The organism is Modestobacter sp. DSM 44400 (assembly GCF_900107175.1).
Classification (GTDB): Bacteria; Actinomycetota; Actinomycetes; order Mycobacteriales; family Geodermatophilaceae; genus Modestobacter.
This window is the reverse complement of sequence record NZ_FNOZ01000029.1, coordinates 1-51578: the sequence shown is the minus strand read 5'-3', so window position 1 is coordinate 51578 and position 51578 is coordinate 1. Positions and strand designations below refer to the sequence as shown.

Genomic DNA, 51578 nt, shown 5'->3' with positions numbered 1-51578 from the left:
GTACGCGGGCGCACCTGCGGGCGAAGAAGATCGCTCACACGATTCCCGAACGCAGCGACCAGATCGCACGCCGCAAGGCCAAGGGCTCGGCCGGTGGGCGACCACCGGCCTGCGATGCCGAGCTCTACAAGGACCGCAACACCGTCGAACGCGGGTTCGGCCGGCTCAAGCAGTGGCGCGCTATCGCCACCCGCTACGACAAATACGCCACCACCTACCTCGGCGGTGTCCTCCTCGGCTGCATGATCATCCATCACCGCGTCCGCAGTTAGCAGACACGCTCTAGATTCGCCTGGACCCGGCCCGGGGGTCGGAGGGCGACGGCGCCCTTCTGCCGGGCGGGACAGAGAGGACCGGCGTGCGCGAGCTCAGCGTTCCCCCCACCGCCACCGTGGGGGCCGACGAGGCCCTGACGGACATGGTCGCCCGCAACGCGGCGCAGCACCCCGCCGACGTCGGCCTGCGCATCCAGCGCGACGGCCGCTGGGAGGACGTCACCCACGCCGAGTTCGCCGCCCGGGTGGGCGCGGTCGCCAAAGGCCTGGTCGCCGGCGGCGTCCAGGCCGGTGACCGGGTGGGCCTGCTGGCCAAGACGCGGTACGAATGGACGGTCCTGGACTACGCGATCTGGACCGCCGGCGCGGTCGTCGTCCCGGTGTACGAGACCTCCAGCGCCGACCAGATCTCCTGGATCCTGGCCGACTCCGGGGCCCGGGCGATGGTCGTGGAGACCGCCGAGCACGCCGCGTCGGTGGAGTCGGTGCGCGCCGGGGCCCCCGAGCTGGGCCTGGTGTGGGTGATCGACGACGGCGCGCTGGACACCCTGGCCGCCGCCGGCGCCGACGTCCCGGACAGCGAGCTGGCCGCCCGCCGCGCGACCCTCACCGCCGACAGCCTGGCCACGCTGATCTACACCAGCGGTACGACCGGCCGGCCCAAGGGCTGCGAGCTGACGCACGCCAACTTCCTGTTCGAGATCCGCAACGGCATGACGCTGCTGGGCCGCTTCCTGAACAGGGACGGGTCGCTGTTGCTGTTCATCCCGCTGGCGCACGTGCTTGCCCGGGTGCTGCAGGTCGGCGCGATCTACACCCGCACGGTCATCGGGCACACCCCCGATGTGAAGGACCTGGTCGGCGACCTCGGCCGGTTCTCACCGACGTTCGTGCTGGCCGTACCGCGGGTGTTCGAGAAGGTCTACAACACCGCCAAGGCCACCGCCGACCAGGGCGGCAAGGGCAAGGTCTTCGACAAGGCCGCCCAGGTGGCCGTTGACTGGTCCCGCGCCCAGGACACCGGCGGACCCGGGCTGGCGCTCAAGGCGCAGCACGCGCTGTTCGACAAGCTGGTCTACGGCAAGCTGCGGGCAGCCCTCGGCGGCCGCTGCGTGGGCGCCGTCTCCGGCGGGGCGCCGCTGGGCGAGCGGCTGGGCCACTTCTTCCGCGGCCTCGGCGTTCCGATCTTCGAGGGCTACGGCCTGACCGAGACCACCGCCGCCGCGGCGGTCAACCACGATGCCGCGCTGCGCATCGGCACCGTCGGCCGTCCGCTCCCCGGGGTCGACGCCGCCATCGCCGACGACGGCGAGGTTCTGCTGCGCGGCGGGATCGTGATGCGCGGCTACTGGAAGAACGAGCAGGCCACCCGCGAGGCCATCGACGAGCACGGCTGGTTCCACACCGGCGACCTCGGGGAGCTCGACACCCAGGGCTTTCTGCGGATCACCGGCCGGAAGAAGGAGATGCTGGTGACCGCCGGGGGAAAGAACGTCGCCCCCGCCGTGCTGGAGGACCGGCTGCGGGCGCACAAGCTGATCAGCCAGTGCATCGTCGTCGGCGACCAGCGACCCTTCATCGCCGCACTGGTCACCCTGGACGAGGACGCGCTGCCGGCCTGGCTCAAGGCGCAGGGCAAGGACCCTTCGCTCACTGCCGAGCAGCTGCGGGAGGACCCCGACGTGCGGTCCGAGCTCGAGGCCGCGGTGGCCGACGCCAACAAGGCCGTCTCGCACGCCGAGTCGATCAGGAAGTTCTGCGTGCTGGCCGCGGACTTCACCGAGGAGAACGGCACCCTCACCCCCAGCCTGAAGCTCAAGCGGGCCGTGGTGATGAAAGAGTTCGGCGACGAGGTGGCGGCGCTCTACCAAGAGGACCCCGCTGCCCCCCACCCCTCGCAGGCTCGGTAGAAGGACCCCGTCCTCCCCACCCCTCGCAGGCTCGGGGCGGTACCCGGGAGGGGGCCGCGGAGCCGCTAGCCGTCGAGCAGCTGGCCGAACGCGTCGGCGATCGACGTCCACGACCAGCGCTGCTCGACCCACGCGCGGCCGGCGGCGCCCATGGTCCGCGCCCGGGCCGGGTCGTCGAGCAGCCCGGTCAGCGCCGCGGCCACCGCGGCGGGTGACCGCGGGTCGACGACGTGCCCGGTGACGCCCTCCTGGACGGTCTCCGGCGCCCCGCCAGAGGTGCCGGCCACCACCGGCAGCCCGCAGGCGGCCGCCTCCAGGTAGACCATGCCGAGCCCCTCGACGTCCAGGCCGCGACGGCGGGTACGACAGGGCATCGCGAACACATCACCGGCGGCGTAGTGCCGGGGCAGGTCGGCTCCCGCCACTCCCCCGGTCAGCACCACCGAGGCCGCCAGTCCGCGGTCGGCGACCGCGCGCCTCAGCTGCTGCTCCAACGGCCCGCCGCCGACCAGCAGCAGGCGCGCGTCCGGGTGCCGGGCCAGCACCCGGGGCCAGGCCTCGACCAGCACGTCCTGGCCCTTGCGGGGCACCAGCCGGGACACACACACCACGACCGGGGCGTCGCCGAGCCCGTACCGGGCCCGTACGGTGCGGCCGTCGACGTCGGCGGTGAAAGCGTCGACGTCCACGCCCGGGGAGAGCTGCGCGAGACGGGTGCGGCCGGCCAGCGCCGGCGCCAGCCGGTCGTGGGTGTACTCACTGATGTAGGTCAGGACGTCGAGGCCGCCGGCGATCCGGCGCATCACCGCCCGGGCGCCCGGCAGCGCCACCCAGCCGGTCTCGTGGCCGTGGGTGGCCCCGACCAGGTGCTCCACGCCGGCCCGGCGCAGCGCCGGGGCGAGCAGGCCCAGCGGCGCGGCCGCACCGAAGAAGGCCGTCCGGCAGCCGTACTCGCGAACCAGCCGGGTCGCCGTCCGGGCGGTCGCCGGGGTGGGCAGCAGCATGCCGGTCGGCGCGCGGACCACCGGGTACGGCAGGGCCGCGTCGTGCTCGGCCGCGCCCGGGTGGTCCGAGGCGAGCACCACCAGCGACCCCGGCGGGCGGCGGGCCAGCAGCGCGGCGACGAAGGTCTGGATGCCGCCCTGCCGCGGCGGAAAGTCGTTGGTGACGACCAGCGTCCGGTGCGGGGTGGCGGTCACCGGTCGTGCAGCGCGGCCCAGTCGCCGACGAAGGCGATCCGCTGCGCGGTGGTCGGGTGGGTGCCGAAGATCCACTGCCACAGCGCGGGGGGGTCCGGGTCGGAGAGGTTGGCCACCCCCAGCTTCCGCTGGACGTCGGCGAAGGCCGCGGGGTCCTCGGTGAGGTCCAGGGCATGCAGGTCGGCCCGCGCCTCGAGTTGCCGCGAGACGCCGTTCTGCACGGGGGTGGACAGCAGCGTGCCGACGGCGATGAGGAACAGCACCAGGCCGACCGCGCGCGGGTCGCCGGGGCCGTCGGCGCCGGCCCGCCGCAGCAGCGCGGTCCAGCCGAGCAGCCAGCCGAGCAGGGCGACCCCGGCGGCCGCGCCGAGGGCACCGATCAGCGTGCCGGTGAGCACGTCGTCGGCGGAGACGTGGCCGAGCTCGTGGGCGACGATCGACTCCACCTCGTCGTCGGGCAACTGGTTCAGCAGCGTGTCGTAGATGACGATCCGCCGGGTCGAGCCGAACCCGGAGACGTAGGCGTTCAGCGCCGTGGTGCGCCGGCTCGCGTCGGCGACGAGGACGTCGTCCACCGGGGTGCCGTTGCGCTCGGCGAGGGTCAGCAGGTCGGTGCGCAGAGCACTGGCCGGCATCGACTCGAAGCGGTTGAACGCGGGCTCGATGACCAGCGGGTAGAGGAACGAGCCGACCAACACCAGTGCGGCAGCCCCCCCGGCCGCCCAGGCCCACCACGTGCGGGGCGCCCGCCGGGCCAGGGCGACGACCGCCAGCAGCGTCAGCGCCGTCAGCCCCGCGTTGATGGCCGTGGAGGTGGCGACGTCCCGGGCCCACAGCCCCCACCCCCGGGTGGACAGCCCGTACCGGTGACGGACCACCTCGCCGTAGGCCGACAACGGCAGCGTGACCAGGCGGCCGAGGACCAGCAGCGCGATCGAGCCGAGCAGGACCTGCCAGACCCAGCCCCCGCCGAGCGGGCGGGCCACCGCCCGGACGATGGCCGCACCGGCCCGGGTCAGCCCGAACAGCCCGGCCACCACCAGGCTGAGCAGAAGGGAGACGAGCGAGGCCGGGCGCAGCGCCGCGGCGAAGGACTCCGCCCGGTCGACCTGCGCCGGGGTGAAGGTCGCCGTCGGGTCGACCGGGGTGCGCCCACCGGGCGGGGTGGGGAGCAGGTCCCAGGGGGTGGCGACGACGATGACCACGGCCACGGCGGCGCCGAGCACGAGCGCCGCCAGGAGCGCGAGGCGTCGGGCGCTCACGCGACCTCCTCGCTGTCCCCCGCAAGCGGGAGGTGCCGCCAGCTCGCCGACCGCGTTCGCGGTGCTGCTGGGCTCATGCGTGAGCTCGCACCTCGCACACGTTGCGCAGCTTAGGCGCGGGACCTGTGCGTTCGGCGCCGGCCTCACGGACCCGCCGAGCCGGTCAGCCGGCCATGCGGCGGGCGCCCACGTAGCCCTTCATGTCGACGCTGGTCACCTGAACCGGCACCCCGAAGGTGGCCGCGTGCACCATCTTGCCGTTGCCCACGTACATGCCGACGTGGCTGACCGGGCTGTAGAAGAAAACCATGTCGCCGGGCTGCAGCTCGCTGCGCGACACGGCGGCGCCCATCGCGGACTGCGCCCGGCTGGAGTGCGGCAGGGTGATCCCGGCGGCGGCGTAGGCGTACTGCATCAGCCCGGAGCAGTCGAAGGCACTCGGCCCGCCCGCGCCCCACACGTAGGCATCGCCGACCTGGGCCAGCGCCGTCTCGACCGCCGTCTGCGCGGCTTCGCTGGGCGCCAGGGCTCCGGCGGTCGCGTCGGTCGCGGCGGACGCGGCGGACGGCGAGGACACGGTCGACACCGACACCGTGTCGGGCGCCTCCAGCGCCGGCCCGGCGTGGGCCTGGGCGACCTGCGCCTGCTGGGCGGCGCTCAGCTCGTCGTACTGGGCCGTGTAGTCGGCGATCCCGGCCTGCAGGTCGGCCTGCTGGGCGCTGACGTCGTCGAGGGACTGCTTTGCGGCGGCGGCCGCGCCGTCGGCGGCCGTCTCCGCTTCGGTGGCGGCCGCAGCCGCGGCACCGACCTGGGCGAGGACGTCGCTGGTGTGCCCGGCGATGACGTCGAGGGTGTTGACCTGGGCGAGGAACTCCTCAGCCGAGCCGCTGGTCATGAGCGCGTTGAACCGGGAGAGGTTCTGACCGGTGAAGGCGCTCCGGGCGACCTGGCGCATCTGCCCGTCCAGGACGGCCAGCTGCTCCTGGGCGGCGGCGAGCGCCGCACCGGCGGCGTCCGCGGCGCCCTGCTGCTGCTCGAGGGTGACCTGTGCGTCGTTGACCTGCTCGCTCACGGCCTCGAGGTGGTGCTGCGCGTCGGCGACCAGCTGGGTCGCCTCCGCGGCGGTCCTCGCCTGGGTGACCGCGTTACCCGGAGTGGCGTCGGCCGTGCCGGGCAGGAGGGTCAGGCCGAGGCTGGCGGCGGCGGTGAGCAGCACGGCGGCGCGGAACCGGCCGACCCGGCGGGGAGCACGAGCGGTGAGAGCCGGCTCCGTCGAGGAGGCGGTGCGGGCGCGCTGGACAGACAGGTGAGGGCTCGCCACAGTTGGCGGGACTCCATTTCCTCCACATCGACCGCCTACCGAGTTAGCTGACGGGTTCGGGCCGGAAGGAGACGGCCCTATCTCTGCGCGCCGTCGTCGACGCGTGCGACCCGGCGTGCGGGACGCGCGAGAACTCACCCAGGACTGCGGTGGGTCCCCGGTCCAGACGGCTGTGTGGCCGGCTGGTTCGGCGGTGCCCGATCGAGGTCACCCTGTGTGCGGCGACGACCACTCTCCCGGACGAGGAGACAGTAAGTCCGTGATCCGACCGAGACATAGCCCCGTCAAACGTCCAATCCGGCACAGACCATGACAAATCACAAGCACGCGATTCGTCAGCTCACGTGGCGGTTTCCCGCCGTGTCGCGTCCAGGCGTGCCGGTTGACGCATCCTGATGACGTAACGGCGGAACCAGGCCGAAATCTGCCAACGCCCGCACCGCGCGACGCTCGACGTCGTCGAGCTCGACGACCGGGCGGAGCTCCTCGCCCTCGCCGTGGACGTGCGGCAGGTCACCGGCGACGGCCACGGACGGGGTCACGGCCAAGGGGTGGTCGGCGACCCGGGGCCGGCGGATCAGTGGCACGACGGTGGGCTCGCTGTTCCGCCAGCCCGGCGGTGCGCCCAGCAGCACGGTGACGACGCAGTCGTCACAGCCGGGCCCGCGGACGGTGCAGGTGTCGCAGTCGATGAGCACGGCGGCTCCCCTTCTCTCCCTGTGGTCCGAACGCCGCGGACGCTAGGGGCAGCCACCGACATCTAGTCGGGTGGACGAAGCCGAAGCGCCCCACGTAGGCCACCATCCAGGCGTACTGCGCGGTGCCGAAGGAGTCGATGCCGCCGCACAGGTCGACCACCAGGCTCCAGCCGCGGTTGCTGGTGCCGGGCACCGCGGCCAGCGCGGGCATCTCGCCGTAGAGGCGCACCTGGGAGGCATAGGCGCGGTAGGAGTCGGTGATGCAGATCGGCGCGCCGAGGGCCGCCTGGGCGGCGGCGGACATCGCCCGGTAGGCCGCCCGGCATCGCAACGCAGTTGGTGGCCGCCGGCTCAAAGCGGGCACAGCGCGCTGGGCGGGACGAGGCCGTTGGGAGAGCCGCCCCAGGCCCGCGTCCCGTCGTAGCTGGCCGGGTGGACGGTGTTGCCGCACTCGACGGGCAGCGCGCCGTCCTGGGGCCCGGCGGCGACACCGGTGCGCGCTGGGCCAGGCTGGTCCGCCGATCCCCAGCACCTGGTCGGCGGGCAGCGTCCGCACCACCACCGCGCCGGCGCGGGCGTCGGCGGCCACCATCGTGGCGGGGTCCAGGGCGATCCCGACGTGGCTCAGATCCGACTCCGCACTGCCCAGGAACACCAGGTCCCCCGGCAGCACGTCCGCGGCCGCGACCGGGGCGGTGACCGAGAAGAGCCCGGACTGGTCGCCGGGCAGGGCCAGCCCGGCCGCGGCGCTGGCGCTGGCGACCAGCGACCCGCAGTCGAAGGCCTCCGGACCCGGGGCGTACGGCATCCCGAGGTCGGCCATCGCCGCGCTCACCGCTGCGATCGTCTCCGCCGGAGAGCACGAGCAGGGACTGGGCCGGCGCGACAGCTGGGCGGCCCCCGGCTGGGCTCCTCCCCCCGCGGCACCCACGGGCACCAGCCCACCGGGCAGCCCGGCCACCGGGTCGCGCAGCGCCGCGGCCGGCGGGGGGACGACGCCGGCGGCCGCCAGCTCGTCCACGTAGGGCCGCCAGTTGCCGGCCGTGCAGGCGTTGACGTCCGTCTGGTCCTGCTGCAGCTGGGCCAGCTGCAGGTCTACCGCCCCCAGGGCGCGGTCGAGGTCCCGGGTGACCGCCCGGGCGGTCGCCTTCAGCTCGCCGACCTGGGCATCGACCACGTCGGCCCGGGCCCGGGCCTCGGTGAGCGCCTGCTTGGCCGCGCCGGCCTCGGCCAGGGCCCGCTGGCGCTCCTGCTCCGTGGCGGCGAGGACGGCGGTGGCGCGGCGGTCGATCGCCTCCAGGTAGCCCAGCGCCGAGATGACGTCGCCGGGGTCCCCGCCCCGCAGTAGGACGCTGAGGGCGCTGGGCGTGCCGCCGTCCCGGTAGACCGCCGAGGCGTACTGCGGCGGCCTGCCGCTGGGCCAGCACGCCGTCGGCGTCGGCGACGACCGAGGCGGCGGCGTCAGCGGCGGTCTGGACGGTGCCTGCTGCTCACGGGCATCGACCACCTCGGCCTGCCGCTGCCGTAGGTCGGTCTGCACGTCGGCCGCCCGGTGCTGCAGGGCGCCGAGCTCGGCGCTGTCCAGCACCCCGTCGTCCCGCCCGGCTGGTCGCTCGGCGAGGCGAGCGCCACGGCGCCCGGGACAGCAGCAGGGCCAGCACAGCCCGACCGCGGTCACCCCGAGGCGCCACGAGGTGCGCAGCGACACCGGACCTCCTCTCCCCGTCGACGTCGACAGGTCAACGGGCGGACGCCAGCTGCGTCGCGGACCTGCTACGTGATCGGGCTGCCTGCCTGCGGCCCCGGTCACCCGGCCGGGGGACGGCGGGCGGCGCGGCGTGGCCTCCCCGGGACTGTCGGACCCCCGACCTAGCGTCCGCCCCGTGCCGTTCCTCCCCGTCCCGTCGTCCCCGCCGGCCGCCTCCCGGGCCGGGTCCGCCGAGCTGCCGCCGCTGCCGGCCGGCACCGCCTCCCCCGACAGGGTGCTGCAGTTCGTGCAGGGCACGATCGACGACCTGGGCACCCTGCTCGCCGACGTGACGTTCGTCGTGGTCGACCTCGAGACCACCGGCGGCTCCCCGAAGGACAGCGCGATCACCGAGATCGGCGCTGTCAAGGTGCGCGCCGGGGAGGTGCTCGGCGAGTTCCAGACGCTGGTCGACCCCGGCCGGGAGATCCCGCCCTACATCAGCGTGCTGACCGGGATCACCTCGATGATGGTGGCGGCCGCCCCGCGCATCGAGTCCGTCCTGCCGGCCTTCCTGGAGTTCGCCCGCGGCACGGTGCTGGTCGCCCACAACGCCCCGTTCGACCTCGGCTTCCTCCGCGCGGCCTGCGAGGGCTCCGGGATCGCCTGGCCGGCGTTCGCCTCCGTCGACACCGCGGTGCTCGCCCGCCGGCTGCTCACCCGCGACGAGGTGCCCAACTGCAAGCTGGGCACGCTGGCGCCCTTCTTCTCCACCAGCACCCAGCCCTGCCACCGCGCGCTGGACGACGCCCGGGCGACCGTCGACGTGCTCCACGGGCTGTTCGAGCGTCTCGGCCCGCTCGGGGTCACCTCGCTGGAGGAGCTGACCGGGCTCACCCGCAACGTCGACCCGCAGCGGCGGCGCAAGCGGCACCTGGCCGAGTCCGTGCCGCACGGCCCGGGCGTCTACGTCTTCCGCGGGCCTCGCGACGAGCCGCTGTACGTGGGCACGTCGGCCGACCTGCGCACCCGGGTGCGCAGCTACTTCACCGCCGGCGAGCAACGCAGCCGGATGACCGAGATGGTTGCGCTCGCACAGCGGGTGGAGGCCCTGCTGTGCGCGCACGACCTCGAGGCCGCCGTCCGGGAGCTGCGGCTGATCGCCGAGCACAAGCCCCGCTACAACCGCCGGTCCCGGTTTCCCGAGCGCGCGCTGTGGGTGCGCCTGACCGATGAGCCGTTCCCCCGGCTGTCGGTCGTGCGCCGGGTCCGCCCCGGCGCCGGCTCTTTCCTCGGCCCGTTTCCCGACCGGCGCGCGGCGGACGCCGCGGTCGCCGCCGTGCACGAGTCCCTGCCCCTGCGCCAGTGCACCAGGCGGCTGTCGCCGACCGTCTTCGGCACCGCCTGCGCACTGGCCGACATGGGGCGGTGCGGAGCCCCGTGCACGGGCGCACAGAGCCGGGAGGAGTACGCCTCTGTCGCCGCGGTCTTCCGCACCGCTGTCGAGTGCGACCCGCGCGACCTGGTCGCGCCGCTGCTCGTCCGGGTCGAGCGGGTCGCCGGCGAGGGCCGTTACGAGGACGCCGCCGTGCTGCGCGACCGGATCGCCGTGCTCCTGCGCGCCGTGCGTCGCCGGCAGCGCCTGGAGTCGCTGGCCGCCGTTCCGGAGCTGGTGCTCGCCCGACCCGACGGATCCGGCGGCTGGAAACTGTCGGTGGTCCGCCGCGGCCGGCTGGTCGCGGCCGGGGTCGCCGTCCGGGGCCGGTCGGTCCGCGGTCACCTGGCCGACCTGCGCGCGACGGCGGAGACCCCCCTCGGGCCTGAGGGGGAGCTGGCCGCATCGGTCGACGAGACCGAGCTCGTGCTGCGCTGGATGGAGAAGCCGGGCACCCGCCTGGTCGACCTCACCGGCACCCTGGCCAGCCGCACCCCCGGGACCGGCGACTACAGCGAGTTCCTGGCCCTCGTCGAGGCCGGGCGCACCGAACGCGACCCCTTCGCCGACACCCGGGCGCTGGGCACCACCAGCCGGCCCGACCGCATCGCCCCAGGCCGGTCGCCGCGCGACGCGGAGCGCCGCGGCCGCGCGCCGGCCCGGCTAGCATCCCGGACGTGATCACCGCCATCGTGATGATCGACGCCGCCACCGACTCGATCGGTGAGGTCGCCGAGGCCGTCGCCGACCTGCCCGGCGTCAGCGAGGTCTACTCCGTGGCCGGCGACGTCGACCTCGTTGCGCTGGTGCGGGTGCACCAGTTCGAGGAGATCGCCGACGTGGTGGCCGGGCGGATCAACAAGGTGCCCGGCGTGCTAGACACCGCCACCCACATCGCCTTCCGCGCCTACTCCCGGCACGACCTGGAGGCGGCGTTCTCGCTGGGCCTCGAGTCCGCCGACTGAGGCCGCCCCTCCGACGGAATGCCGCGCCCCGGCCCGAGGCCCGACGGCTCAGCGGCGCGCGGCGTCCCGGGCGAACCGGCTGACCCGCACCCAGTCCTCGAGCTTGGCCGCGGCCCGGCCGTCGTCGATGGCGGCGGCCGCCCGCGGCAGGGCAGCACCCAGCGCGTCGTGCAGCCGGGCACCGCGCTCGTCGAAGGCGGCCAGCGCCGCGGCGGCGTTCAACAGGACGGCGTCCCGCACCGGGCCCGGGTCGCCGGCCACCAGGCGGCGCACCACCTCGGCGTTGACGTCGGGCCCACCGCCCCGCAGCGCGCCCGGCTCGGAGACCGGGATACCGAGGGCAGTCGGGTCCAGCCGCTCGGCCAGCACCTCGCCGTCCCGCACCACCCACACCGCCGAGGTGGTGGCCGTGGTCAGCTCGTCGAGACCGTCGTCCCCGCGGAAGACCAGCGCCCGGGTGCCACGGGCCGCCAGCACCGCGGCGAGCACCGGCGCCATCCGGCTGTCGGCGCAGCCGATCGCGGCCGCGATCGGACGCGCCGGGTTCGCCAACGGCCCCAGGAAGTTGAAGACCGTGCCGATGCCCAGCTCCCGGCGCGGCGCGGCCGCGTGCCGGAACCCGGGATGGAAGACCGGGGCAAAGAAGAAGCCGATCCCCGCCTCGCGGACGCACCGGACCACGGCCGGCGCCGGGAGGTCGATCACCACCCCGAGCGCCTCGAGCACGTCGGCGGTGCCGGACTTCGAGGAGGCCGCCCGGTTGCCGTGCTTGGCCACCGGGACGCCGGCCGCCGCCGTGACGATCGCGGCCATGGTGGAGATGTTGACCGTCTGGGCCCCGTCACCGCCGGTGCCCACGATGTCGACACAGGCCATCGGCAGGGTCACCGGCGTCGCCAGGTCCAGCATGGTGGCGGCCAGCCCGGCCACCTCCTCCGGCGACTCGCCCTTCGCCCGCAGCGCCACGATGAAACCCGCGACCTGGGCCGGGCTGGCCTCGCCGGTCATCACCTGCTGCATGGCCCAGCGCGTGTCGGCGGCCGACAGGTTCTCCCGACGGACCAGCCGCGTCAGCAGCCCCGGCCAGGTCGGGGACGGCGTGCCCACGCTCAGCGGCGGACGGCCGGACGCCGCGACGCGCGGTCGCGCAGCAGCTTGGCCACCGCGTCGGGAGCGGTCAGCGGGTCGATCGGGTAGGCCAGCGTCGCATCGGCAAGCGACCAGTGCGCCAGCCAGCGGTCGGCCTGCCGGGCGATCAGCACGACAAGCTCCGGGCAGTCGGCCACTTCGTGCTTGAGCTGCCGGCTGATGCCCATCCCACCGGTCGGCTGGGCCTCGCCGTCCAACACGCACAGGTCGATGCCCTCCGCGTCGACGGCCGCGACGACCTCCTCGCCGGTGGCGCACTCGACGTAGGTCAGCGGACCCACCCCGGCCGCTGGGGACCGCCCCAGGGCGGTCCGGACGGCTGCGCGGACCTCGGCCCGCTGGCTGAAGACCAGCACGGTGGCCGGCACTGCGACGTCGCTCACGGACGCGAGCCTAGTGGCAGCCGGGCCATCCGCCGGCGGCACGCCGCGCGCCCCCCACCAGCCTCCCGACCAGGCACGCCACGCCCGTTCCACCCCACGTCGTGGGAGACCTGTCCCGATGCCATGATGACCCCGTGACAACGGCCCCCGTGGCGAGCAGCACCTTCGACACCTCGCGGGTGCACTCCCTGACCCGACCGAACATGGTCAGCGTCGGCACGATCGTCTGGCTCGCCAGTGAGCTGATGTTCTTCGCCGGCCTGTTCGCCATGTACTTCACCGCGCGCGCCCGCGCCCTCGACGGCTGGCCGCCGGCGCCCACCGAGCTCGACGTGCCGTATGCCACGGTCTTCACGCTGATCCTGGTGCTCTCTTCGGTGACCTGTCAGTTCGGCGTGTTCGCCGCGGAGAGCGGCAACGTCTACGGCTTACGCCGCTGGTTCACCATCACCTTCGTGATGGGCCTGGCCTTCGTGCTCGGGCAGGCCAACGAGTACCGCAACCTGATCATGAACCACGACACGACGATCTCCTCGTCGGCCTATGGCTCGGTGTTCTACCTGACCACCGGGTTCCACGCGTTGCACGTCATCGGCGGCCTCGTGGCCTTCGTGTTCGTGCTCCTCCGGTCCACCATGGGCCGGTTCACACCAGCGCAGGCGACCTCCGCGATCGTGGTCTCCTACTACTGGCACTTCGTCGACGTCGTGTGGGTCGGGCTCTTCGCCACGATCTACCTGATCCGCTAGGGAACCGGTGTCCACCACGAACCCCGAATCCGTTGCCCCTCTCGAGGGCGGTCGCAGCGGCCTGCGCCTGCGCCGCCGTCCCGACGGGGCACCGGCCTCCGCAGCCCGCGCCCGGCGCCGCTCCAAGCAGCGCCGCCGGGTCGCCAACGTCGCCGGTCTGATGGCCGCCCTGGTGCTCACCGGGGTCGGCTACTCCGCCGTGGCGCCCGGCGCGAACGCCGCCGACGATCCGACCGGCACCACGTCCTCGGCGGTCGAGGCCGGCCGGGAGATCTACACGCGCAGCTGCATCACCTGCCACGGGTCGAACCTGCAGGGCGTCCAGGACCGCGGCCCCTCGCTCATCGGGGTCGGCGAGGCCGCGGTGTACTTCCAGGTGCACACCGGGCGCATGCCGCTCGTGCGCCAGGAGGCCCAGGCCGCGGTGCACCCGGTCCTCTTCACCGACAAGGAGATCGACCAGCTGATGGCCTACGTGCAGGAGAACGGCGGCGGTCCCACCCTCCCCTCCGGCGACCTGCGCGATGGCGACCTCGCCGAGGGCGGCGAGCTGTTCCGGCTCAACTGCGCCCAGTGCCACAACTTCGTCGGCGAGGGCGGTGCGTTGTCCTCGGGCAAGCGCGCGCCGTCCCTGCTCGATGCCAACGACCTGGAGCTCTACTCGGCGATGCTGTCCGGGCCGGAGAACATGCCGGTGTTCGGCGACAACCAGCTGACGCCGGACGAGAAGCGTTCGATCATCACCTACGTCCAGACGATCACCACCACAGCCGACCCCGGCGGCGCCGGCATCGGCCGCGTCGGCCCGGTGGCCGAGGGCCTGGTCATCTGGGTCGTGGGCATGGGTGCCCTACTGTTCGGGATCTTCTGGATGGGGACCAAGGCGTGAGTACCAACGACCACCGTCCCGGTTCGGCCGGCGGCGTGGACGAGGCAGGTCCGCAGCACGGCGGTCCGGACGAGGAGTACCCGCCCGAGCGTCTCGCCCAGATGGACCGCACCGAGCTCGACCGGCTCGGTGCCCAGTACGACGGCGTCGAGGTGCTGCACGTCGACCCCGCGCCCGCCCCCGGATCGCCGCTGGAGAAGCAGGCGAGCCGGCAGGTCACGCTGTGGTTCTTCCTGGCCGCGGTGTTCGCCGTCCTGTTCCTGGTCGTCTACGCCGGCTCCGGTTGGTTCCTGCCGAGCTGGGAGTGGGAGGTCGGCGGCACGCTCTGGAGCGCGCTGTTCACGACGATGCTCGGCCTCACCATGGGGCTCTGCCTGATCAGCGTCGGAATCGGCCTGGTGCTGTTCGTCAAGAAGTTGCTGCCGCACGAGACGGCGGTCCAGGACAAGCACGACGGGTCGAGCTTCGACCGCGTCACCACCACCGCCACGCTGAGCCAGGCGCTGAGCAACTCCGGGCTCACCCGCCGCAAGGCGATGACGCGCACACTGGGTCTCATGGGAGCCGCCTTCGGGGCCATGCTGATCGCCCCCCTGGGCGGTCTGATCAAGAACCCGAACAGCGGTAACCCGCTCGGCACCACCTTGTGGGCCGACGGTGTGCGTCTGGTCCGCAGCGACGGCACCCCCATCCGCCCCGGCGACCAGGAGCCCGGCTCGCTGGCCACGGTCTTTCCGGCGGTCGCCGGTGGCAACCGGTCCGCCGACTCCCCGCTCATGCTGATCCGGCTGCGGCCCGAGCAGGTGACGGCGATCCAGCCCCGTCCGGGTCAGCAGGACTTCGGCTACGGTGACTACGTCGCCTACTCGAAGATCTGCACCCACGCCGGCTGCCCGGTGTCGCTCTACGAGCAGCAGACCGGCAAGATCCTCTGCCCCTGCCACCAGTCGCAGTTCGACGTCACCCAGGGAGCCAAGCCAATCTTCGGCCCGGCGACGCGTTCCCTGCCGCAGCTACCCATCGCCGTGGACGACGAGGGATACTTCGTGGCGCGCAGCGACTTCCCCGAACCCGTCGGGCCGTCGTTCTGGAATATGGGGAGACTCAGCTGATGGCGACCACGACAGCGGCACCGGGTCGACCGGCGCCCGGCCGGCCGAGCACCAAGCTCGGCAGTGCAGCCCTCGAGGTCGATGAGCGACTGATCGTCGCCGGCCCGCTGCGCCGGACCCTGAACAAGGTGTTCCCCGACCACTGGTCGTTCCTGCTCGGGGAGATCGCGCTCTACTCGTTCGTCGTCCTCCTCCTGTCCGGCACGTACCTGACCTTCTTCTTCGACGCGTCGATGAAGGAGGTCACGTACAACGGCGGGTACGCACCCATGCGCGGCATCGACATGTCCGCGGCGTACGAGTCGACGCTCGGTCTCTCCTTCGATGTCCGCGGTGGCCTGCTCATCCGGCAGTTGCACCACTGGGCGGCCCTGCTCTTCGTCGCCTCGATCTGCGTGCACCTGCTGCGCATCTTCTTCACCGGCGCTTTCCGCAAGCCCCGTGAGACCAACTGGTTCATCGGTGTGGGCCTGCTGGTGCTGGCCCTCCTCGAGGGCTTCGCGGGCTACACCCTCCCCGACGACCTGCTGTCGGGAACCGGGCTGCGGATCTTCTCCGCGGTGTTCCTGTCGATCCCGGTCATCGGCACGTGGATCTACTTCACCGCCTTCGGTGGCGACTTCCCCGGCGAGCTGATCATCGGCCGGCTCTACATCCTGCACGTGCTGATCATCCCGGCGATCCTGCTGGCCCTGATCGCGGGGCACCTGCTGATCCTGGTCAAGCAGAAGCACACCCAGTTCCCCGGCGCTGGGCGGACCGAGCACAACGTGGTCGGCAACCGGCTCTTTCCGACCTTCGCGGGCAAGGCCACGGCGCTGTTCTTCATTGTCTTCGGCCTGTGTGCCGCCTTGGGCGGCCTGGTACAGATCAACCCGATCTGGCTGTTCGGCCCGTACAACCCGGCCCAGGTGTCGTCGGGCTCGCAGCCGGACTGGTACATCGGCTTCCTCGACGGCTCCGCGCGCATGTTCCCGCCGTGGGAGATCGTGCTGTGGGGCTACCACATCCCCCCGGTGTTCTGGGCGACCGTCGTGATCCCCGGTCTCCTGTTCACCATGTTGGCCGTCTACCCGGTGATCGAGCGCAAACTGACCGGCGACACGGCCTCGCACCACCTATTGCAGCGGCCCCGCGACGTACCGGTGCGCACGTCGCTGGGCGCCATGGCGCTGGCGTTCTACATCGTGCTGTGGATCACCGGCGGCAACGACATCATCGCTGACAAGTTCGACATCAGCCTCAACGCGATGACCTGGTTCGGTCGGATCGGGTTGATCATCATTCCGCCGATCGCGTACGCGCTGACCTACCGGCTGTGCCTGGGCCTGGAGCGTCACGACCGCGAGGTGCTCGAGCACGGCATCGAGACCGGTGTCATCCGGCGCCTGCCCAGCGGTGAGTTCATCGAGGTTCATCAGCCCCTGGGGCCGGTCGACGCGCACGGCCACGGCGAGCTCGCCTACGGCGGCGCCTCGGTACCGAAGAAGATGAACCAGGTGGGCGGCGCCCGCCGGGCCATCAAGGGCTTCTTCACACCGATCGAGGAGCCCGCCGCTGTGCAGGCCGAGGCACAGCAGGAGCCCCGCGGCCTCGAGTCGGCACGGGAAGCGCGTGAGCTGACCGGCTCGGGCCGTCCCTCCGAGGGCGGCCGACCGGCCGAGGGCGGTCGCCCCGCCGAGGGAGGCCGGCCCCAGCAGGAGCCGCGCGACTGATCAGCACAGCACCATCCGGAGGCCCCGGCGGACATCGTCCGCCGGGGCCTCCGGCGTTCGCCCTCCCGCTCGTCCTCCTCCCCCGCTGACCCCCGGGGCCCGTTGGGTGCTGACCGGACAACCAGGGACGGATCGGGGTGTTCAACGATGGGCACGGGCACCGGCGATCCGAGCACACCGGCACCGACCCGCTGCTGTGGCGGATAAGTTCCGTCGGCGCCACCGCTGCCGGTGGCGCCGGGATCCTGGTCTACCTGCTCCTGTGGGCGTTCATGCCCGCCTGCACCCGCCGACCGGACCAGCAGCCCGGCCCGGTCGACCGCCTGGTCGAGCGTCTGCACACGGTGCTGTCCGGCACCCCGCAGCGCCCCGACGCGACTGACCGGAGGCGGGCCGGTGGGCCGGGCGCCCGACCGACAGCAGAGCACCCCCAGACAGCAGGAGGGCCCCGCACGCCGGAGCGGGCGGGGCCCTCCTGTGGAACCGGCGGGTCAGGTGTGCGCGTTCTGTCCGACGTAGTACTCGAAGAGCAGACCGCCGATGGTGAGCAGCAGGGCGAGGCCGGCGAGGATGACCAGCCAGGGATACCAGAAGGCCAGGGCCAGGCCCATCAGACCCGCGGAGACAGCCATGCCGAAGGGCCAGTAGCTGCCGGGGCTGAAGAAGCCCAGCTCGCCGGCGCCGTCGGCGATCTCGGCGTCCTTGCGGTCCTCCGGCCGGGCGTCGATGCGCCGGCTGACGAACCAGAAGAAACCGCCGATCAGGGCCGTGAGCCCAGCCGAGAGGGCCAGGGCCGTGGTCCCGATGGGCTCGTGGGACCACACACCGTAGATGACGGCGGTCGCGATGCAGAAGACCGCGATCCCATTGAAGATGAGCGCTTCGACCTTCACGGCCGGTCCTCCTGGTGCTCGTGCTGGGGGGTGGTCCGGTCAGTCACCTTGACGCGCCGCCTGCTGCTGCCGGTCCAGCTGGAACGGCGAGGTCGACGTCGCGGTGCCGTTCTGCCCGATGGACTCCAGGGCGTCGTAGGTCGACAGTCCGCTCTCCCGCGCGCTCAGGTAGTCCTGGAAGTCGTCGGGCGACACCGAGCGAACCTCGAAGTTCATGAACGCGTGGTAGGTGCCGCACAGCTCGGCGCACCGGCCGACGAAGGAGCCCTCCTCGCGGACGGTCACCTCGAAGACGTTGTCCCGGCCGTTCTCGTTGCCCGGGATGATGTCCAGCTTGAAGAGGAACTCCGGTACCCAGAACGAGTGGATGACGTCGGCGGAGGCCAGCTCGAACCGGACCGTCTGGTCGGTCGGCAGCACCAGGATCGGGATCTCGGTGCTGGTGCCCACCGTGGACACCGGCTCGCCACCGTTCGCGTCGGTGGTGTCCGGGTAGACGAACTGCCAGTTCCACTTGAACGCGTTGACCGCGACGGTGACGTCGGGGTTGTCGCTACGCTGCTGCACCCGGTTCTGCACCGTCACCGTGTAGAAGAACAGGACGGCGATGATGACGAACGGGATGATCGTGTAGACGACCTCCAGCGGCAGGTTGTACGCCGTCTGCCGCGGCAGCTCGGCGTCGCTCCCCCGGCGCTTGCGGTACCGGATGGCGGCCCAGGCGATGAGGATCCACACGAGGACGCCGACCACCATCGCGGCGATGGTCGAGCCGATCCACAGCGACCGCATCTTGTCGGCCTCGTCGGTGATCCCCGCGGGCCAGCCGATGGCCCAGACGGAGCGGTCGCCCAGTTCACACCCGCCGAGCGTCAGCGCTCCCAGGAGACCCAGCGCGGCTCCCCGCGCGACCTTGTTGCGTCGAGCCACTGCCCGCTGCCTCCTCATCCCCCACGTGGTGGCACCACGTGGTCCCACCGGCGGCGCTGCACAGTCCCTCGGGGGGATGCGTCCACGCCCACCACAGTCTGGCCGAGACTAGCCGACCCCGCCGGGCATCCCGGCCCCGGGAGAGGGGGTGCGGCGGGTCGCGCCGGTGCGGCCGGCAGCGCTCCCCCGGGCTGAGGCGCGACGCAGGTCCGTGAGGCGGCCGCGGCCCGCGCCCCGCGGGCCGCGGCGGTTACAGTCGTGGTGTGTACCGACGGCTGTTGACCCCTGCCTGGGTGCTGCTGCACCTGGTCGTCGCAGCGCTGTTCGTGGCCACGTTCTTCCTGGGCCACTGGCAGCTGACCAAGGCCGAGGCCGGCGGCGGCCCGGTCAACTGGAGCTACGCGCTGCAGTGGCCGCTCTACGGCTTCATGGGGCTGTGGTTCTACACCCGGATGCTGCGCGACGAGCTCCGCCGCGACCCCGACGCCGACGAGCCGGGTTCGGCCCTGGTGCTTTATCAGCGCCCCCGCATCGACACGACCGGCGACCCCGAACTGGCCGCCTACAACGCCCACCTCGCCGAGCTCAACGAGAAGGCCCTCGGGCAGCGGGTGAACGGTGGTCACTGAGCAGGCGCTGAGCGCGGCGGCGGTGCGCCGAGGCGTCCCCGCGGCGATGACGCGGTACCGGGTGATGGCCTACGTCGTCGGCGTGATGCTACTGGTCCTCGTCCTGGTGGCGATGCCGTTGAAGTACCTGGCCGAGACCCCCGGCCCGGTTGCGGTCATCGGCACCGCGCACGGCTTCCTCTACGCCGTCTACCTGCTGGCCGCCTTCGACCTCGCGCTGCGGGCCCGGTGGTCGATGTGGGGCACCCTCGGAGTGCTGCTCGCCGGCACCGTTCCGTTCCTGTCCTTCTACGTCGAGCGCAAGGTCACCCACCGCATGCGCACCGGCCAGTCCGTCTGAGGCGCACCGACCCCGAGCGCACGCCCCCTTCCCCGACCCCCTGGAGCCCCCGCGCATGTGCGGCCTGCTGGCCTACCTGTCCACCGACGCCGACCGGGTCGACGAGCAGACCGTGTCCGGGGTGCAGTCCGCGCTGCACTGCCTGCACCACCGCGGTCCCGACGACACCGCGGTGTGGTCCGACCAGCGGGTCGTGCTGTGCTTCAACCGGCTGTCGATCATCGACGTCGACGGCAGCCCGCAGCCGCTGGCCTACGCCGGCGACCGATACCGGATCTTGTTCAACGGCGAGATCTACAACTACCTGGAGCTGCGCGAGGAACTCGCCGCCGCCGGGGCCACCTTCGCCACCGAGGGCGACACCGAGGCGATCGTCGCCGGGTACCACCTGTGGGGCGAGGCCATCGTGCCCCGGCTGCGGGGGATGTTCGCCTTCGTCATCTGGGACACCCGGACCCGGACGGCGTTCGGCGCCCGCGACCCGTTCGGCATCAAGCCGCTGTTCACCGCCCGGCTGGCCGACGGCGGGCTGGTTTTCAGCTCGGAGAAGAAGGCGGTGCTAGAAGTGCTCGGCGGCAGCGCCGCCGCCGGCGGCGTCGACCCGGCCTCCCTGCAGCACTACCTGACGATGCAGTACGTCCCCGAGCCCGCGACGCTGCACCGCGGTATCCGCCGGATCGAGAGCGGAACGACGTTCACCGTCGTCGACGGCGAGCTGCACACCCGCCGGTACTTCCACCCCTCCTTCCCGATCAGGCCGGTGGCCGAAGACGAGCAGCAGGGGCTCTACGACCGCATCGCCGAGGCGCTCGACGAGTCGGTCCGGGTGCACATGCGCGCCGACGTGACTGTGGGCTCGTTCCTCTCCAGCGGCATCGACTCCACGGCCATCGCCGCCCTCGCCCACCGATACAACCCGGACCTGATGACCTTCACCGTCGGCTTCGAGCGGGAGTCGACCTCCGAGGTCGACATCGCCGCGGAGTCGGCGGCGGAGCTGGGCGTGGCGCACGTGCCGGTGGTGATCACCGCCGAGCAGTTCGCCGAGGCCATCCCCGAGGTGGTCTGGTACCTCGACGACCCGGTCGCCGACCCGGCGCTCGTGCCGCTCTACTTCGTGGCCCGCGAGGCGCGCAGGCACGTCAAGGTGGTGCTCTCCGGCGAGGGTGCCGACGAGCTGTTCGGCGGCTACACCGTCTACCGCGAGCCGATCAGCCTGGCCTGGGCAGAGCGGGTCCCCGGCGCGGGCCGGCGGGCGATGGGGGCCATCTCCCGCGCAGTCCCCGACGAGTTGTTCGGTCGCGACGTCCGCGGCAAGGACCTGCTGCGCCGCGCGGCCCTCCCGCTGGAGCAGCGCTATTACGGCAACGCACGCAACTTCTCCGACGCCGAGCTGTCCCGACTGCTGCGCGGGCACGACCGCGACCTGTCCCACGTCACGGTCACCGAGGACCTGTACCGGCAGACCCGCGCGGCCGGCTACGACGACGTGACCTCGATGCAGTACGTCGACCTGTTCACCTGGCTGCGCGGCGACATCCTGGTCAAGGCCGACAAGATGACGATGGCCAACTCCCTGGAGCTGCGCGTCCCCTTCCTGGACCCCGAGGTCTTCGCGCTGGCCAGCACCATCCCCGTCGACCAGCGCATCTCCCACGGGACGACGAAGTACGCGCTGCGCCGCGCGATGGAGCAGATCGTCCCGGCGAAGATCATGAACCGCCGCAAGCTCGGCTTCCCGGTGCCCACGGCGGAGTTCCTGGCCGGGCCGCTGCACGAGTGGGCGCACGACGTCGTGGCGCAGAGCCAGACGGACGAGTGGCTGGACCGCGGCCGGGTCGGCGACCTGCTCACCGAACTGGCCGCCGCGGACCCGAAGCGGAACAGCAGCAAGCGGATCGCGCGCCAGGTCTGGGAGGTGCTGGTCTTCATGGTCTGGCACGGCATCTTCGTGGAGGAGCGGATCAAGCCGCAGATCCCGGAGACCGTCTACCCGGTCCGGCTGTGACGGGTCGAGCGGGAGCGGCACGGCCGCTCGCCGCGGCCCTCGCTCTGACGGCGGGGCTTGGTGGGCTGGCCGGCTGCTCCGGCGGGGACGACGACACTCCGTCCACCCCCGGGAGCACGAGCGGGACGACGACCGGGACCACGACGTCCGGACCGACCTCCAGCGGCACGGTACCGGGCAGCGCCGCCCCGGCCGCACCGACATCCGCCGGCAGCCGCGAGACGCTCACCCTGCCGCCGGGGACGACGGTGCCGGTGCCCAGTTCAGCGCCGGAGACCGGCATCCCGATCCCCACCGCCCCGCAGGACTGACCCCACGCGCGCGACGGCGCCCGGCGCCCCCTGCGGGGTGCCGGGCGCCGTGGCGTCGGTTCAGGCGGCGATCAGGAGAACGAGTCGCCGCAGGCGCAGGATCCGCCGGCGTTCGGGTTGTCGATCGTGAAGCCCTGCTTCTCGATGGTGTCGACGAAGTCGATCGTCGCGCCGCCGAGGTAGGGGCCGCTCATCCGGTCGACGATGACCTCGACCCCACCGAACTCATGGGTCTGGTCGCCGTCGAGGAACCGCTCGTCGAAGAACAGCTGGTAGCGCAGGCCGGAGCAGCCACCGGGCTGCACGGCGATGCGCAGCCGCAGGTCGTCGCGGCCTTCCTGGTCCAGCAGCGTCTTGACTTTGAGGGCGGCGGTGTCGCTGAGAAGGACGCCGGTGGCGCCGGGGGCCTGCGTGTCCTGCACGGTCATGTGTGGTCCTCCCACTCGAGGGTGTCCTGCCTTGGTCGCTCCGGCCGGATCTGCCGGAACGACCAACACCGCCGTGGCGGAGCTGCTTCCCACTGTACGGCGCAGGACAGACCGGTCGCCCCTCCCGCACCCCGGTCGGGCGGTGTCTCCCCCGTGCGAGCGGTCCGGACGGGCCCCGGGCGCACGTAGACTCCCCAGCCGTGAAGCTCCGCCTGCCCGGCCGCCGCCCCCAGTCCGAGACGACGCCGGACTCCGCCACCGACCTCGCCGCCCAGCTGGCGGCCGGCGTGGGCAAGGGCCGCCCCACCCCCAAGCGCGCGGAGGCCCAGGGCCGCCGGCAGGGTCCTCCCCCGCCGCCGCCCACCACGCGCAAGGAGGCCTACAAGCGGCAGCGCGAGACGCAGGCCGCCGGCAGGGGCAGCACCCGGGCCGCCGCGGCACGGGGCGACGAGAGCGCCCTGCCGGCCCGCGACCGTGGCCCGGCCCGCCGGCTGGTGCGCGACGTCGTGGACTCCCGGCGCAACGCCGGCAGCTTCTTCCTGGTCGTGGCCGCCCTGGTGCTGGTCGGCTACGTCATCCCGAACCAGGCGGTGCGCGGCTACACCGTCTACCTCTGGCTCGCGTTCTTCCTGCTCATCATCGCCGACTCGTTCGTGCTCGGCCGCAAGATCAAGGCCAAGCTGGCCGAGCGGCTGCCCGACCACCCGGAGAAGACCCGCACGCTGGTCTGGTACGGCATCAGCCGGGCGACCATGATCCGCAAGTGGCGGTTCCCCAAGCCGGCGGTCGACCCGAGCGCGGAGGTCTGACGAAAGACCCCCTTGCCCCCCACCACTCGCAGGCTCGCGGCGGGACTCTGCAAGGGGGCCGCCGTCCCCCGGGACGGGACCGTCACGGGTCGTTAGCGAGGCTGAGGACTAGCGTCAGCGGCCGTGCAGACTCGACGCCTCGGCCGTTCCGGCCTGACCATCTCAGAGATCGCCTACGGCAACTGGCTCACCCACGGCAGTCAGGTCGAGGAGGACGCCGCGCACGCCTGCGTGCACGCGGCCCTCGACGCCGGGATCACCACCTTCGACACCGCCGACGTGTATGCGGGCACCAAGGCCGAGTCCGTGCTCGGCCGGGCCCTGGCCGGCCAGCGCCGCGAGGGCCTGGAGGTCTTCACCAAGGTCTACTGGCCCACGGGGCCCGGGGCCAATGACCGTGGGCTGTCCCGCAAGCACGTCATGGAGAGCTGCCACGCCTCGCTGAAGCGGCTGCAGACCGACTACGTCGACCTCTACCAGGCCCACCGCTACGACTCCTCCGTACCGCTGGAGGAGACGATGACCGCCTTCGCCGACCTGGTGCGGGCCGGCAAGGTGCTCTACATCGGGGTATCGGAGTGGCGCGCCGAGGAGATCGCGGCCGCCGCCGAGCTCGCCCGCGAGCTCAAGGTGCAGCTGATCAGCAACCAGCCGCAGTACTCGATGCTGTGGCGGGTCATCGAGGCCGAGGTGGTCCCCACCAGCGAGCAGCACGGCCTGTCCCAGATCGTCTGGTCGCCGCTGGCCCAGGGCGTGCTGACCGGCAAGTACCTGCCCGGCCAGCAGCCCCCGGCCGACAGCCGAGCCGGCAACCCGGCGGTTTCCGGCTCGATTCAGGGCTTCCTGCGCGACGACGTCCTGACCCGGGTGCAGCAGCTGCGACCGATCGCCGACGAGCTGGGGCTGACGATGGCCCAGCTGTCGATCGCCTGGGTGCTGCAGAACCCCAACGTCGCCGCGGCGATCATCGGCGCCAGCCGGCCGGAGCAGGTGGCCGACAACGTCAGGGCCGCCGGCGTCCAGCTGCCGGCCGAGGTGCTGACCCGCATCGACGAGGCCCTCGGCGACGTCGTGGAGCGGGACCCGGACAAGACCTCCCGGGGCTAAGACGTCCCGGGCTGAAGAAGGACCCCCTCCTCGCCTTTCCGAGCGCGGAACGGCCCCTTCCAGGGCGTCCCCGAGCGTGCGAGGTGACCCAGGAGGGGGCCTTTCTCATGTAGCGGCGAGGTTCATCGGTCCGTAGACGCGCTCCCCGTCCCGCAGCAGCGTGACCGTGGCGATGCCACGCTCGAGCAGGTCGCGCCAGTTCTCCCCCAACCAGGACTCCGCGTCACCCTGGTTGTCGGTCTCGAGCACCTCCACGCCCAGCGTGGCGGGGTCCACGGGCTCGCCCGTCGGGTCTTCCAGCTGCCAGGTCCAGCTCATGGCGGCGAGGCTAGCCGGGTCGGCCGCCCCGGGCCGACCGGGGCGGCGCAACACCCCGCGATCTTGGTTTACGTCGTAGCGCACCGGGCATGTCCGGGTCTCGATCCCTCCCCCGAGACAACGGAGGACCCATGAGCCGGCCCACCTCGGGGCGTGAAGCCCCGTCCGACGGTGGGCCGCCGGACCCCGACGCCATCCGGGCCGACATGGAGGCAACCCGCGAGCAGCTCGGCCGGACGGTCGACGCGCTCGGCCACCGGTTGGACGTCCCCGGCCGAGCCAAGGAGGGCCTCGCCCGGGCGCGGGACACCGCCGTGGAGACCTACCGGGAGAGCCCCCCGGTCGTCGTGGGGGCCGCCGCCGTCCTGGTCGCGCTGGTCGCGAGCCTGGTGATCTGGAGGAAGCGATGAGCAAGGGCGTCAAGATCGTCTACTGGCCGATCGGGTTGATCGGCAGCCTGGCGGCGAGCGTCGTGGCCGCGTCGATCTTCCAGCTGGTGTGGAAGAAGGTCACGCACGCCGAGGACGCCCCCACCGCGCTGCAGAGCGAGTACCGGTTGCGGGAGCTCCTCATTGCCTCCGCCGCGCGCGGCGCGATCGTCGGGGTCATCAAGGCCCTGGTCAGCCGTGGTGGCGCCCGGGGCTTCACCAAGCTCACCGGCGCCTGGCCGGGCGACTGACCGTCCGCACACCGAGCACACCCACGACTGCAGAAGAAGGGCCACCAGATGGCTGACACCAAGCGGCCGGAGAGCGCCGTCGAGCGGATCCAGCGGCGGGTCCAGGAGAAGGCCGAGCGGCGGGCGGCTGTCCGGGTCGCCGGTGAGCGGGCGGCCGACGCCCCACAGCAGACCGGTGCCTCCTCGGCTACGTCGGTCCGGACCGAGCAGCGTGAGGCAGCCCGTCCGGCGCCCTCAGTGCCCAGCGAGAAAGAGCTGCCCGGCGTGCACGCGGAGAAGCCCACCGACATCCCGGCGCGGGGCTGGCTGCAGATCGTCCGGCGGGCGTGGGCGGAGAACAGCGCCGACAACATGCCCATCATCGGCGCCGGCGTGGCCTTCTTCGCCTTCCTGGCCGTCTTCCCGGCGCTGATCGCGACCATCTCCATCTACGGCCTGGTCGCCTCTCCGGCGCAGGTGACCTCCCAGATCGAGTCGCTGTCGGACCAGCTGCCGGAGAGCGCCCAGTCGCTGCTCACCGACCAGCTCACCAGCATCACGCAGAACAGCGGCGGCGCGTTGACGTTCAGCCTGATCATCTCGATCCTGGCGGCGCTCTGGAGTGCGTCGGGCGGCACCGGGAACCTGATCACCGCCGTGAACCTGGCCTACGACGAGGTGGAGACCCGCGGATTCGTCAAGCGCAAGGCGATCGCTCTCGGGCTCACGATAGGCGCGATCGTGTTCGTCCTGATCACCTTCGCGCTGATCGCCGTCGTCCCGGTGGTCCTCGACGCGCTGCCGCTCGGCATCGTCGGCACGATCCTGGCCCAGGTGCTCCGCTGGGTGCTGCTGCTGGGCGTCGTGGCCGGCTCCCTCGCCGTCCTGTACCGGCTCGCGCCGGACCGGGACGCGCCGAAGATGCGCTGGGTAAGCCTCGGCTCGGTCGTGGTCACCGTCATCTGGGCGGTCGTCAGCCTGCTGTTCAGCATCTACGTGGACAACTTCGGCTCCTACGACAAGACCTACGGGGCCATCGCCGGGGTCATCGTGCTGATGCTGTGGCTGTACCTGACCTGCTACCTGGTGCTTCTCGGCGCGGAGATCAACTCCGAGACCGAGCACCAGACCGCGGTCGACACCACGGAGGGCGACCCGGTGCCGATGGGCACACGGGACGCCACGATGGCCGACGAGTTGCCCGACCCGCCGGTGCCCACCAAGGAGAGCAAGCAGCACGCCTGACGCCCCGGGAGTGCGCCGTCCCGGCTGTGCCGAGCTCTGCGCTGTTCCGTCCGAGCAGACGCGGGGTGTTTCGCATGCCGCGTCGCTCGGACGGTCAACGCACGTGCGAGGGCACGAACGGCGGACGGCGGACCGTCACCGGCTGGGGCCGCCCCCGGACGTCGACGGCGACTTCGTCGCCCTCACCGACCCCGGTCGCGGTGTCCAGCAGCGCCAGGGCGATCCCGGTGCGCAGGGTCGGGGAGAACGTGCCACTGGTGACCTGCCCGATCACCGCGCCGTCGGCGCGGAGCACGGCCATGCCTGGGCGCGGGATACCCCGGCCCGCTGCCTGCAGCCCCCAGAGCCGGCGCGCCGGACCGGCCGCCTTTTCGGCGAGCAGCGCCTCCCGGCCCCAGAACGCCGGCTTCCCCCAACCGACGGCCCATCCCGACCGGGCCTGGTTGGGGGTGATCTCGTGCGAGAGCTCGTGGCCGTGCAGCGGATAACCCATCTCGGTGCGCAGGGTGTCGCGGGCACCGAGCCCGCACGGCCGGATGTGCTCGTGCTCGCCCGCGGCCAGGACGGCGTCCCACAGCGCCGGCGCCCACTCGGCGGCCACGAGCAACTCGTACCCGTGTTCCCCGGTGTAGCCGGTCCGGCAGACGGTCACCTCGTCCCCGCCGCCACCAGGGCTGTCGGCGAAGGACATGTAATCCAGCTCGGCGGGCAGCCCGACGGCCGCGAGCACCTCTGCGGACCGCGGGCCCTGCAACGCCAACACGGCCACCTCGGTGTGCCGGTCGGTCACTGTGATCCCCGCGGGTGCAGCAGCGGACAGCCGGGCCAGCACGTCGGCTGCGTTGGCCGCGTTGGGCACCAGCAGCACGTCGTCGGGCGCATGCAGGTAGACGATCAGGTCGTCGACCACACCACCGGCGTGTTCCCCCCCGTCGGGCAGGCAGCACAGCGTGTACTGCGCCTGCCCGGGGCCGATCCGGGACAGGTCGTTGGTCAGGCACGAGTCGACGAAGGCGGCCGCGTCCGGGCCGCGGACGGTGGCCGTCCCCAGGTGCGAGACGTCGAACAGACCCACGTTCTCCCGGACCGCCGTGTGCTCGGCGAGCACCCCGCCACCGGCGTACTCGATCGGCATGGACCAGCCGCCGAAGTCGGCGAACTTGGCGCCGGCTGCCACGTGCCGCTCGTGCAGGGGAGAGATCAGCGAACTCACCGGGACGACGCTAGTCCGGCCTCGCTGTAGGGGCCCGCGGCGAGCGTGCGAGGCGCGGGGGGCAGCGGGGTCCTTTGACTAGGATCGGCCCGTGCCGCCGATGATCTCTGCCACCGACCGCCCGCTCGAGAAGCTTTCCGCCGACGCCGTCGTCGTCGGCGTGGGCCAAGGACCCGACGGCGTGCTCAGCACACCAGGGGCCGACGCCGTGGACCGCCTGCTCGGCGGACGGCTGCTCGCAGCTCTCGCCGACCTGGGCGCGCGTGGCGCGGAGGACGAGGTCACCCGGCTGCCGACCTTCGGCCAGGGCCCCTTCCCCGTCGTGGCGGTCGCCGGCCTGGGCGCCACCCTGGCCGAGGGTGGTTACCGGCCGGAGGCAGTCCGTCGGGCCGCCGGTGCCGCCAGCCGCGCGCTGACCGGGCGCAGCTCGGTGGTCACGCTGCTCGCCGCCGTCGGTGGCACCCCGGACACCGAGCGGCTGCACGCGGTGGGCGAGGGCTCCCTGCTCGGCGCCTACGAGTTCACCGTCTACAAGTCCGGGCTGACCGCCGACCGCCCCGCCCCGCCGTCCTCGGTGGAGCTGGTCGTGCCCGACGCCGGGGCCACCAAGGCCGCACTCGCCCGGGTCCGCGCGGTGGCCGACGCCGTCGCCCTGGTGCGCGACCTGGTGAACACCCCGCCCAACGACCTCTACCCCGCCGAGCTCGCCGGCCGCGGCGCCGCGGCCGGCAAGAAGGTCGGGCTCTCGGTCGAGGTGCTGGACGAGCAGGCGCTGGCCGCCGGTGGATACGGCGGGATCCTGGCCGTCGGCGCCGGCTCGGCCCGGCCGCCGCGGCTGCTGCGGCTCGAGTACCGGGGCAAGAAGGCCAGGACGAGCGTCGCGCTGATCGGCAAGGGCATCACCTTCGACAGCGGTGGCATCTCGATCAAGCCGGCGCTGAAGATGGAGGACATGAAGAGCGACATGGCCGGCGCAGCCGCGGTGATCGCCACCGTGTGCCTGGTCGCCGAGCTCGGCCTGCCCGTCGACGTCACCGCCACCGTGCCGATCGCGGAGAACATGCCCAGCGGGGCCGCCTACCGCCCGGCCGACGTGGTCACCTTCCGCAACGGCCGGAAGGCCGAGATCACCAATACCGACGCCGAGGGCCGCGTGGTGCTGGCCGACGCGATCTGCCGTGCGGTCGAGGACTCCCCCGCGTACCTGCTGGAGACCTCCACCCTCACCGGTGCGCAGCTGGTCGCGCTGGGCACCCGTACCTCCGGGGTGATGGGCAGCGACGACCTGCGCGACGCAGTGGTGGCCGCCAGCGTCCGCAGCGGCGAGCCGATGTGGGCGATGCCGCTGCCGCCCGAGCTGCGCCGGGGCCTGGACTCCCCGATCGCCGACCTGGTCAACGCCAACGCCGACCGGATGGGCGGCATGCTCGTGGGCGGGCACTTCCTGTCCGAATTCGTGCCCGCCGGGCTGCCGTGGGCGCACATCGACGTCGCCGGGCCGGCCTACAACACCGGGGCGCCCTGGGGCTACACGCCCAAGGGCGGGACCGGCGTGCCCGTGCGCACCCTGCTGGCCACCATCGAGGCCCTGATCGCCGGCTGACCGGGCGAGCGGGCGTGGCATGCGCAGCATCCCGCGCTCCGCTCGGGCGAAACAGCAGGACGCTTGGCGCAGCCGAGGCCTGGCCCTCGGCGAGCGTTAGCTCAGCTTGTTCTTCTGCTGGGCGCTCCAGTCCCGCATGCGCTGCGGGTAACCGGTCACCTGCGCGTCGTACACCGGGACGCTGAGGTCGCGGGACAGCTTGCGGGCGGTCTCAGGCCCGTCGATCCGCCGGCGGGTCCACTCCCCGTCGGCGGCGACCAGCAGGATGGTGGTCTCGGTGACTGCCGTACGCGGCTCCACGTAGCCTTCAACCCCCCGCCGGGTGGCGACGAACCGCTCCAGGTGCGCGAGATCCGCCGAGCCGGAGGCACGGTCCAGTGTGCTGCCCCGGTCGCGGCCCCCACCGCCTGTACTGCGGCGACCGCGCAGCCGGTCGAACAGCCCCATCGCGTGCTCCCGTCCCTGGTCCGCGGCCGATGCCCACGGCGCCCCTGGCACGCCAACGGTGCATTCGAACGCGGCGTTCCCGGAAGTGGCAGGATGGGGCGGCGCACGACCACCGTGTCCGGCAGGGTCAGTCCCTGTCGGCCCACCAGCACCTGAGGAGCCACCTGTGAGCGCACCGACCACCCCCGCTGACCTGGTCATCCTCGGTGGTGGCTCCGGTGGCTACGCCGCCGCCCTGCGCGCGGCCGAGCTCGGCCTGTCGGTCGTCCTCATCGAGCAGGACAAGGTCGGCGGCACCTGCCTGCACCGCGGCTGCATCCCGACCAAGGCTTTGCTGCACAGCGGGGAGGTCGCCGACAGTGCCCGCGAGGGCGAGCAGTTCGGCGTCAAGACGTCGCTGGCCGGCATCGACATGGACGGCGTCAACGCCTACAAGGACGGCGTGGTCTCCCGGCTCTACAAGGGCCTGCAGGGGCTGATCAAGAGCCGCAAGATCACCTACGTCGAGGGCGCGGGCAAGCTGGTCTCCGCCACCGCGGTCCAGGTCGGCGACCAGACCTACGAGGGCCGCCACGTGCTGCTGGCCACCGGCTCGTACGCCCGGTCGCTACCCGGCATCGAGACCGACGGCACCAAGGTCATCACCAGCGACCATGCGCTCCAGCTCGACCGCGTTCCCAGCTCGGCGATCATCCTCGGCGGCGGGGTCATCGGCTGCGAGTTCGCCAGCGCGTGGAAGTCCTTCGGCGTCGACGTCACCATCGTCGAGGGCCTGCCGCACCTCGTGCCGCTGGAGGACGAGTCCTCCTCCAAGCTCCTCGAGCGCGCCTTCCGTCGCCGCAAGATCGACTTCTCGCTCGGCAGCCTGGTCTCCGGCGTGCAGACCACCACCGACGGGGTGAAGGTCTCCCTGCAGAACGGCAAGGAGTACGAGGCCGAGCTCGTCCTGGTCGCCGTCGGCCGGGGACCGACGAGCCAGGGGCTGGGCTACGAGGAGGCCGGGGTCGCCATGGACCGCGGTTACGTCCTCGTCGACGAGTACTGCCAGACCAACGTGCCGACCATCTCCGCCGTCGGCGACCTCATCCCCACCCTGCAGCTGGCCCACGTCGGCTTCGGCGAGGGCATCTTGGTCGCCGAGCGGCTGGCGGGTCTGCCCGTCGTGCCCATCGACTACGCCGGCGTCCCGCGGATCACCTACTCCGAGCCGGAGGTCGCCTCCGTCGGCCTCACCGAGGCGCAGGCCAAGGAGAAGTACGGCGACGGCGTCGAGGTGCTCACCTACGACCTCGGCGGCAACGGCCGCAGCCAGATCCTCAAGACCGCCGGCGCGGTGAAGCTGATCCGCGCTGCCGATGGTCCGGTGGTCGGCGTGCACATGGTCGGCAGCCGGGTCGGCGAACTCATCGCCGAGGCGCAGCTGATCTACAACTGGGAGGCCCTGCCCGACGAGGTCGCCCAGCTGATCCACCCGCACCCGACCCAGAGCGAGGCCCTCGGCGAAGCCCACCTGGCGCTGGCTGGCAAGCCGCTGCACGCGCACAGCTGATCGTCGGGCTCCGGCCCGGTCCGCCACACCCCTACCTGTACTGCCACGACCTGAGGAGACCTGCCTTCGATGCCGACGTCCGTCACCATGCCCGCCCTGGGCGAGAGCGTCACCGAGGGCACGGTCACCCGATGGTTGAAGCAGGAGGGTGACCAGGTCGAGGTCGACGAACCCCTCCTGGAGGTCTCCACCGACAAGGTGGACACCGAGATCCCCTCTCCCGCGGCCGGCGTCCTCACCAAGATTCTGGTGGCCGAGGACGAGACCGTGGACGTCGGCGCGGAGCTCGCGGTGATCGGTGGCGACGGCGGCGGCGGTGACGCGGGTGGCCCCGCGGAGCAGGTCCCCGCGCAGCCGGCCCCGACCGAGGAGGCCCCCGCGCAGGAGGCCCCCGCGCAGGAGGCCCCCGCGCAGGAGGCTCCGGCGGAGCAGGCCGAGCCGGCCGCCGCGCAGCCGGTCGCGTCCGGGTCGGCCGACTCCGGCTCCGGTGGCGGCTCGACCGGCGGTGGCGAGGGCACCTCGGTGACCATGCCGGCGCTGGGCGAGAGCGTCACCGAGGGCACCGTCACCCGCTGGCTCAAGGCCGTCGGGGACGAGGTCACCGCCGACGAGCCGCTGCTCGAGGTGTCCACGGACAAGGTCGACACCGAGATCCCCGCGCCCGTGTCCGGCACCCTCCTGTCGATCAGCGTCGCCGAGGACGAGACGGTGGACGTCGGTGCCGAGCTCGCCGTGATCGGCACCGCCGGTGGCACGCCGGCCTCGGCCCCGGCCGCTCCGGCCCCCGCTGAGGCCCCGTCAGCCCCGGCGTCCCCGGCGTCGACCGCCGGCTCGGCGGAGTCCGACTACAGCGGCCCTGCGCCCGAGGCCGAGGTCGCCACCACGCCGGAAGCCAAGGAACCGGCACCGGCACCGAAGGCCCCCGCCGCCGCCCCCGCGGCCCCGTCGACGCCGGCCCCCGCGGCCGCCTCCGCCGATGGCGCGGCCGGCGATGGCGCGGCCGGCGCCTACGTCACCCCGCTGGTGCGACGCCTGGCCGCCGAGCACGGCGTCGACCTGTCCTCGGTGCAGGGCACCGGGGTCGGTGGCCGCATCCGGAAGCAGGACGTGCTTGCCGCCGCCACGCCGGCTGCTCCCGAGGCGCCGGCCGCGCCGGCCACGGCGGCGCCTGCCGCTGCGGCGGGCAAGCCGTCGGCCGCGGCGAGCCAGGACCCGTCGCTGCGGGGGCGCACCGAGAAGCTGTCCCGGCTGCGGACGGTCATCGCCCGCCGGATGGTGGAGTCGCTGGAGATCAGCGCCCAGCTGACCACCGTGGTCGAGGCGGACGTCACTCGGATCGCGCGCCTGCGCGACCAGGCGAAGGCCGACTTCGGCGCACGCGAGGGCGTCAAGCTGTCGTTCCTGCCCTTCTTTGCCAAGGCCGCGGTCGAGGCGCTCAAGGTGCACCCGAGCGTCAACTCGTCGGTCGACCTCGAGGCCGGCACCGTCACCTACCACGACTCCGAGAACCTCGGGGTGGCAGTGGACACCGAGCGCGGCCTGCTGGTGCCGGTCATCCAGAGCGCCGGTGACCTGAGCCTCGCCGGGATCGCCCGCAAGATCGCCGACCTGGCCGAGCGGACCCGCACCAACAAGGTCACCCCGGACGAACTGGGGGGCGGCACGTTCACACTCACCAACACCGGAAGCCGGGGTGCGCTGTTCGACACCCCGATCATCAACCAGCCGCAGGTCGCGATCCTCGGTGTCGGGTCGGTCGTGAAGCGCCCGGTCGTGGTGCAGGACCCCGAGCTCGGTGAGGTCATCGCGGTCCGCTCGATGGTCTACCTGGCGCTGACCTACGACCACCGGATCGTCGACGGTGCCGACGCCGCCCGCTTCCTCACCACGGTGCGCGAGCGCCTGGAGGCAGGGCAGTTCCAGGGCGAGCTCGGGCTCGCCTGACCTGCCTCGATCGGGGCCCCAGCGGATTCGCCGGGGCTCCGTCGTCGTCTTCCGCCCCGGCGCGTCTGCCCAGGAGGCTCCTTTGAAGGTCGCGATCACCGGCTCCTCCGGGCAGATCGGCCGTCGGCTGGTACCGACCTTGGCCGCCGACGGCCACGAGGTGATCCGCCTGGTCCGGCGCACCCCGCGACGGGCCGACGAGCACCGCTGGGACCCCCAGCACCGGCGGATCGACCCGGCGCTGCTCTCCGACGTCGACGCCGTCGTCCACCTGGCAGGTGTGGGGGTCGCCGACCACCGCTGGAACGCCCGGCACAAGGGCGCGGTGCTGGAGAGCCGGGTCGATGGGACCGCCACCGTCAGCCAGGCCCTGGCCGACGCCGCCGCCGCGGACCCCACCCGGGACCGCGTGCTGCTTTCCGGCTCGGCGGTGGGCTGGTACGGCGACACCGGCGATCGGGTGGTCGACGAGTCGGCGCCGCCAGGCGAGGACTTCCTGGCCCGCGTCTGCGTCGCCTGGGAAGCGGCGACAGCGCCTGCCGTCGACGCCGACGTCCGGGTCGCCACGCTGCGCACCGGGCTGGTGCTCGGATCTGGTGGCCTGCTCGCTCGGATGCTCCCCTTGTTCCGGCTCGGCCTCGGCGGGCGGCTGGGTTCGGGACGGCAGTACATGCCCTGGATCAGCCTGACCGACGAGGTCGACGCCATCCGGTTCCTGCTCACCGCGCCGGTGTCCGGCCCGGTCAACCTCAGCGCCCCGACGCCGGTGACCAACGCCGAGTTCACCGCAGCGCTCGGCCGGGTGGTGCACCGGCCGGCGGTGCTCCCGGTCCCCGGCGCGGCGCTGCGGGTGGTGCTCGGTGAGTTCGCCCGGGTGGGTGTGCTGGCCGGCCAACGAGCGGTGCCCGGTGCGCTGACCGCTGCCGGCTTCTCGTTCACCCACCGCGACCTCGAGGCAGCATTGCGGGCGGAGGTCCGGCAGGGCTGAGCCCGCCGGGCGCCACCGGCCCGGAACGACCGGGCGCCCCGGCCGTCGGACACCGGGCTCAGCTCCGCCGCGTGGCGTCGACGATGCGCCACCCCCGGTCGATGTGGTGCAGGGTCATCCGCACCTCGGCCGGTCCGCGACCGGCCACCTCCCGGGCCGCACGCCCGGGGTCCCGCGCCGGGACGAGGCGGTACCCGGGCACCTCGTCCACCAGGTCGACGACCACCGACCTGTCGTCGCCGGTCACCGCGGTCACCTGGCGCACGGCCGGCGCGAACCCCATGACCGTCTCTCCGGCCGCGGCCAGCGCAGACACCTGCTCGGCGTCCCGCCGCAGCAACGCACTGTCAACGCTGTAGACCTCGGACAGGGCGGCCGCGTCGCCGGCGGTGTAGGCACCGGAACGGCGCGCGTAGAGCTGACCGAGCAACGCCGCCCAACCATCCAGGTCCCCCGTGCCCAGCTCGCTGACGGACGTCGGTGTGCCCGACGGGGACGGCGCGGCCGGGGACGGCGCGGCCGTGCTCCGCACCGGCTCGGCCGTGGTCGTGCTGCCCGAGGCCGCGGGCCCGGGCGCCTGCCTCTCCACCCCAGCCATCTCCGCCGCCGGCACCGGGTCGATCCGGCCCCCACCCCACCCGGCGCCCAGCCAAGCCGCTCCCACCAGGGCCCCGGCCACGGCCACGACGGCAGTGAGCGTCACGGCGCAGCGCCGCAGCACCGGCCCGAGCCGCTCACGCACGGGCACCGGCTCGGCGGCGGTCCCGCCCCGGACCCGTGTGAGCGCCCGACGCGCGCCGGCCAGCCGGCTCGGGACCACCGGCGCGGCGTGTGCCGCCCCAGGGCGACGGCCGCCGACCTGGTGGGTCAGCTCTGTCCGGGGGCCACGTCCGGTCAATCCCAGCACCTCGTCCGGGACACCCGGGGCGGGCAGCCGGACCGGTTCCGGCCGGCACGCGTGCCGGAGGTCCAGGGCGAAGGCGGCCGCCGAGCCCCGCAGGTGCGGCTCCAGGGACAAACCACGCTCCACCACGCGCACCAGATCGGCGGGCGCATCGGGAGCCAGCAGCGCGAGGTCGGGCACCTCCCCCCTGGACGCCACGGCGAGGGTGCCGGCGGGGTCGGCGGCGTTCCACGGCGCGATCCCGGTCAACGCGTGGAAGGCGGCCGCCGCCACACCGAACACGTCGGAGGCGGGGCCGGGCGCACCGCCCCTGGCGACGACCGGATCGACGTACGCCGGCGTGACCTCGGCCCGGCCGACCTCCCCCACCACCCGTGCGGTGCCCAGGTCGGTGAGCACCGGACGGCCCTCGGCGGTGAACACCACGTTGCCCGGAGACAGGTCTCCGTGCACGACGCCGCGGCCGTGGGCCTGGGCGAGGGCCGCGGCCACCGGCGCGACCGTGGTGACCACCTCGCCGGGGCGCAGCCGGCCGCGGCGGGCCAGTAGCGAGGCCAAACTCCCGCCGGCCAGCAGGTCCAGCACCAGGGCGACCTCCGTGCCGCCACCGCGCACCTCGCGGCGCACCACCCGATGCAGCCGCACCAGGTGCGGATGGTTCAGCTCGCTGAGCATGGCCGCCTCGCGGACCTGGCGCTCCGGGTCGCCGCGGACGAGCACCTTCACCGCGACCGGCGCCCCACCACCGCGGGGGCGGGCCCGCCACACCTCACCGGACCCACCCCGGCCGAGCAGCTCCTCCAGGACGTAGCCGGGCACCACCGGAAACGGCCGGACCACGGGATCGACGGGCATGCCGGGGACGGTAGGGCGCACGGCCGACCTTGTGCCGGCGTCGTCCACAGGCCTGGTCGCCGTCCACAGGCCGGGACGCCCGGCAGGTCCCCGACCCACGGGACGCCTAGGTTCGGGACATGCCGCTGCCCGCCCGTGCCGAGGTCGTCGTCGTCGGAGCGGGCCTGGCCGGCCTGTCGGTGGCAACGCGACTGGCCGCCGCCGGCCGCGACGTGCACGTCGTGGACGCTGCCGCGCACGCCGGCGGACGGCTGTCCAGCGAGCGGATCGACGGCTTCCTGGTCGACCGCGGCTTCCAGGTTTTCAACACCGGTTACCCCCGGGTCGCCGACCTCGACGTCGACGCGCTGGACATGGGCTGGTTCGGGACCGGGGCGACCGTGTGGGCCGACGGCCGGGCGCACTCCGTGGTCGACCCGCGGCGGCACCCCGCCGGCACCTGGGAGACGGTCCGCTCGCCGCTGGGGTCCCTGCTCCGCAAGGCCGCCATCGCCGGCTTCTCCGTCCGGGCCGGCTACGAGCCGGTCACCCGGCTGTTGTCCGCCCGCGAGCGCAGCGCCGAGCAGGCGCTGCGCTCCGCCTGCGTCGGCGAGGTGGCGATGGAGCGGTTCTTCCGGCCGTTCCTGGCCGGCGTGCTGTTGGAGTCGGCGCTGGAGACCTCCAGTCGCTACCTCGACCTGGTCTGGCGCAGCTTCATCCGCGGCCGGGTCGGGCTGCCGGCCGCCGGCATGCAGTCGGTGGGTGAGCAGCTCGCCGGCCGACTGGACCCCGATCGGGTGCACCTGTGCGTCCGGGTGGAGCAGGTCGACGGGAGGTCGGTGCGCACCGCCACCGGGACGACGACCGCGGACGCCGTCGTGGTGGCCACCGACCCGGACACGGCCGCCGCGCTGATACCGGTTGTCGAGGCATCCGCGCCCCGTCAGGTGACCACGCACCTGCACGTGCTGCCGGCCTCACCCTGGCAGCACCCGCTCATCGTCCTGGGCACCCCCGGCGGGCGGCTGGTCAACTCCGTCGTGGTGTCCGACGCCCAGCCTGCCTACAGCCCCGACGGGCGCGCCCTGGTGGCCAGTTCCACGCTGACCCCAACCAGGGAAGCCGAGGTGCGGGAGGAGGTCGCCCGCGCCCAGGGCGTGTCGTCGGCCGATCTGGAGCACCTGACCAGCGTCACGGTGACCGGCGCCCAGCCGGCCGCCACTCCCCCGCTGCAGCTCCGCCGCCCGGTCGACCTCGGCGGTGGCCTGTTCGTGTGTGGCGACCATCGGGACACACCCTCGATCCAGGGGGCGATGGCCAGCGGCGCCCGGACGGCGCGGGCCGTTCTCCGCCGCCTCTCCCCGACCGCTGCCGTGCCGACCGGTGGTCCCGCCTGATGCCCGCCACCGCCCCCACCGTGTTGGCAACCAGCATCGGCTTCGACTCCCGCAGCCGCGGGCCCTACGACTGGGCGCCCGGTCCCGTCTTCGACCTGGCGTTCGAGCTGGCCGGTGCGCCGGGCCGGCCGAAGGTCTGCTACCTGGGCACCGCCACCGGTGACGACCCGGCGCGGGTGGGCGGCTTCTACGGTGCCTTCGCGGGCGGGGACGTCGCCGCCTCGCACCTGAGCCTGTTCAGCATGCCCACCGTGGCCGACGTCCGGACGCACCTGCTGGCCCAGGACGTGGTCTGGGTGGGCGGCGGCAGCGTGGCCAACCTGCTCGCGGTCTGGCGGGTGCACGGGCTGGACGAGGTGTTCCGCGAGGCCTGGCAGGCCGGGGTCGTACTGGGCGGGGTCTCGGCCGGATCACTGTGTTGGCACGTGGGCGGGACCACCGACTCCTTCGGCCCCGACCTGCGCGCGGTCACCGACGGCCTCGCGCTGCTGCCGTTCTCCAACAGCGTCCACCACGACTCCGAGGAGCAGCGCCGGCCGCTCTACCGGCAGCTCGTCGCCGACGGCATCCTCCCGGCCGGGTACGCCACCGAGGACGGGGTGGGCCTGGTCTACCGCGGCACCGAGCTCGCCGAGGCCGTCGCCGACCGCCCCGGCAAGGTCGCCTACCGGGTCGTGCCCGGTGCCGACGGCACGGTGATCGAGACCTGCATCGAGCCCCGCCGGCTCCGATGAGCCCGGCATAAGGTGGAGGTCATGAGCGAGCTGACCGTCGTGCGCGCGGGTCTGGTCCCCTACGAGCAGGCGTGGGCCAGGCAGCGCGAGGTCCACGAGCAGCGGGTCGCCGGCACCGGGCCGGACACCCTGCTTCTGCTGGAGCATCCCCCCGTCTACACCGCCGGAAAGCGCACGTTGCGGCACGAGCGTCCCTTCGACGGCACTCCGGTCGTCGACGTCGACCGCGGCGGCAAGATCACCTGGCACGGTCCTGGCCAGCTGGTCGGCTACCCGATCGTGGCGCTGCCCGACCCGGTTGACGTCGTCGCGCACGTCCGCCGGATGGAGACCGCGCTGATGGAGGTGTGCGCGGGCTTCGGGCTGGCCACCGAACAGGTGGAGGGCCGCAGCGGGGTGTGGGTGCGAGCCGACGAGCGGGGTCCCGACCGCAAGGTGGCCGCCATCGGCGTCCGGGTCGCCCGCGGAGTGACGATGCACGGGTTCGCCCTGAACTGCGACCCCGACCTGGCGGCTTTCAGCAACATGGTGCCCTGCGGCATCCCCGACGCCGGGGCCACCTCGCTGACCGCCGAGCTGGGCCGGGACGTGACCGTCGCCGAGGCGATCGACCCGGTCGAGGCGGCGATGCGCCGGGTGCTGGCGCCGGTCCTAGCCAGCTGAGCCCCGGGCGGAGGTGGCCGGCGCAGGCGACCTGCACCGGCGCCTCCTCCACGTTCTCAGCCCAGGACGAAGTTGACCAGCCGGCCCGGCACGACGACCACGCGTCGGACGGTCGCCCCGTCCAGGTATCCGGTGATCCGTTCGTCGGCCCGGGCGGCCGCCTCCAGGGCGGCTGCATCCGCGTCCGCGGGCACCGACACCTGCGCGCGCACCTTGCCGTTGACCTGCACGGCGACCTCCACGGTGTCGTCCACCAGCCAGCGCTGCTCGGCGACCGGGAACTGCGCCCACGCCACGGAGTCCGGGTGGTCCAGCCGCGACCACATCTCCTCGGCCACGTGCGGTGCCAGCGGGGCCAGCAGCAGGACCAGTGGTTCGGCCACCGAGCGGGGCACCGCCGTGCCGGGGCCGAACGCCTGGGTCAGGTGGTTGGTCAACTCGGTGATCCGGGCAATGGCGATGTTGAACCGCAGCGTCCCCATGCCGTCCCGCACGGCCTCGATCGCCCGGTTCAGCGCCCGCGAGGTGCCGGCATCCGGCTCGGTGTCGGCGACCCGGGGCTGCCCGGTCTCCTCGTCGACGACCACCCGCCACACCCGCTGCAGCAGGCGCTGCGAGCCGACGACGGCCTTGGTTTCCCACGGCCGGGACTGCTCCAGCGGGCCGGTCGACATCTCGTAGACCCGGAAGGTGTCCGCGCCGAAGGCCTCGATCATCTCGTCCGGCGTCACCATGTTCTTCAGGCTCTTGCCGATCTTCCCGTACTCCCGGTTGACCGGCTCGCCGTCGTGGAAGAACTGTCCGTCGCGCTCCACGACCTCGGCGGCCGGCACGTAGAAACGGCGCGCGTCGGTGTAGGCGAAGGCGGAGATGTAGCCCTGGTTGACCAGGCGGCGGAAGGGCTCCTCGCTGCTCACGTAGCCCAGGTCGAACAGCACCTTGTGCCAGAACCGGGCGTACAGCAGGTGCAGCACCGCGTGCTCCACACCACCGACGTACAGGTCCACCCCGCCGGTGTCCCCGGCCGAGCGCGGACCCATCCAGTAGCGCTCCAGCGCCGGGTCCACGAACCGCTCGTCGTCGGCGGGGTCGAGATAGCGCAGGTAGTACCAGCACGAGCCGGCCCAGTTGGGCATCGTGTTGGTCTCGCGGCGGTAGGTCTTCGGACCGTCGCCCAGGTCCAGGGTGACCGTGACCCACTCGGTCGCGCGGGACAACGGCGGTTCGGGCAGCGAGGTGTCGTCGTCGTCGGCGAACGTCTTCGGCGAGTAGTCGTCGACCTCGGGCAGCAGCACCGGCAGCATTGACTCGGGGACGGCGATCGGCAGGTCGTCGGAGTCGTAGACGATGGGGAACGGCTCGCCCCAGTAGCGCTGCCGGCTGAACAGCCAGTCGCGCAGCTTGTAGGTCGTCGTCGCCTCGCCGTGCCCGTGTGCGACCAGCCATTCGGTGACCGTGGCGATGGCGCCGGCCTTGTCCAGCCCGTCCAGGGACAACTGGTCGTTGGAGGAGTTGATCATCGGGCCGGAGCCGGTGTACGCGCCGCCGTCGAAGGCGGCCGGCGGCTGCACGGTGCGGACGACGGGCAGCCCGAAGGCCTGCGCGAACTCCCAGTCGCGGGTGTCCTCACCGGGCACCGCCATGATCGCGCCGGTGCCGTACCCGGTCAGCACGTAGTCGGCGATGAACACCGGCAGGTCGCGCCCGGTCAGCGGGTTCACCGCGGTCGCGCCCAGCCAGACACCGGTCTTCTCCCGGCCCTCGGCCTGCCGGTCCAGCTCCGAGCGGCGGGAGGCCTGCCGCTGGTAGGCGGCCACGGCCTCGGCCGGGGTCGCGGCACCGCCGGTCCACCGCGGGTCGACGCCGTCGGGCCAGTCGGCCGCGGCCAGCGCCTCGACCAGCGGGTGCTCGGGCGCCAGCACCAGGTACGTGGCGCCGAACAACGTGTCGGGCCGGGTGGTGAACACCTCCACCGATTCCGGCCCCACCGGGAAGGCGATCCGCGCGCCGGTGGAGCGGCCGATCCAGTTGCGCTGCATCTGCTTGAGCGAATCCGACCAGTCCAGCCGGTCCAGATCGCTCAGCAGGCGCTCAGCGTAGGCGGTGATCCGCATCATCCACTGGGTCAGCGGACGCCGGAAGACCGGGAAGTTGCCGCGTTCGGAGCGGCCGTCGGCGGTGACCTCCTCGTTGGACAGCACCGTGCCCAGCCCGGGGCACCAGTTGACCGGCGCCTCGTGCCGGTAGGCCAGCCGGTGGGCGTCGACCACCTGGCGACGCTCGACCTCGGACAGCTCGGCCCAGACCCGGCCCTCGGGCAGCGTGCCCGGCGCCGACTGACGCGTACCGGCGTCCAGCTCGGCGACCAGCTCGGTGATCGGGCGTGCCTGCCCGCGGCCACCGTCGGCGTCCGGGTCGAACCACGCCTCGAAGAGCCGGGTGAAGATCCACTGGGTCCACTTGTAGTAGCCCGGGTCGATGGTGGCGAAGGTGCGCCGGATGTCGTGGTCGACGCCCAGCCGCCGCAGCTGCGCCGCGATGGCCTCGATGTTCGCCTCGGTGGTCACCCGCGGGTGCTGGCCGGTCTGCACCGCGTACTGCTCGGCCGGCAGCCCGAAGGCGTCGTAGCCCATCGGGTGCAACACGTTGTGGCCGTCCATGCGCAGGAAGCGGCTGGTCACGTCGGTGCCCAGGTAGCCCAGCGGGTGGCCGACGTGCAAACCGGCGCCGGAGGGGTACGGAAACATGTCCATCACGAAGGCCTTGGGGCGGTCGGCGACCCGCTCGAACCCCTCGCTGAGCGCTCCGGTCGGGTTCGGCGTGTGGAAGGTCCCCTCACCCTCCCAGCGGTCCTGCCAGGCGAGCTCGATGGACTGCGCCAGGGCCGGGGTGTACCGGTGGGGAGGCACCCCATCGGCGGTCGGCTCGGTGGTCGGCTGGCTGGCCGGCTGGCTCATCTCGGGTGCTCCTGGGTCCTCGTACCGGCGGCGGGCAGAAAAAAACCCCTCACGCAGGAGGGGTCGCCGTGCTGTCTGATCGGATCAGGTCAGCACGGCCGGAGAAGGAGGAACCCGCCGGTCACAGCCCCCAGCCTACCGCGGGGACGGCGCTGCGCCGTCCCCGCGGTAGGCTGGGGGCGCGGGAGGTGGCCAGCGTCACCCGGCCAACCCCTTGCCACGGGCGGTCCCCGTCCGTACATCATGGAGCATCGGCGCTGTTCCTCAGCGTCGTTCCCGCCGCCGGCTCGCGAGACCGGTGGTGCCCGGGACGCACGACGCAGAAGAAGCGCCCACCCCGCCCGGCCTCCCGGCGCACGGTGTCCCCTTCCCTGCTCGGCGAGCACCGCGGCCGCGTCCCGCGGTCCGCGACGTGCCGCCCGGGCCGCGTCGCAGGCGCCCGGCGCGCCACCGTGGCAGCCACCGTCGACCGCCCCGTGGAGGACGCGCAGATGACCCACCGCACCCTGCTCGACCATCGCACGCTCGGCACGACGTCGCGGTGAAGATCGTCTGGAACAGCTTCTCGGGGCGCTACTCCGACAGTCCGCGGGCGCTCTACGAGGCGCTGCTCGGCCGGGGCGACGAGTTCTCGCACGTCTGGCTGGTCCGCCCGGACCGGCTGGGGGATTTCCCCTCCGACGTGGCGACGGTGGTGTATGGCAGCCCCGAGGGCCGGGCCGCCCTGGAGTCGGCCGACATCGTCGTCGCCAACAACGGCATCTCCCTCGACTGGGACAAGCAGCCGGGGGCGACGTACCTGCAAACCTGGCACGGCACGCCGCTCAAGCGGATGCACCAGGACGTCAGCTGCCCGCCGGCAGGCCGGCTGGCCGCCCTGGACGCCGACGTCGCCCGGTGGGACCACCTGCTGTCACCCAACGCTGCGAGCACCCCCCGGCTGCGGAGCGCCTTCGGCTACCGGGGGCCGGTCCACGAGACCGGCTACCCCCGCAATGACGTCCTCAGCTTCCCCGAGCGGGACCGGCTGCGCGCCGAGGTCCGGGCGCGGCTCGGGATCGCCGACGGGGTCACCGCCGTCCTCTACACCCCGACCTGGCGCGACGACCTCGTCCTGGCGGTCGGCCGGCCCGACCACGCCTTCCCACCCGACTTCGACGAGCTCGTCCGGGGCCTCCCGGCCGACCACGTGCTGCTCCTCCGGCTGCACACGATGGTGTCCGACCGCCCGGCGGTCGCCGAAGGCGCACCGGTCCTGGACGTCTCCGACCACCCGGACGTCCGCTACCTGTACCTGGCCGCCGACGTGCTGGTGACCGACTACTCCTCCACGATGTTCGACTTCGCCGTCACCGGGCGGCCGATCATCCACTTCACGTACGACATCGAGCACTACCGGGACGAGCTCCGGGGCTTCTACTTTGACCTGGCCGAGGCCGCGCCCGGACCGCTGCTGACCACCAGCGCGGAGGTCCTGGCGGCCCTGGCGGACGCGGACCGGGAACCGGCGGAGCGCACAGCCCGTTATGCGCGGTTCCGGCAGACGTTCTGCTCCCTTGAGGACGGCCGCGCCACCGACCGGGTCATCGCCCGTTTCTTCCCGCCGGCCGCCGCCGGACCGAACCCCCTGACCACCCCCGCACCGCAGACCGAACGAGGAGATGAGCATGCGCACCGCTGAGCCGATCTGGACCCACGGCCGTGATCGCCAGGCGCGCGCGCCGGTCACCCGTCCAGCACCCCGGACCCACCGCGTCCCGCAGGTGGTGATCCTGGCCGCGGGCATGGGCACCCGGCTGGGCCGCTCGCTGCCCAAGCCGCTGACCCCGTTGATGGACGGCCGCAGCATCATGCAGCAGCAGCTGGACGGCATCCGTGAGGTTTTCGGCCCCGCGGCCCCGGTCACCGTCGTCGTCGGCTACCGGAGCAAGGCGATCATGCGGGCCCAGCCGGACCTGCTGTTCGCGTTCAACCCTGACTTCGCCACGACGAACACCTCTCAGAGCCTGTTCCGGGCGCTGCGGACGTCGCAGCCCGGCGGCGTGCTGTGGCTCAACGGCGACGTGGTGTTCGACCCCGCCGTCCTGGACCAGACGACGGCACTGGTGGACGTCGACCAGAGCTTCGTCTGCGTGGACACCGCCACGGTGGCCGACGAAGAGGTCAAGTACACCGTCGACGGCGACGGCTTCATCGTCGAGCTGTCCAAGACCGTCGTCGGTGGACTGGGCGAGGCTGTGGGCATCAACTACGTCTCCGCGACCGACAAGCCCGCGCTCATTGAGCACCTCGCGGCCTGCGCGGACACCGACTACTTCGAGCGCGGCATGGAGACCGCCATCCAGCAGGCCGGGCTGCGCTTCCGCCCGCTGGACATCTCCCAGTTCTCCGCTGTGGAGGTGGACTTCGAGAGCGACCTGGAGCGGGCCAACACCTGGCTGAGCTCGCGGGCCAGGCTGGAGCCGCTGGCCGGCGGGTTCAGCTGAGCCACGCGGTGGCCGCCGATCCCGAGGGCGAGCTCACCGCGGGGGCTCGTTAGCCGGCCGCCAGATGGATCTCGCGGCGTGCCCCGCCACCCTGCCTGGCGGCGTACATCGCGGCATCGGCCTGGGCCAGAACCCGCTCCGGATCAGCGCCGGTGGGGGCGATCGCGATACCGGTGCTGACCGACACGATCAGACCCTCACTCGCCTCGCAGCAGGCGGCCACCCCGGCCTGGATCCGATCGGCAAGCGCCGTGGCCCCCGGCGCACAGGCGGCCGTGTCCTCGCAGACGATGACGAACTCGTCCCCGCCCCACCGGGCCACGGTGTCGGCAGGGCGGACCAGCCCGGCGAGGCAATCGGCGACCGCCACCAGTAGCCGGTCCCCGGCCTCGTGACCTGGCGCGATACGACCATGCGGGTGGTGCTGGAAGAGGGCGACCGGCTCGACATCGACAGAGACGTCTTGGAGGCCGCGGTCACCGTGGTGCAGAAGAGCTGCGATGCCAGCCTGGTCCAGATCAGGTAGTTCTTGGTGAGGTCGGTGAGGGAGAAGGAGTCGTCCACCGTCAGCCGACCGCTGCCGGCCAGCGCCTGCACCTCCTCGGGACTGGCACCGTCACCGGTTGCCAGGTACCGGCCGATCAGATCGGTACCGAGGCTGCAGGTGCGCCCGATGATCGGGACCACGTCGTCATACGTCAGGCCGTAGGACCAGCTCCGTCGCGACCAGTCCGCGACGACGGCAGCGCCCACCTCGGCGGCTCTGCTCTGGACCGCACGGCCCAGGGTCACCTGCAGCCGCGCGGAGGCGGCGAGGTGGACTACCCGCCGACCACCCTGTCAGCACTCGTCATGAGCGATACATCGGCGCGGACGGACCAGATTTGAACCAACCTCACCCCGCCGGGCGGGATGGAGCGCTGACTCGCCATCGGCCGGCCACGCCGACGCGAGCAGTGCATCAGCCCAGCTGCGGAGCCACCTCGGAGGTCGTCGCAGGGGGCGCCCATCTGGGGTTCGGTGAAGATCCGTAGCTGCACGGGGAGGAACGCTGACCAGCTCCGGCCCCGTCCCGCCGGGGACGACCCCGCCCCCGGGGTGTGCCCACCGCCGATGGCGGGCAGGATGATCGGGAGACGATCAACTCGGAGGTGCTTCCAGTGTTCCGCAACAAGAGCCGGGCCCAGGTCATCGGTGCCGAGTTCCAGGAGGGCTTCGCCCACATCGGCGCGGCGGTGACCGAGGCCGGGCGCGCGACGGCGGAGCACCTCGGTCCGCGGGTCGAGGCGGCCGCCAAGGCCGCCCAGCAGGCCTACGCCGCCGACCTCGCTCCCAAGGTGGAGGCGGCGGTCGCCGCCCTCGGCCCCCGTCTGGACGCCGCGCTGGAGGTGCTCGAGCCGCGCGTCGAGGCCGCCCAGAAGACGGTCGTGGCGGCGCAGAAGACCTTCGCGCCCCGCCTCGAGGAAGCTCAGAAGACACTCGCCCCACACCTGGAGGCGGCCCAGAAGGCCTACGCAACCGACGTCGTCCCGCGGCTGGAGGCGGCGAGCAAGACCGCGCGGGCGAACCTCGACGTCGCCCTCGCCGCCGCCGTGCCACGCATCGAGGCCGCCCGCGAGGCCGCCGGGCCCACGCTGGAGGCCGCTGCCCGGGCCACCCGGGCCAACATCGAGACCGCCGTCGCCAGCGCGGGTCCCCGGTGGGAGGTGGCCCGCGACGCTGCGGCACCCAGGCTCGCGGCCGCCGGTTCCGCCGCCGCCGCGTATGCGGCCCCGCTGGTCGCCGCGGCCCGGGAGGCCGCGGGCCCGGTCCTGGAGAACGCCCGGGGCTCGCTGACCAACGCAGCGACCCAGTCGGCGGCGGCCGGCACCGCGGCGCTCGCCGCCGCAGAGGCCGCCCGCGACCAGGCCGCCGTCAAGGCGGTCGCCCTGCGGGCAGCGGCCGAGGCCAATGCCCAGGTCGCCAGCGCCAAGGCCGAGCAGCTGGGCAAGAAGGCCGACAAGCTCACCACCAAGGCACGCAAGAAGCGCGTCGAGCTGGAGAAGGCGACCGCCAAGGCCCGCAAGCAGACCGCCAAGCGGGCAGCCGCCACGGCCACCACGGTCAAGCGCCGGGTGGGCATCGAGGAGCCGCCGCCGCGCCGCTGGCCGTGGCTGCTGGCGGTGCTGGCCATCGTCGCCGGGGTGGCCGTCGTCCTGCGGAAGAAGAACACCGACGACCCCTGGACACCGGCGCCGACCGGCGACGGCCCCGTTCCCAACTACCGAGAGGACCCCGTGCCCAGCGCCCCGAGCAACCCGTCCACCCCCGCCGGGGGGACCGCGAGCCCCCAGTCGCAGGGCGGCAAGGTCGTCTCCTCGGCCCAGTCGGCCCCCGGCGATGCCACTCCCCCAGAGACCGATCTCGGCACCCAGGAGGCACAGCTGGCCCGCGGTTCCGAGGCGCGCACCTACGACGACCGGCCCACCCCCGCCACCAGCACCCACAACGACCCCGACGCGCCGGTGACCACCGCGGGGCCCGCGGGTGGGTCGGTGACCGAGGGTCCCGACGGCGTCGACCCGACGACCGACGCGACCAACGTCACCGACACACCCCGCGGCCCGGCCGGTACGCCGGTGGCCGACCGCGGCGTCGAGCCCGGGGGCGGCGGCAACAAGGCCTGACCCGCAGGCCCGACGAAAACGGGCCCGGTGCTCCTCCCCGCGCGGGAGGCGGCACCGGGCCCGTTCGCGTTCCCGCCGGGAACGGCGACCGCCTCCGGCGACCAGCGGGCGGGCCGGCCCCCGGGAGTACCGTGCTGACCATGAGCGAGGCGTCGACGACCACCCCGGGGGGGGCGTCCCGGATCGAGCCGGCCGGCCGGAAGCTGCTGCGTCTGGAGGTCCGCAACAGCGAGACCCCCATCGAGCGCAAGCCCGCCTGGATCAAGACCAAGCTGAAGACCGGCCCCGAGTACACCGAGCTGAAGTCCCTGGTGCGCCGCGAGGGCCTGCACACCGTGTGCGAAGAAGCCGGCTGCCCCAACATCTACGAGTGCTGGGAAGACCGCGAGGCCACCTTCCTCATTGGCGGCGACCAGTGCACCCGGCGCTGTGACTTCTGCCAGATCGACACCGGCAAGCCCGCCGACTTCGACGCCGACGAGCCGCGCCGGGTGGCCGAGAGCGTGGCCACCATGGGGCTGCGCTACGCCACGATCACCGGCGTCGCCCGCGACGACCTGCCCGACGGCGGGGCCTGGCTGTACGCCGAGACGGTGCGGCAGATCCACGCGGCCGTCCCCGGCTGCGGTGTCGAACTGCTCATCCCCGACTTCAACGCCGAGCCCGACCAGCTGGCCGAGGTGTTCTCCTCCCGGCCCGAGGTGCTGGCACACAACGTGGAGACGGTGCCGCGCATCTTCAAGCGGATCCGCCCCGGCTTCCGCTTCGAGCGGTCCCTGTCGGTGATCACCGCTGCCCGCGAGGCCGGCCTGGTCACCAAGTCCAACCTGATCCTGGGCATGGGCGAAGAGCCACACGAGGTCGTGGAGGCGATGCAGGCCCTGCACGAGGCCGGCTGCGACCTGCTGACCATCACCCAGTACCTGCGCCCCAGCGTCCGGCACCACCCGGTGGTCCGGTGGGTCAAGCCCGAGGAGTTCGTCGAGTTCTCCGCCGAGGCGGAGCGGATCGGCTTTGCCGGCGTGCTGGGCGGGCCGCTGGTGCGCAGTTCCTACCGCGCCGGCCGGCTCTACCAGCAGGCCGCCGAGGCCCGCGGGCTCAGAGTCACCACCGCCTGAGCCCCTCGGCCCGCTGCAGGGGCCCGGCGCGAGCTCGCGAGTGGCGGGGGGCAGCGGGTCCTTTGACTATCCTCTACAGACATGGCACGCAGCAGGTCCACCGACACTCCCGCCCCCACCGGCAAGGCGGGCCGGGGTCCGGCCGGTGCGCCCGGACGGAGCACCGGCGCCACCGCCGTGGGCGCCGGCAAGGGCGCTCCCGGCAAGAGCGGCACAAAGTCGCCGAAGGCGGCGAAGCTGGGCAAGGACGGCAAGCCCAAGGTCGGCCGGGTGGCCAAGCTGAAGAGTCAGGTCGGGATGATCGGCCAGGCCTACAAGCTCACCTACAAGAACGATCCGAAGCTCCCCTGGATCATGCTGATCGCCTTCGTGGTGGTCGTGGCCGTGGTCGAGCTGATCGGCATCCTGCTCGACTCCCCGTTCCTGCTCCTGCCCATCGCTGTCCTGCTGGGCCTGCTGGCTGCGCTGATCATCTTCGGACGACGGGCGCAGGGATCTGCCTATCGTCAGGTGGAGGGCCAGCCCGGCGCCGCGGCATGGGTGCTCGAGGGCATGCGCGGCGACTGGCGGGTCGCCTCAGGCGTCGCCGGCACCCGCGAGCTGGACGCCGTGCACCGCGTGCTCGGCCGGCCCGGCGTCGTCCTCGTCGGAGAGGGCGCCCCGCAGCGGGTCCGCGGGCTGATCGCGGCGGAGAAGCGCCGCATCTCCAAGGTCGTCGGCGACACTCCCATCTACGACGTCAGCGTGGGCGACGCCGAGGGGCAGGTCCCGCTGAAGAAGCTCAACTCCCATGTGGTGAAGCTGCCCCGCAACCTCACCGGCGCCGAGGTCAATGCCCTGGCCAAGCGGATGTCCGCGCTCGGTGGCGCCCGTCCCCCGGTGCCCGGCGGACCGCTGCCCGGCGGCAAGCAGATGTCGGTCAGCCAGCGCCAGGTCCGCCGGAGGTAAGTCTCGAGCCCCGCCGAGCGTGCTGGGCTCCGTGGGACCGGCGCGGGGCCGCAGGCTCCCGACGGGAACGCGGGCAACGACTCAATGTCGGCCAGGACGGCACATGGACGCGGTGCGGCCCGGGGTCGCGGTGTGCTCAGCCCCTCTCCCGGACGACGGCGGTGTCGGTCAGCCGGTCGTGCAGGCCGCGCCCGTCACCGTCGACGACGAGGGCCGGCACCAGCAGGACCAGCAGCCCGGTCCGAACGACGGCGCGCCACGGCGCCAGCCGCCGTCCCTGCTGCGGGTGGGCCAGCCGCAGTCCCAGCAGCCGCATGCCCGGCGTCTGCCCGGTGACCACCAGGAAGACGACGGTCATCACACCGAAGGTCAGCAGGCTCCAGTTGCCCGGCAGATCCGGGGCGGTCACCAGCCCGGTCGCCAGCGCCGAAGCGAACGCGTCGACAACGAAGGCGCCGGCGCGCCGACCGAAGCCGGCCAGCGAGCCCGGGCCCTCCCGCGGCAGCCCCAGCGCTGCGCCGCGGACGCGGTGCTGAGAGGCTGGTACCGACTCGTTCGCCATGTCCGTCAGGGTAGGGCGCGATCCGCCGGCCCCCCGGCGGCGCGTGCTCCACTCCCGTCGGCGACACGCCGAAAGCCGACGTTACGGCGACGAAACACAGGGGTCACCCCTGAGCAACTCCCCGCTCGTAGTTTCCCGCTGAGCTGGCCGTCCACTCCCGGAGGATCGATGTTCAACAGTCCCGACGAGGTCACCGCGTACATCCGCGACAACGACGTGAAGTTCGTCGACGTCCGGTTCTGCGACCTCCCCGGCGTCATGCAGCACTTCACCATCCCGGCGGAAACCTTCGGCCCGGACACCTTCGCCGACGGCCTGGGCTTCGACGGTTCGTCCATCCGCGGTTTCCAGGCGATCAACGAGTCCGACATGCTGCTGCTCCCCGATGCCAGCAGCGCGTTCGTGGACCCGTTCCGCACCTACAAGACGCTGAACGTGAACTTCTTCATCCACGACCCGATCACGCGTGAGGCCTACAGCCGCGACCCGCGCAACGTGGCAAAGAAGGCCGAGGCCTACCTGGCCAGTTCCGGGATCGCCGACACCGCGTACTTCGGCCCGGAGGCCGAGTTCTACGTCTTCGACTCGGTGCGGCACAACACCAGCATCAACGAGGGCTACTACCACATCGACGCTATCGAGGGTTCTTGGAACTCGGGCTCGCTGACCGGGGAGAACGGCGGCCCGAATCTGGGCTACAAGACCCGGCAGAAGGGCGGCTACTTCCCCGTGGAGCCGGTCGACCACCAGAGCGACCTGCGGTCGGCGATGATGGTCAACCTGGCGAATGCCGGGCTGGAACTCGAGCGGGGCCACCACGAGGTGGGTACCGGCGGGCAGGCCGAGATCAACTACAAGTTCGACACCCTGCTGCGTTCGGCCGACAGCCTGATGCTGTTCAAGTACATCATCAAGAACACCGCCTGGGCGCACGGCAAGTCCGCGACATTCATGCCCAAGCCGCTCTTCGGTGACAACGGCTCGGGGATGCACTGCCACCAGAGCCTGTGGAAGGACGGCGAGCCGCTGTTCGCCGCCGAGACCGGCTACGCCGGCCTGTCGGATATGGCCCGGCACTACATCGGCGGCCTGCTCAAGCACGCCCCGTCGCTGCTGGCGTTCACCAACCCGACGGTGAACAGCTACCACCGGCTGGTTCCTGGCTTCGAGGCGCCGATCAACCTCGTCTACTCCGCGCGCAACCGCTCGGCGTGCACCCGCATCCCGATCTCGGGGGACAACCCGAAGGCCAAGCGCATCGAGTTCCGGGTGCCCGACCCGTCGGCGAACCCGTACCTGGCCTTCTCGGCGATGCTGATGGCCGGCCTGGACGGCGTCAAGAACAAGATCGAGCCCCCGGCCCCGGTCGACAAGGACCTCTACGAGCTGCCGCCCGAGGAGGCCCTCGGCATCGAGAAGGTGCCGGCCTCGCTGGACGCCGTCCTCGACCGGCTGGAGGTCGACCACGACTACCTGCTCGACGGTGGCGTGTTCACCTCCGACCTGATCGAGACCTGGATCGAGTACAAGCGGGAGAACGAGATCACTCCGATCCGGCTGCGCCCGCACCCGCACGAGTTCGCGATGTACTACGACCTCTGACGGAGTGCACCGTCTGACCTGCTGTTTTTCGTAGCCCTGATCCCGCTCCACCACGATGACCCGATGACCGGCCCTGCCGAGCAAGCCGGCCAACGTCGGACCAGCGATGCCCGCACCCGCGATCACCACCCGCAGCGGACGTCGACGCACTAACGGAACCGAACGCCGCGGCCCACCGCCGAGCACGCTGCAAGCTCGCAGAGCCACCGCGCTTCGTCCGATAGCCGATCGGCCAACGAGACGGGGGTGAGGGCTCTGACGTAGCTCAGCATGCGAGGCGGATGTCGACTTCGCGTTCCACGTAGTCCCACTCCGGGGTCGCGCGGAGCCGGGACACCAGCTCCTCGAACGCAGGCGCGTCTCGGGGGACGTACTCGAACCAGGTGAGGAAGTCGAAGGGCTCGTCCAGATCCCGGCCGTGGTAGAGCCGGCGGGCCACCGCAGGCAGGTACTGCATCCCGATGGCGATGTGGTGGGAGGTCTCCTCAAACAGCTCCCGCCGCTCGTCCTGGGCCAGAGCCCACCACGCGTGGGACTT

General features: G+C 72.8%; 49 protein-coding genes, 1 pseudogene and 1 riboswitch. Of the genes and pseudogenes, 32 read left to right on the top strand and 18 right to left on the bottom strand.

All coding sequences use genetic code 11. The features are described from left to right. Together BLW04_RS16820 and BLW04_RS16815 are read left to right on the top strand one after the other, a co-directional pair. A partial coding sequence (locus BLW04_RS16820; protein WP_139306876.1) for a transposase occupies window positions 1–272 on the top strand: 272 nt, incomplete at its 5' end. A gap of 86 nt (window positions 273–358) precedes the next feature. Beyond that, a complete protein-coding gene (locus BLW04_RS16815) occupies window positions 359–2185 on the top strand; it encodes an AMP-dependent synthetase/ligase (RefSeq protein ID WP_091543709.1) in 1827 nt (608 codons plus the stop codon). Between the two features lie 65 nt (window positions 2186–2250). Here the strand turns inward: BLW04_RS16815 and BLW04_RS16810 are convergent, their stop codons facing one another. From BLW04_RS16810 to BLW04_RS29715, 5 genes are all read right to left on the bottom strand, one after another. After that, entirely contained in the window at window positions 2251–3384 is a 1134-nt protein-coding gene (locus BLW04_RS16810) for a glycosyltransferase family 4 protein (protein ID WP_091543706.1), read from the bottom strand. Further along, entirely contained in the window at window positions 3381–4646 is a 1266-nt protein-coding gene (locus BLW04_RS16805; protein WP_091543703.1) for a M48 family metallopeptidase, read from the bottom strand. Before BLW04_RS16805 ends, BLW04_RS16810 begins: the two co-directional genes overlap by 4 nt. Window positions 4647–4809: 163 nt before the next feature. Beyond that, complete coding sequence (locus BLW04_RS16800) at window positions 4810–5967, bottom strand: C40 family peptidase (RefSeq protein ID WP_091543697.1); 1158 nt, start codon at window positions 5965–5967, stop codon at window positions 4810–4812. Window positions 5968–5982: 15 nt separating this feature from the next. Beyond that, a riboswitch (cyclic di-AMP (ydaO/yuaA leader) is annotated at window positions 5983–6170 on the bottom strand. Window positions 6171–6302: 132 nt separating this feature from the next. Next, window positions 6303–6665 (bottom strand): hypothetical protein, encoded by a 363-nt coding sequence (locus BLW04_RS16795; protein WP_091543696.1) that lies wholly within the window; start codon window positions 6663–6665, stop codon window positions 6303–6305. Beyond that, window positions 6619–8373: a M15 family metallopeptidase gene (locus tag BLW04_RS29715; protein ID WP_091543694.1), complete on the bottom strand. Its 1755-nt coding sequence runs from the start codon at window positions 8371–8373 to the stop codon at window positions 6619–6621. Before BLW04_RS29715 ends, BLW04_RS16795 begins: the two co-directional genes overlap by 47 nt. A 175-nt stretch (window positions 8374–8548) precedes the next feature. Between BLW04_RS29715 and BLW04_RS16785 the strand changes: the two genes are divergently transcribed. Both BLW04_RS16785 and BLW04_RS16780 read left to right on the top strand, forming a co-directional pair. Further along, entirely contained in the window at window positions 8549–10468 is a 1920-nt protein-coding gene (locus tag BLW04_RS16785) for a DEDD exonuclease domain-containing protein (RefSeq protein ID WP_091543693.1), read from the top strand. Next, the gene (locus BLW04_RS16780; RefSeq protein WP_091543690.1) at window positions 10465–10752 is read left to right on the top strand and encodes an Lrp/AsnC family transcriptional regulator; all 288 of its coding nucleotides are present in this window, start codon (window positions 10465–10467) and stop codon (window positions 10750–10752) included. Before BLW04_RS16785 ends, BLW04_RS16780 begins: the two co-directional genes overlap by 4 nt. A gap of 48 nt (window positions 10753–10800) precedes the next feature. On the opposite strand, the gene trpD is transcribed toward BLW04_RS16780, so the two are convergent. Further along, window positions 10801–11859 (bottom strand): anthranilate phosphoribosyltransferase, encoded by a 1059-nt coding sequence (gene trpD, locus BLW04_RS16775; RefSeq protein WP_091543687.1) that lies wholly within the window; start codon window positions 11857–11859, stop codon window positions 10801–10803. 2 nt (window positions 11860–11861) lie between these two features. Continuing rightward, complete coding sequence (locus tag BLW04_RS16770) at window positions 11862–12284, bottom strand: ANTAR domain-containing protein (RefSeq protein WP_091543683.1); 423 nt, start codon at window positions 12282–12284, stop codon at window positions 11862–11864. A 134-nt stretch (window positions 12285–12418) separates the two neighbouring features. Between BLW04_RS16770 and BLW04_RS16765 the strand changes: the two genes are divergently transcribed. The 5 genes and pseudogenes from BLW04_RS16765 to BLW04_RS29710 all read left to right on the top strand — a co-directional run. Next, the gene (locus tag BLW04_RS16765) at window positions 12419–13033 is read left to right on the top strand and encodes an aa3-type cytochrome oxidase subunit III (RefSeq protein WP_091543678.1); all 615 of its coding nucleotides are present in this window, start codon (window positions 12419–12421) and stop codon (window positions 13031–13033) included. A gap of 7 nt (window positions 13034–13040) precedes the next feature. After that, window positions 13041–13922, top strand: a complete 882-nt coding sequence (locus tag BLW04_RS16760) for a cytochrome bc1 complex diheme cytochrome c subunit (protein WP_091543675.1) — start codon at window positions 13041–13043, stop codon at window positions 13920–13922. Next, window positions 13919–15034: a cytochrome bc1 complex Rieske iron-sulfur subunit gene (locus tag BLW04_RS16755; protein WP_091543672.1), complete on the top strand. Its 1116-nt coding sequence runs from the start codon at window positions 13919–13921 to the stop codon at window positions 15032–15034. The genes BLW04_RS16760 and BLW04_RS16755 overlap by 4 nt, the downstream gene beginning before the upstream one ends. Further along, entirely contained in the window at window positions 15034–16749 is a 1716-nt protein-coding gene (locus BLW04_RS16750; RefSeq protein WP_091543669.1) for a cytochrome bc1 complex cytochrome b subunit, read from the top strand. The genes BLW04_RS16755 and BLW04_RS16750 overlap by 1 nt, the downstream gene beginning before the upstream one ends. Window positions 16750–16886: 137 nt before the next feature. Then, a pseudogene (locus BLW04_RS29710) lies at window positions 16887–17015 on the top strand (PspC domain-containing protein); the annotation flags it as partial. 225 nt (window positions 17016–17240) lie between these two features. On the opposite strand, the gene BLW04_RS16745 reads toward BLW04_RS29710, so the two are convergent. Together BLW04_RS16745 and coxB are read right to left on the bottom strand one after the other, a co-directional pair. Continuing rightward, window positions 17241–17642 carry a cytochrome c oxidase subunit 4 gene (locus BLW04_RS16745; RefSeq protein WP_091543665.1) on the bottom strand — a complete coding sequence of 134 codons (402 nt, stop codon included), beginning with the start codon at window positions 17640–17642 and terminating at the stop codon, window positions 17241–17243. A 39-nt stretch (window positions 17643–17681) separates the two neighbouring features. Then, window positions 17682–18572, bottom strand: a complete 891-nt coding sequence (gene coxB, locus BLW04_RS16740) for an aa3-type cytochrome oxidase subunit II (protein ID WP_175484100.1) — start codon at window positions 18570–18572, stop codon at window positions 17682–17684. 263 nt (window positions 18573–18835) lie between these two features. On the opposite strand from coxB, the gene BLW04_RS16735 reads away from it, so the two are divergent. Genes BLW04_RS16735 through BLW04_RS16720 form a run of 4 tightly spaced genes read left to right on the top strand, consistent with a single transcriptional unit; the run spans window position 18836 to window position 21860 of the window. Further along, window positions 18836–19201, top strand: a complete 366-nt coding sequence (locus BLW04_RS16735) for a metalloprotease (RefSeq protein WP_091543656.1) — start codon at window positions 18836–18838, stop codon at window positions 19199–19201. Then, the gene (locus BLW04_RS16730; protein WP_254781704.1) at window positions 19191–19541 is read left to right on the top strand and encodes a DUF3817 domain-containing protein; all 351 of its coding nucleotides are present in this window, start codon (window positions 19191–19193) and stop codon (window positions 19539–19541) included. Before BLW04_RS16735 ends, BLW04_RS16730 begins: the two co-directional genes overlap by 11 nt. A gap of 55 nt (window positions 19542–19596) precedes the next feature. Beyond that, window positions 19597–21549 carry an asparagine synthase (glutamine-hydrolyzing) gene (asnB, locus tag BLW04_RS16725; RefSeq protein ID WP_091543653.1) on the top strand — a complete coding sequence of 651 codons (1953 nt, stop codon included), beginning with the start codon at window positions 19597–19599 and terminating at the stop codon, window positions 21547–21549. Further along, the gene (locus tag BLW04_RS16720) at window positions 21546–21860 is read left to right on the top strand and encodes a hypothetical protein (protein WP_091543650.1); all 315 of its coding nucleotides are present in this window, start codon (window positions 21546–21548) and stop codon (window positions 21858–21860) included. The genes asnB and BLW04_RS16720 overlap by 4 nt, the downstream gene beginning before the upstream one ends. A 71-nt stretch (window positions 21861–21931) precedes the next feature. Here the strand turns inward: BLW04_RS16720 and BLW04_RS16715 are convergent, their stop codons facing one another. Then, entirely contained in the window at window positions 21932–22288 is a 357-nt protein-coding gene (locus tag BLW04_RS16715; protein WP_091543647.1) for a HesB/IscA family protein, read from the bottom strand. 200 nt (window positions 22289–22488) lie between these two features. On the opposite strand from BLW04_RS16715, the gene BLW04_RS16710 reads away from it, so the two are divergent. Beyond that, the gene (locus BLW04_RS16710; protein WP_091543644.1) at window positions 22489–23097 is read left to right on the top strand and encodes a DUF3043 domain-containing protein; all 609 of its coding nucleotides are present in this window, start codon (window positions 22489–22491) and stop codon (window positions 23095–23097) included. A 123-nt stretch (window positions 23098–23220) separates the two neighbouring features. After that, on the top strand, window positions 23221–24204 hold the full coding sequence (locus BLW04_RS16705; RefSeq protein WP_091543639.1) for an aldo/keto reductase family protein: 984 nt from the start codon (window positions 23221–23223) through the stop codon (window positions 24202–24204). Window positions 24205–24309: 105 nt separating this feature from the next. Here BLW04_RS16705 and BLW04_RS16700 read toward each other — a convergent pair whose 3' ends face one another. Further along, complete coding sequence (locus BLW04_RS16700; RefSeq protein ID WP_091543636.1) at window positions 24310–24522, bottom strand: hypothetical protein; 213 nt, start codon at window positions 24520–24522, stop codon at window positions 24310–24312. 131 nt (window positions 24523–24653) lie between these two features. Between BLW04_RS16700 and BLW04_RS16695 the strand changes: the two genes are divergently transcribed. Genes BLW04_RS16695 through BLW04_RS16685 form a run of 3 tightly spaced genes read left to right on the top strand, consistent with a single transcriptional unit; the run spans window position 24654 to window position 26425 of the window. Next, the gene (locus BLW04_RS16695) at window positions 24654–24932 is read left to right on the top strand and encodes a DUF3618 domain-containing protein (RefSeq protein ID WP_091543632.1); all 279 of its coding nucleotides are present in this window, start codon (window positions 24654–24656) and stop codon (window positions 24930–24932) included. Continuing rightward, entirely contained in the window at window positions 24929–25201 is a 273-nt protein-coding gene (locus tag BLW04_RS16690; protein WP_091543629.1) for a DUF4235 domain-containing protein, read from the top strand. The genes BLW04_RS16695 and BLW04_RS16690 overlap by 4 nt, the downstream gene beginning before the upstream one ends. A 48-nt stretch (window positions 25202–25249) precedes the next feature. Next, complete coding sequence (locus BLW04_RS16685) at window positions 25250–26425, top strand: YihY/virulence factor BrkB family protein (protein WP_091543626.1); 1176 nt, start codon at window positions 25250–25252, stop codon at window positions 26423–26425. Window positions 26426–26519: 94 nt separating this feature from the next. Here the strand turns inward: BLW04_RS16685 and gcvT are convergent, their stop codons facing one another. Further along, a complete protein-coding gene (gene gcvT, locus BLW04_RS16680) occupies window positions 26520–27638 on the bottom strand; it encodes a glycine cleavage system aminomethyltransferase GcvT (protein ID WP_091543623.1) in 1119 nt (372 codons plus the stop codon). Window positions 27639–27738: 100 nt separating this feature from the next. On the opposite strand from gcvT, the gene BLW04_RS16675 reads away from it, so the two are divergent. Next, on the top strand, window positions 27739–29241 hold the full coding sequence (locus BLW04_RS16675; protein WP_091543619.1) for a leucyl aminopeptidase: 1503 nt from the start codon (window positions 27739–27741) through the stop codon (window positions 29239–29241). Window positions 29242–29337: 96 nt separating this feature from the next. Here BLW04_RS16675 and BLW04_RS16670 read toward each other — a convergent pair whose 3' ends face one another. Next, window positions 29338–29688, bottom strand: a complete 351-nt coding sequence (locus BLW04_RS16670; RefSeq protein ID WP_091543614.1) for an oxidoreductase — start codon at window positions 29686–29688, stop codon at window positions 29338–29340. Between the two features lie 166 nt (window positions 29689–29854). Between BLW04_RS16670 and lpdA the strand changes: the two genes are divergently transcribed. The 3 genes from lpdA (at window position 29855) to BLW04_RS16655 (ending at window position 34169) form a co-directional block, all read left to right on the top strand. Beyond that, window positions 29855–31237 carry a dihydrolipoyl dehydrogenase gene (lpdA, locus tag BLW04_RS16665; protein WP_091543612.1) on the top strand — a complete coding sequence of 461 codons (1383 nt, stop codon included), beginning with the start codon at window positions 29855–29857 and terminating at the stop codon, window positions 31235–31237. 69 nt (window positions 31238–31306) lie between these two features. Further along, window positions 31307–33181 (top strand): 2-oxoglutarate dehydrogenase, E2 component, dihydrolipoamide succinyltransferase, encoded by a 1875-nt coding sequence (sucB, locus tag BLW04_RS16660; protein ID WP_091543608.1) that lies wholly within the window; start codon window positions 31307–31309, stop codon window positions 33179–33181. An 82-nt stretch (window positions 33182–33263) separates the two neighbouring features. Next, window positions 33264–34169, top strand: coding sequence for a TIGR01777 family oxidoreductase (locus tag BLW04_RS16655; protein WP_091543606.1), 906 nt, complete (start codon window positions 33264–33266; stop codon window positions 34167–34169). Between the two features lie 58 nt (window positions 34170–34227). Here the strand turns inward: BLW04_RS16655 and BLW04_RS16650 are convergent, their stop codons facing one another. Next, window positions 34228–35928 (bottom strand): serine/threonine-protein kinase, encoded by a 1701-nt coding sequence (locus BLW04_RS16650; RefSeq protein ID WP_091543603.1) that lies wholly within the window; start codon window positions 35926–35928, stop codon window positions 34228–34230. 119 nt (window positions 35929–36047) lie between these two features. Here BLW04_RS16650 and BLW04_RS16645 point away from each other — a divergent pair, with 119 nt between their 5' ends. The 3 genes from BLW04_RS16645 to lipB are packed head-to-tail and all read left to right on the top strand — an operon-like array spanning window position 36048 to window position 38701. Next, window positions 36048–37304, top strand: coding sequence for an FAD-dependent oxidoreductase (locus tag BLW04_RS16645; RefSeq protein ID WP_091543600.1), 1257 nt, complete (start codon window positions 36048–36050; stop codon window positions 37302–37304). After that, window positions 37304–38038, top strand: coding sequence for a Type 1 glutamine amidotransferase-like domain-containing protein (locus BLW04_RS16640; RefSeq protein ID WP_091543597.1), 735 nt, complete (start codon window positions 37304–37306; stop codon window positions 38036–38038). Before BLW04_RS16645 ends, BLW04_RS16640 begins: the two co-directional genes overlap by 1 nt. Before the next feature lie 21 nt (window positions 38039–38059). Beyond that, window positions 38060–38701 (top strand): lipoyl(octanoyl) transferase LipB, encoded by a 642-nt coding sequence (gene lipB / locus BLW04_RS16635; protein ID WP_091543720.1) that lies wholly within the window; start codon window positions 38060–38062, stop codon window positions 38699–38701. A 56-nt stretch (window positions 38702–38757) separates the two neighbouring features. Here lipB and leuS read toward each other — a convergent pair whose 3' ends face one another. After that, window positions 38758–41658, bottom strand: a complete 2901-nt coding sequence (leuS, locus tag BLW04_RS16630) for a leucine--tRNA ligase (RefSeq protein ID WP_091543591.1) — start codon at window positions 41656–41658, stop codon at window positions 38758–38760. Window positions 41659–42199: 541 nt separating this feature from the next. On the opposite strand from leuS, the gene BLW04_RS16620 reads away from it, so the two are divergent. Both BLW04_RS16620 and BLW04_RS16615 read left to right on the top strand, forming a co-directional pair. Continuing rightward, window positions 42200–43339, top strand: a complete 1140-nt coding sequence (locus BLW04_RS16620; protein ID WP_091543582.1) for a CDP-glycerol glycerophosphotransferase family protein — start codon at window positions 42200–42202, stop codon at window positions 43337–43339. Further along, window positions 43326–44144, top strand: coding sequence for a phosphocholine cytidylyltransferase family protein (locus BLW04_RS16615; protein WP_091543578.1), 819 nt, complete (start codon window positions 43326–43328; stop codon window positions 44142–44144). Before BLW04_RS16620 ends, BLW04_RS16615 begins: the two co-directional genes overlap by 14 nt. A 49-nt stretch (window positions 44145–44193) precedes the next feature. On the opposite strand, the gene BLW04_RS16610 is transcribed toward BLW04_RS16615, so the two are convergent. Further along, entirely contained in the window at window positions 44194–44514 is a 321-nt protein-coding gene (locus BLW04_RS16610; RefSeq protein ID WP_175484099.1) for a diguanylate cyclase domain-containing protein, read from the bottom strand. A 21-nt stretch (window positions 44515–44535) separates the two neighbouring features. Between BLW04_RS16610 and BLW04_RS29200 the strand changes: the two genes are divergently transcribed. From BLW04_RS29200 to BLW04_RS16595, 4 genes are all read left to right on the top strand, one after another. Beyond that, window positions 44536–44670: a hypothetical protein gene (locus BLW04_RS29200; RefSeq protein WP_256375488.1), complete on the top strand. Its 135-nt coding sequence runs from the start codon at window positions 44536–44538 to the stop codon at window positions 44668–44670. A gap of 634 nt (window positions 44671–45304) precedes the next feature. Then, the gene (locus tag BLW04_RS16605; RefSeq protein ID WP_139306875.1) at window positions 45305–46810 is read left to right on the top strand and encodes a hypothetical protein; all 1506 of its coding nucleotides are present in this window, start codon (window positions 45305–45307) and stop codon (window positions 46808–46810) included. A gap of 140 nt (window positions 46811–46950) precedes the next feature. Beyond that, on the top strand, window positions 46951–47928 hold the full coding sequence (gene lipA / locus BLW04_RS16600; protein WP_091543717.1) for a lipoyl synthase: 978 nt from the start codon (window positions 46951–46953) through the stop codon (window positions 47926–47928). Window positions 47929–48009: 81 nt separating this feature from the next. Next, on the top strand, window positions 48010–48876 hold the full coding sequence (locus BLW04_RS16595; RefSeq protein ID WP_091543562.1) for a DUF4191 domain-containing protein: 867 nt from the start codon (window positions 48010–48012) through the stop codon (window positions 48874–48876). 136 nt (window positions 48877–49012) lie between these two features. On the opposite strand, the gene BLW04_RS16590 is transcribed toward BLW04_RS16595, so the two are convergent. Next, window positions 49013–49438 (bottom strand): RDD family protein, encoded by a 426-nt coding sequence (locus BLW04_RS16590; RefSeq protein ID WP_091543558.1) that lies wholly within the window; start codon window positions 49436–49438, stop codon window positions 49013–49015. 168 nt (window positions 49439–49606) lie between these two features. Between BLW04_RS16590 and glnA the strand changes: the two genes are divergently transcribed. Beyond that, window positions 49607–51040 (top strand): type I glutamate--ammonia ligase, encoded by a 1434-nt coding sequence (gene glnA / locus BLW04_RS16585; RefSeq protein ID WP_091543555.1) that lies wholly within the window; start codon window positions 49607–49609, stop codon window positions 51038–51040. A gap of 265 nt (window positions 51041–51305) precedes the next feature. On the opposite strand, the gene BLW04_RS16580 is transcribed toward glnA, so the two are convergent. After that, on the bottom strand, window positions 51306–51578 hold a 273-nt coding region (locus tag BLW04_RS16580), incomplete at its 5' end, for a chlorite dismutase family protein (RefSeq protein ID WP_139306874.1).

Bases quoted from the DNA above. Each gene is read 5' to 3' on its own strand.
- BLW04_RS16715 (WP_091543647.1), bottom strand. From the start codon at position 22,288: ATGACCGTGCAGGACACGCAGGCCCCCGGCGCCACCGGCGTCCTTCTC.
- sucB (WP_091543608.1), top strand. From the start codon at position 31,307: ATGCCGACGTCCGTCACCATGCCCGCCCTGGGCGAGAGCGTCACCGAG.
- leuS (WP_091543591.1), bottom strand. From the start codon at position 41,658: ATGAGCCAGCCGGCCAGCCAGCCGACCACCGAGCCGACCGCCGATGGG.
- BLW04_RS16650 (WP_091543603.1), bottom strand. From the start codon at position 35,928: ATGCCCGTCGATCCCGTGGTCCGGCCGTTTCCGGTGGTGCCCGGCTAC.
- BLW04_RS16640 (WP_091543597.1), top strand. From the start codon at position 37,304: ATGCCCGCCACCGCCCCCACCGTGTTGGCAACCAGCATCGGCTTCGAC.
- BLW04_RS16690 (WP_091543629.1), top strand. From the start codon at position 24,929: ATGAGCAAGGGCGTCAAGATCGTCTACTGGCCGATCGGGTTGATCGGC.
- lipA (WP_091543717.1), top strand. From the start codon at position 46,951: ATGAGCGAGGCGTCGACGACCACCCCGGGGGGGGCGTCCCGGATCGAG.
- BLW04_RS16750 (WP_091543669.1), top strand. From the start codon at position 15,034: ATGGCGACCACGACAGCGGCACCGGGTCGACCGGCGCCCGGCCGGCCG.
- BLW04_RS16695 (WP_091543632.1), top strand. From the start codon at position 24,654: ATGAGCCGGCCCACCTCGGGGCGTGAAGCCCCGTCCGACGGTGGGCCG.
- BLW04_RS16595 (WP_091543562.1), top strand. From the start codon at position 48,010: ATGGCACGCAGCAGGTCCACCGACACTCCCGCCCCCACCGGCAAGGCG.
- glnA (WP_091543555.1), top strand. From the start codon at position 49,607: ATGTTCAACAGTCCCGACGAGGTCACCGCGTACATCCGCGACAACGAC.
- BLW04_RS16685 (WP_091543626.1), top strand. From the start codon at position 25,250: ATGGCTGACACCAAGCGGCCGGAGAGCGCCGTCGAGCGGATCCAGCGG.
- BLW04_RS16615 (WP_091543578.1), top strand. From the start codon at position 43,326: ATGCGCACCGCTGAGCCGATCTGGACCCACGGCCGTGATCGCCAGGCG.
- BLW04_RS16675 (WP_091543619.1), top strand. From the start codon at position 27,739: ATGATCTCTGCCACCGACCGCCCGCTCGAGAAGCTTTCCGCCGACGCC.
- BLW04_RS16670 (WP_091543614.1), bottom strand. From the start codon at position 29,688: ATGGGGCTGTTCGACCGGCTGCGCGGTCGCCGCAGTACAGGCGGTGGG.
- asnB (WP_091543653.1), top strand. From the start codon at position 19,597: ATGTGCGGCCTGCTGGCCTACCTGTCCACCGACGCCGACCGGGTCGAC.
- BLW04_RS16645 (WP_091543600.1), top strand. From the start codon at position 36,048: ATGCCGCTGCCCGCCCGTGCCGAGGTCGTCGTCGTCGGAGCGGGCCTG.
- BLW04_RS16700 (WP_091543636.1), bottom strand. From the start codon at position 24,522: ATGAGCTGGACCTGGCAGCTGGAAGACCCGACGGGCGAGCCCGTGGAC.
- lipB (WP_091543720.1), top strand. From the start codon at position 38,060: ATGAGCGAGCTGACCGTCGTGCGCGCGGGTCTGGTCCCCTACGAGCAG.
- BLW04_RS16590 (WP_091543558.1), bottom strand. From the start codon at position 49,438: ATGGCGAACGAGTCGGTACCAGCCTCTCAGCACCGCGTCCGCGGCGCA.